Annotated in this window: 50 protein-coding genes; 20 read left to right on the forward strand and 30 right to left on the reverse strand. The window is 51.9% G+C overall.

The window, feature by feature from the left end; genetic code table 11:
* Window positions 1-334: 334 nt before the first annotated feature.
* From pdxH to ABYK60_RS09050, 5 genes are all read right to left on the reverse strand, one after another.
* Window positions 335-973, reverse strand: coding sequence for a pyridoxamine 5'-phosphate oxidase (gene pdxH / locus ABYK60_RS09030; RefSeq protein ID WP_372871665.1), 639 nt, complete (start codon window positions 971-973; stop codon window positions 335-337).
* Window positions 974-1,139: 166 nt separating this feature from the next.
* Window positions 1,140-2,069 (reverse strand): adenosylmethionine decarboxylase, encoded by a 930-nt coding sequence (locus ABYK60_RS09035; RefSeq protein ID WP_372871666.1) that lies wholly within the window; start codon window positions 2,067-2,069, stop codon window positions 1,140-1,142.
* Between the two features lie 74 nt (window positions 2,070-2,143).
* Window positions 2,144-4,054 carry a biosynthetic arginine decarboxylase gene (speA, locus tag ABYK60_RS09040; protein WP_372871667.1) on the reverse strand — a complete coding sequence of 637 codons (1,911 nt, stop codon included), beginning with the start codon at window positions 4,052-4,054 and terminating at the stop codon, window positions 2,144-2,146.
* Window positions 4,055-4,082: 28 nt separating this feature from the next.
* Complete coding sequence (gene speE / locus ABYK60_RS09045; RefSeq protein WP_372871668.1) at window positions 4,083-4,958, reverse strand: polyamine aminopropyltransferase; 876 nt, start codon at window positions 4,956-4,958, stop codon at window positions 4,083-4,085.
* Window positions 4,959-5,064: 106 nt separating this feature from the next.
* Entirely contained in the window at window positions 5,065-5,208 is a 144-nt protein-coding gene (locus ABYK60_RS09050) for a hypothetical protein (protein ID WP_372871669.1), read from the reverse strand.
* 428 nt (window positions 5,209-5,636) lie between these two features.
* Between ABYK60_RS09050 and ABYK60_RS09055 the strand changes: the two genes are divergently transcribed.
* From ABYK60_RS09055 to ABYK60_RS09070, 4 genes are all read left to right on the forward strand, one after another.
* The gene (locus ABYK60_RS09055) at window positions 5,637-6,467 is read left to right on the forward strand and encodes a S1 RNA-binding domain-containing protein (protein ID WP_372871670.1); all 831 of its coding nucleotides are present in this window, start codon (window positions 5,637-5,639) and stop codon (window positions 6,465-6,467) included.
* A 134-nt stretch (window positions 6,468-6,601) separates the two neighbouring features.
* The gene (locus tag ABYK60_RS09060) at window positions 6,602-7,252 is read left to right on the forward strand and encodes a YceH family protein (protein WP_372871672.1); all 651 of its coding nucleotides are present in this window, start codon (window positions 6,602-6,604) and stop codon (window positions 7,250-7,252) included.
* A 27-nt stretch (window positions 7,253-7,279) separates the two neighbouring features.
* Entirely contained in the window at window positions 7,280-8,119 is an 840-nt protein-coding gene (locus ABYK60_RS09065) for an ABC transporter permease subunit (protein ID WP_372871673.1), read from the forward strand.
* Complete coding sequence (locus ABYK60_RS09070; RefSeq protein WP_372871674.1) at window positions 8,116-9,024, forward strand: ABC transporter ATP-binding protein; 909 nt, start codon at window positions 8,116-8,118, stop codon at window positions 9,022-9,024. The genes ABYK60_RS09065 and ABYK60_RS09070 overlap by 4 nt, the downstream gene beginning before the upstream one ends.
* Before the next feature lie 373 nt (window positions 9,025-9,397).
* Here the strand turns inward: ABYK60_RS09070 and ABYK60_RS09075 are convergent, their stop codons facing one another.
* The 3 genes from ABYK60_RS09075 to ABYK60_RS09085 all read right to left on the reverse strand — a co-directional run bounded on the left by ABYK60_RS09075 (window position 9,398) and on the right by ABYK60_RS09085 (window position 11,600).
* Window positions 9,398-9,607: a cold-shock protein gene (locus tag ABYK60_RS09075; RefSeq protein WP_011760083.1), complete on the reverse strand. Its 210-nt coding sequence runs from the start codon at window positions 9,605-9,607 to the stop codon at window positions 9,398-9,400.
* Window positions 9,608-9,885: 278 nt separating this feature from the next.
* A complete protein-coding gene (gene rlmA, locus ABYK60_RS09080) occupies window positions 9,886-10,770 on the reverse strand; it encodes a 23S rRNA (guanine(745)-N(1))-methyltransferase (protein ID WP_372871676.1) in 885 nt (294 codons plus the stop codon).
* 14 nt (window positions 10,771-10,784) lie between these two features.
* Entirely contained in the window at window positions 10,785-11,600 is an 816-nt protein-coding gene (locus ABYK60_RS09085; RefSeq protein WP_372871677.1) for a hypothetical protein, read from the reverse strand.
* Between the two features lie 196 nt (window positions 11,601-11,796).
* Here ABYK60_RS09085 and sbcB point away from each other — a divergent pair, with 196 nt between their 5' ends.
* Entirely contained in the window at window positions 11,797-13,209 is a 1,413-nt protein-coding gene (gene sbcB / locus ABYK60_RS09090) for an exodeoxyribonuclease I (RefSeq protein ID WP_372871678.1), read from the forward strand.
* A 96-nt stretch (window positions 13,210-13,305) separates the two neighbouring features.
* The gene (gene cdd / locus ABYK60_RS09095) at window positions 13,306-14,196 is read left to right on the forward strand and encodes a cytidine deaminase (protein ID WP_372871679.1); all 891 of its coding nucleotides are present in this window, start codon (window positions 13,306-13,308) and stop codon (window positions 14,194-14,196) included.
* A 62-nt stretch (window positions 14,197-14,258) separates the two neighbouring features.
* Here the strand turns inward: cdd and ABYK60_RS09100 are convergent, their stop codons facing one another.
* From ABYK60_RS09100 to yceD, 11 genes are all read right to left on the reverse strand, one after another.
* Window positions 14,259-15,134, reverse strand: a complete 876-nt coding sequence (locus tag ABYK60_RS09100; protein WP_372871680.1) for an NAD(P)-dependent oxidoreductase — start codon at window positions 15,132-15,134, stop codon at window positions 14,259-14,261.
* Between the two features lie 24 nt (window positions 15,135-15,158).
* Complete coding sequence (locus tag ABYK60_RS09105) at window positions 15,159-16,697, reverse strand: FGGY-family carbohydrate kinase (protein ID WP_372871681.1); 1,539 nt, start codon at window positions 16,695-16,697, stop codon at window positions 15,159-15,161.
* 51 nt (window positions 16,698-16,748) lie between these two features.
* A complete protein-coding gene (locus ABYK60_RS09110; protein ID WP_372871682.1) occupies window positions 16,749-17,228 on the reverse strand; it encodes an acyl-CoA thioesterase in 480 nt (159 codons plus the stop codon).
* Between the two features lie 130 nt (window positions 17,229-17,358).
* Entirely contained in the window at window positions 17,359-18,597 is a 1,239-nt protein-coding gene (gene fabF, locus ABYK60_RS09115; RefSeq protein WP_372871683.1) for a beta-ketoacyl-ACP synthase II, read from the reverse strand.
* A 155-nt stretch (window positions 18,598-18,752) separates the two neighbouring features.
* On the reverse strand, window positions 18,753-18,986 hold the full coding sequence (gene acpP, locus ABYK60_RS09120; RefSeq protein ID WP_011760092.1) for an acyl carrier protein: 234 nt from the start codon (window positions 18,984-18,986) through the stop codon (window positions 18,753-18,755).
* 159 nt (window positions 18,987-19,145) lie between these two features.
* Complete coding sequence (gene fabG / locus ABYK60_RS09125; protein WP_338588901.1) at window positions 19,146-19,892, reverse strand: 3-oxoacyl-ACP reductase FabG; 747 nt, start codon at window positions 19,890-19,892, stop codon at window positions 19,146-19,148.
* Window positions 19,893-19,903: 11 nt separating this feature from the next.
* Complete coding sequence (gene fabD, locus ABYK60_RS09130; protein ID WP_372871684.1) at window positions 19,904-20,830, reverse strand: ACP S-malonyltransferase; 927 nt, start codon at window positions 20,828-20,830, stop codon at window positions 19,904-19,906.
* Window positions 20,831-20,887: 57 nt separating this feature from the next.
* Window positions 20,888-21,847, reverse strand: a complete 960-nt coding sequence (locus ABYK60_RS09135) for a beta-ketoacyl-ACP synthase III (protein WP_372871685.1) — start codon at window positions 21,845-21,847, stop codon at window positions 20,888-20,890.
* A 14-nt stretch (window positions 21,848-21,861) separates the two neighbouring features.
* Entirely contained in the window at window positions 21,862-22,890 is a 1,029-nt protein-coding gene (plsX, locus tag ABYK60_RS09140; RefSeq protein WP_372871686.1) for a phosphate acyltransferase PlsX, read from the reverse strand.
* Window positions 22,891-22,904: 14 nt separating this feature from the next.
* Window positions 22,905-23,075, reverse strand: a complete 171-nt coding sequence (rpmF, locus tag ABYK60_RS09145; RefSeq protein ID WP_011760097.1) for a 50S ribosomal protein L32 — start codon at window positions 23,073-23,075, stop codon at window positions 22,905-22,907.
* Window positions 23,076-23,091: 16 nt separating this feature from the next.
* Window positions 23,092-23,616: a 23S rRNA accumulation protein YceD gene (gene yceD / locus ABYK60_RS09150; RefSeq protein ID WP_372871687.1), complete on the reverse strand. Its 525-nt coding sequence runs from the start codon at window positions 23,614-23,616 to the stop codon at window positions 23,092-23,094.
* 276 nt (window positions 23,617-23,892) lie between these two features.
* Here yceD and ABYK60_RS09155 point away from each other — a divergent pair, with 276 nt between their 5' ends.
* Entirely contained in the window at window positions 23,893-24,504 is a 612-nt protein-coding gene (locus ABYK60_RS09155) for a nucleoside triphosphate pyrophosphatase (protein ID WP_372871716.1), read from the forward strand.
* A 422-nt stretch (window positions 24,505-24,926) separates the two neighbouring features.
* Here the strand turns inward: ABYK60_RS09155 and ABYK60_RS09160 are convergent, their stop codons facing one another.
* Both ABYK60_RS09160 and rluC read right to left on the reverse strand, forming a co-directional pair.
* Entirely contained in the window at window positions 24,927-25,571 is a 645-nt protein-coding gene (locus ABYK60_RS09160) for an HAD-IIIA family hydrolase (RefSeq protein WP_372871689.1), read from the reverse strand.
* The gene (gene rluC, locus ABYK60_RS09165) at window positions 25,571-26,533 is read right to left on the reverse strand and encodes a 23S rRNA pseudouridine(955/2504/2580) synthase RluC (RefSeq protein ID WP_372871690.1); all 963 of its coding nucleotides are present in this window, start codon (window positions 26,531-26,533) and stop codon (window positions 25,571-25,573) included. The genes ABYK60_RS09160 and rluC overlap by 1 nt, the downstream gene beginning before the upstream one ends.
* A 593-nt stretch (window positions 26,534-27,126) precedes the next feature.
* On the opposite strand from rluC, the gene rne reads away from it, so the two are divergent.
* A complete protein-coding gene (rne, locus tag ABYK60_RS09170) occupies window positions 27,127-30,384 on the forward strand; it encodes a ribonuclease E (protein ID WP_372871691.1) in 3,258 nt (1,085 codons plus the stop codon).
* Between the two features lie 214 nt (window positions 30,385-30,598).
* Window positions 30,599-32,155: a SulP family inorganic anion transporter gene (locus ABYK60_RS09175; RefSeq protein ID WP_372871692.1), complete on the forward strand. Its 1,557-nt coding sequence runs from the start codon at window positions 30,599-30,601 to the stop codon at window positions 32,153-32,155.
* Window positions 32,156-32,250: 95 nt separating this feature from the next.
* Here the strand turns inward: ABYK60_RS09175 and ABYK60_RS09180 are convergent, their stop codons facing one another.
* Window positions 32,251-33,171 (reverse strand): bifunctional methionine sulfoxide reductase B/A protein, encoded by a 921-nt coding sequence (locus tag ABYK60_RS09180; protein WP_372871694.1) that lies wholly within the window; start codon window positions 33,169-33,171, stop codon window positions 32,251-32,253.
* Window positions 33,172-33,371: 200 nt separating this feature from the next.
* Here ABYK60_RS09180 and ABYK60_RS09185 point away from each other — a divergent pair, with 200 nt between their 5' ends.
* Together ABYK60_RS09185 and ylqF are read left to right on the forward strand one after the other, a co-directional pair.
* Entirely contained in the window at window positions 33,372-34,211 is an 840-nt protein-coding gene (locus ABYK60_RS09185; RefSeq protein WP_372871695.1) for an isopenicillin N synthase family dioxygenase, read from the forward strand.
* 104 nt (window positions 34,212-34,315) lie between these two features.
* On the forward strand, window positions 34,316-35,260 hold the full coding sequence (gene ylqF, locus ABYK60_RS09190) for a ribosome biogenesis GTPase YlqF (RefSeq protein ID WP_372871696.1): 945 nt from the start codon (window positions 34,316-34,318) through the stop codon (window positions 35,258-35,260).
* A gap of 70 nt (window positions 35,261-35,330) precedes the next feature.
* Here ylqF and ABYK60_RS09195 read toward each other — a convergent pair whose 3' ends face one another.
* Window positions 35,331-35,825 carry a low molecular weight protein-tyrosine-phosphatase gene (locus ABYK60_RS09195; RefSeq protein ID WP_372871697.1) on the reverse strand — a complete coding sequence of 165 codons (495 nt, stop codon included), beginning with the start codon at window positions 35,823-35,825 and terminating at the stop codon, window positions 35,331-35,333.
* A 17-nt stretch (window positions 35,826-35,842) separates the two neighbouring features.
* Entirely contained in the window at window positions 35,843-36,838 is a 996-nt protein-coding gene (locus ABYK60_RS09200) for a DNA ligase (protein WP_372871698.1), read from the reverse strand.
* Window positions 36,839-36,998: 160 nt separating this feature from the next.
* Here ABYK60_RS09200 and ABYK60_RS09205 point away from each other — a divergent pair, with 160 nt between their 5' ends.
* Window positions 36,999-37,370, forward strand: a complete 372-nt coding sequence (locus ABYK60_RS09205; protein WP_372871699.1) for a diacylglycerol kinase — start codon at window positions 36,999-37,001, stop codon at window positions 37,368-37,370.
* A gap of 4 nt (window positions 37,371-37,374) precedes the next feature.
* Here the strand turns inward: ABYK60_RS09205 and hdfR are convergent, their stop codons facing one another.
* The gene (hdfR, locus tag ABYK60_RS09210) at window positions 37,375-38,259 is read right to left on the reverse strand and encodes an HTH-type transcriptional regulator HdfR (RefSeq protein ID WP_372871700.1); all 885 of its coding nucleotides are present in this window, start codon (window positions 38,257-38,259) and stop codon (window positions 37,375-37,377) included.
* A gap of 136 nt (window positions 38,260-38,395) precedes the next feature.
* On the opposite strand from hdfR, the gene ABYK60_RS09215 reads away from it, so the two are divergent.
* The 4 genes from ABYK60_RS09215 to ABYK60_RS09230 all read left to right on the forward strand — a co-directional run bounded on the left by ABYK60_RS09215 (window position 38,396) and on the right by ABYK60_RS09230 (window position 42,023).
* On the forward strand, window positions 38,396-38,839 hold the full coding sequence (locus ABYK60_RS09215; protein ID WP_372871701.1) for a DUF413 domain-containing protein: 444 nt from the start codon (window positions 38,396-38,398) through the stop codon (window positions 38,837-38,839).
* Between the two features lie 20 nt (window positions 38,840-38,859).
* Window positions 38,860-39,789, forward strand: coding sequence for a RimK family alpha-L-glutamate ligase (locus tag ABYK60_RS09220; RefSeq protein WP_372871702.1), 930 nt, complete (start codon window positions 38,860-38,862; stop codon window positions 39,787-39,789).
* A gap of 188 nt (window positions 39,790-39,977) precedes the next feature.
* A complete protein-coding gene (locus ABYK60_RS09225; protein WP_372871703.1) occupies window positions 39,978-40,838 on the forward strand; it encodes a hypothetical protein in 861 nt (286 codons plus the stop codon).
* Between the two features lie 129 nt (window positions 40,839-40,967).
* Window positions 40,968-42,023: a GGDEF domain-containing protein gene (locus ABYK60_RS09230; RefSeq protein WP_372871704.1), complete on the forward strand. Its 1,056-nt coding sequence runs from the start codon at window positions 40,968-40,970 to the stop codon at window positions 42,021-42,023.
* 41 nt (window positions 42,024-42,064) lie between these two features.
* Here the strand turns inward: ABYK60_RS09230 and ABYK60_RS09235 are convergent, their stop codons facing one another.
* From ABYK60_RS09235 to pdsO, 3 genes are all read right to left on the reverse strand, one after another.
* Entirely contained in the window at window positions 42,065-42,721 is a 657-nt protein-coding gene (locus ABYK60_RS09235) for a class GN sortase (protein WP_372871705.1), read from the reverse strand.
* The gene (locus tag ABYK60_RS09240) at window positions 42,708-44,831 is read right to left on the reverse strand and encodes a marine proteobacterial sortase target protein (RefSeq protein ID WP_372871707.1); all 2,124 of its coding nucleotides are present in this window, start codon (window positions 44,829-44,831) and stop codon (window positions 42,708-42,710) included. Before ABYK60_RS09240 ends, ABYK60_RS09235 begins: the two co-directional genes overlap by 14 nt.
* Window positions 44,832-44,995: 164 nt before the next feature.
* Window positions 44,996-45,724: a sortase-associated OmpA-like protein PdsO gene (pdsO, locus tag ABYK60_RS09245; protein WP_372871708.1), complete on the reverse strand. Its 729-nt coding sequence runs from the start codon at window positions 45,722-45,724 to the stop codon at window positions 44,996-44,998.
* 234 nt (window positions 45,725-45,958) lie between these two features.
* Between pdsO and pdsR the strand changes: the two genes are divergently transcribed.
* From pdsR to ABYK60_RS09260, 3 genes are all read left to right on the forward strand, one after another.
* Window positions 45,959-46,651 carry a proteobacterial dedicated sortase system response regulator gene (gene pdsR, locus ABYK60_RS09250; RefSeq protein WP_372871717.1) on the forward strand — a complete coding sequence of 231 codons (693 nt, stop codon included), beginning with the start codon at window positions 45,959-45,961 and terminating at the stop codon, window positions 46,649-46,651.
* On the forward strand, window positions 46,651-48,801 hold the full coding sequence (gene pdsS / locus ABYK60_RS09255) for a proteobacterial dedicated sortase system histidine kinase (RefSeq protein WP_372871710.1): 2,151 nt from the start codon (window positions 46,651-46,653) through the stop codon (window positions 48,799-48,801). The genes pdsR and pdsS overlap by 1 nt, the downstream gene beginning before the upstream one ends.
* A 99-nt stretch (window positions 48,802-48,900) precedes the next feature.
* Window positions 48,901-50,097 (forward strand): cystathionine beta-lyase, encoded by a 1,197-nt coding sequence (locus ABYK60_RS09260; RefSeq protein WP_372871711.1) that lies wholly within the window; start codon window positions 48,901-48,903, stop codon window positions 50,095-50,097.
* Between the two features lie 122 nt (window positions 50,098-50,219).
* Here ABYK60_RS09260 and ABYK60_RS09265 read toward each other — a convergent pair whose 3' ends face one another.
* Window positions 50,220-50,711, reverse strand: a complete 492-nt coding sequence (locus ABYK60_RS09265; protein WP_372871713.1) for a CreA family protein — start codon at window positions 50,709-50,711, stop codon at window positions 50,220-50,222.
* Window positions 50,712-50,760: 49 nt separating this feature from the next.
* Window positions 50,761-52,122 (reverse strand): molecular chaperone, encoded by a 1,362-nt coding sequence (yegD, locus tag ABYK60_RS09270; RefSeq protein WP_372871719.1) that lies wholly within the window; start codon window positions 52,120-52,122, stop codon window positions 50,761-50,763.
* Window positions 52,123-52,406: 284 nt separating this feature from the next.
* Between yegD and ABYK60_RS09275 the strand changes: the two genes are divergently transcribed.
* The coding region (locus ABYK60_RS09275; protein WP_372871714.1) for an RNA degradosome polyphosphate kinase at window positions 52,407-53,495 on the forward strand (1,089 nt) is incomplete at its 3' end.

Below are 53,495 nucleotides of genomic sequence, written 5' to 3' on the forward strand. Positions count from 1 at the left end.
CAAGGTTAGCCACTGGCTTTGCAAGTCCCGGAAGTGCAAGTCTGATAATACTCTAGACCGAAATGCCGATGTTGGCTGTCTATTGCTTGCAATAAAGCAAATCAATCTGAAGGGATTAATCCAATCCTGGGACTCACTAGAGAAGTAACTAATGTCGGCAGATCAGAAAATGGCCAAAATATAATAGTTTAACACTGACAGGAACTTACACTTTTTATGCTGCGAGGATGAAACGAAGGTGTTCATCCTCGCAGCATCTACACTCGCGGCGCTCCATCATACAAAAAAGGTCTGCTTGCCGGAAACATCACACCAATGTATACCGAAGCCCCCCTTAGGGCGCCAGCCGGTCAATCAGCCAGCCATTGCTGTTTTTGCTATACAGAAAGCGGTCATGAAGCCGGTGTTCGCCCCCCTGCCAGAACTCAATGCTGTTAGGGCGAACCAAATAACCGCCCCAGAATGATGGCAAAGGGACTTCACCAGTGGAGAACTTTTGCTTCATTTCCATAAACTTGGCCTCAAGCACCTGACGAGCACTGAGTTTAGATGACTGCGCCGATACCCAGGCCGCAATTTGGCTGTCTTTCGGACGAGTCATGAAGTACTTAAGCACGTCGGCCGTTGAAAGCTGCTCGGCAACGCCGGTCACCGCGACCTGCCGTTCCAAAGGATGCCAGGGAAACAGCAAGCTGATGTGGGCGTTTTGTTTAAGCTGGGTGGCTTTGCGGCTGCCGAGGTTGGTGAAAAACACAAATCCCTGCTCATCGAACCGCTTCAGCAGTACAATCCGCTGATACGGTTGACCATACTCATCCACCGTGGCCACACACATGGCGGTGGGATCTGACAGCTGCGCCTCCTTCGCCTGCTCCATCCAACGCTCAAAAAGTGCCATGGGCTCGATGGGCAGCTCGCTGCGCCTGAGTCCCCCTTTGGTGTATTCACGGCGGATGTCGCTGAGATCTGTCATGGTAAATCCTTATGGGCACAGTATCGTTTGAGGCATTCTAGCCGCTCGACGCGCAACAAAAAAGCCGACACTGATGTCGGCTTTTGTTTTTTATCCCGCCTGATACGCACTTGGTAATTATTTAAGCAATCACTGAGATACGGCGGCAAAGGACAATAGCAAAATATCACATGGCTTCCGGGATCAGCACTTCATGACACAACTGCTGATAGTGGCTGAATTCAACCTTGTAACCCTGCGCCATGGATAAACTGCAGCTGCCCAGACACAAGTGCGCCGGATAGTTTTCCGTATGGCGCTCGGCATTAAATCCAATCTCATCCCAGCTGCCGGGGTTCAAAATACCCAACAGTCGCGAGAAAATCTGCCGATAGTCACCTTCCAGCGGCAAGTTGGTTTCAAAGCTCACGTAGGAGCTATTTTCCTGCGGCGTAATATGAATGGTCATATAGCGATCGCCACGAATGCCGTTGATGGAATAACCGAATGGCTCAAAAAGGAAGTCATCGAATTCAAATCCCGGCAGCATAGCTTCAAGGTGCAACAAACGACGGATCTCGGTGGCGCTTTGCTGTTCACTGCGCAAGTAATCGGCAGCTTCACCACGGATGTGATACATCAGCAGCTCACTGGTGTGGTCGTTTGGCGCAGCTGCATAAGGCTGGCTACTGGTAAATATGTAATGATGGTGCGAATCCAGGTGGCCTATGCGGAATGCATCCCCGGGAAGCAATGCACGAATGGCTTTCAAATCATCGCTGAAAGCACTGCACTGCAAGTGTGACAGGTACTCGTTTTTACGCTGATAACTGGCGAAAGCGATATGGTCAGCACCAACACGTTCGATAAAACGCACCACGGCATTTGCCAGTGTAGTGGTACCGCAGGTAAGCATCAGGAATCGGTCGTGCCAGACAAATAAGCTTGATTCACTGAGCAGGTATGCATCGCATTGTTCATTGCTGATACTGGAGAGTATTTCGGCATTTGCGCAAGCTACCATTTCTGTCCAGAATTCGCGCCCAAGCGCCCGCAGAGAGCCAAGCTGTGACCTAACAATTACTTCTATTTTTTTTTCTGAGCCTTCAAAAAACATCTTCACTCTTTTAGAGGGCCGGAAAGGGTCACGCCCTGTATTTCCGGCCTTTCTTCACCTTGCCTTATCTGTCATCAAAAATCTTCGAGGTAGGTATATCCCTTGAGACCAACCTGAAGTTCATCAAGGATCATCGCCCGCTCATCTTCAACGATATGGGTGTTGACCAGCTCCTCATATGTATTCATGAAAGACACAGCATCAAGGTTTACATAACGCAACACATCAGCGACTGTATCCCCTGCCAGTACAGATTCGATAAAGGTCTCACCTTCTTCATCGATACGCACCACTGCAGAGTTGGTATCACCGAAGAGGTTGTGCAAATCGCCCAGAATTTCCTGATACGCCCCTACCAGGAAGAAACCAATCAGGTAAGGGTCTTCTGCTGACCAGGCCGGTACAGGTAATGTCGTTTCAATGCCCTGACCGTCTACGTATTGGTCAACAATACCATCTGAGTCACAAGTGATATCCAGCATCACAGCACGGCGCTCAGGCACCTTGTCCAGACCTGACAGCGGCAACACTGGGAACACCTGATCGATACCCCAGGCATCCGGCAGCGACTGGAACAATGAGAAGTTGACGAAGAATTTATCGGCCAGCTTTTCATTCAGATCATCAATGATCGGGCGCTGATAACGGTTACGGGCATTCATCAGCCCCTGCAGCTCGTGGCATACCGCCAGATGGCACTGTTCTGCCCAGGCGCGATCTTCCAGGCTAAGCTGACCAAGCGCAAACAGTGAATGGGCTTCAGCCATGTCTGATTGGGTATCGTGATAAATTTCAATCAGCGCCCGCTGATCCAGACGCGAGCTGATTTCATTCCAGCTGCTCCACATGTTATGCAGCAACTGCGGCGCTTCATCTGCTGGTGCCGGGATAACTTCAGGACTGTAGACTTCGGTACCAATCACATCTGTGATGAGCACTGCGTGGTGAGCAGTCAGATAACGACCGGACTCTGAAATAATCCGTGGCATTGGCTGCTCATTTTCATTACATACGTCGGTCAGCACAGACACGATATTGTTTGCGTATTCGGCCAGCGCATAGTTCATCGAGTTGTTTGATTGACTGCGGGTACCGTCGTAGTCAACGGCAAGGCCACCACCCACATCGAAGCAGTTCACCTTGGCACCAAGCTTACGCAGCTCGCAATAAAAACGAGCGGCTTCCCCTACGCCATGACGGATATCACGGATGTTGGCGATTTGCGAGCCCAGATGGAAGTGCAGCAGTTGCAGCGATTCCAGCATGTCTTCGTCTTTCAGACGATCGACCACTTTAAGAATTTGTGATGCAGAAAGGCCAAACTTGGACTTCTCACCGCCACTCGCCTGCCACTTGCCCTTGCCCTGGAACGCCAGACGGGCACGCAGACCCAGACGTGGTGTAACACCAAGCTTCTTGGACTCATCCAGCACCATCTGCAGCTCGGACATTTTCTCGAGCACAATGTAAACACTGTGCCCCAGCTTCTCACCAATGAGCGCCAGACGAATGTATTCTTTGTCCTTGTAACCGTTACAGACAATCACAGAGCTGGCCTTTTGCGCCATGGCAAGTACCGCCATCAGCTCTGGCTTACTGCCGGCTTCCAGACCCAGCTGAGGCACGGTTTTGCTCACCTGACTGGCCAGAATTTCTTCAACCACTGTCTGCTGTTGGTTCACCTTAATGGGATACACCAGCAGATAATCCGCCTGATATTCGTATTTCTGAATGGCCTGATTGAACATCTGGCACAGGTGATCCACTCTGTGGTGCAGAATTTGTGGGAAGCGCACCAGCACAGGCAGGCTCACACCGGCTTTCACCATGTCTTTGGCCAGCGCATTCAAACCAATCTTGTGAGAGGGATTTTTAGGATCCGGCGAGACAGTGACCTCACCCTCGTCGCTAATCCCGTAAAAACCCTGGCTCCAGTGGGCAACGTTGTACCCGGCGCGGGCGTCATCAATAGACCATTCGTTCATCTCAATTGTGCCTATAAAAAGAGAGAGTTTATGCGGTCACGGTCATGGCTGACCGGATCGCCTGTTCGACATATTTTGGCAAAACGAAGCTTGCCTGATGCAAAGCCGGCGTGTAGTAACGGGTACTGATGCCAGACTCGTTAAAACGCGCCTCGAGGGTTGCAAGCTCAAGCTTACGCGCCTCCAGATTGTCGGTAGCCCACGCAAACGCCATGGTTCCACCAATGTAAGTGGGAACAGCAGCAGTATAAAACCAGCACTCCCGGGAATAACTGCTCATGCGACGCACAGTGTCCTGCAAGGATTCAACCTGCATAAAAGGCACACCATTCTGGGCCACAAAAATACCGCCATCATTTAAGCAGCGCTTGCAGCCTGCGTAAAAATCAGAGCTGAACAGCACCTCACCGGGGCCAACCGGATCGGTACAGTCGGAAATAATCACATCAAAGCAAGCCTCAGTTGTGGCAACGTAGTCCATGCCATCGGCGATAACCAGCTCAACACGCGGGTCATCGTAAGCTCCAGCCGAGTGGTTTGGCAGCCAGGATTTACACATATCCACCACGGCACCATCAATCTCAACCATCACGATACGCTCAATAGCTTTGTGTTTCACCACTTCGCGCAATATACCACCATCACCACCACCAATGATAAGCAGGCTTTTTACCTTGCCATGGGCCAAAACCGGCACGTGGGTCAGCATTTCGTGATAGACAAATTCATCTGCTTCCGTGGTTTGAATAGCGCCATTGAGCGCCATCACCCGGCCAAAGCGGGCGTTTTCAAAAATCGACAGGTGCCACTGGTCGGTTTTCTGTTCGTAAAGCAATTTATCTATCTCGAAATATTGGCCATAACTGCTGTGCAGTGTTTCGAAATAAAGCGTATTGTCTTGCATGTATCAAGGTTCCGATTGTGTCGGTATAACAAGTGTAGAATGCGCTCAACCGGCCATTTCGATGGAAACGCCGGAAACGACAAGCCGAATGGTCAAAAAAACCGGCTTACTGGAGACTATTGGCCTCTTCGCGGCCGGAATTGATGCGGATGAGTGTAAGGTGTTTCACGTCAGTATCAACGTTAACCAAATCCTGGGTCAGGCAGGATGCCAATTTTAGGCAATGTGCAGACAGCAAATGATAGTACATAAGCCAACTCCCTAACCGCCGCAACCGCCTTCTTGTGGGCGCTGCGGTGTAGATCCATTCAAACACCTTCGTTGAAGAAAAGACCTGTTAGATAACAGGCAATAAAGCTCGGGCTATTAGCCGAAAACGGCGCAATTAAACCCTGCAAAAACCAAGATTGCAAGCAAGAATTGGGATTTGTGAACGCAGTTACAGAATATACTACATCCGCACTGACAAAGCGGGTAATAAAACACTAGAATATTTAGCAGATTCAGCTAGATAACCTTAAAAATCCATAAAGGAGCCTATATGGGTGTTCAATATTTTTTAATAGCAAATGTATCAAAAATAATCGCGGGACAAGCCTAAAGTCCGGCAAGCCAAATCACGACGATTGGGATATAATCAGCCGGCAAGATAATTCATAGTCAGATTTTAGGTACTTCATGATCCAGTTAGGAAAAACCTGCCGCCTGCCGGTAGTTAAACAGGTCAATTTCGGCTTTTACCTTAACGCAGGAGAACTTGGCCAGGTTCTCCTGCCCAACAAGTTCGCCCCCGCCGGCCTGGAAGTAGGTCAGGAGCTGGAGGTATTTCTGTATCTGGACTCCGAAGATACCCCCATCGCCACCACCCAAAAGCCACTGGCGCAGGTGGGCGAATTTGCCAACCTGAAAATTGTTTCGGTGAGCCGTGTCGGTGCCTTCCTCGATTGGGGACTGGATAAAGATTTGCTGCTGCCCTTTGCCGAGCAAACCAGGCCACCGGAAGAAGGCAAATATCAGTTGGTGCATCTGCACATCAACCGCGCCGACGATCGCATTGTTGCCTCGGCTAAGCTGGACAAATTCCTTGATAAAACCCCAGCGTTCTATAAACCAGGCCAGGAAGTGAAGCTGACTATCGCCGGACGCACCGATTTGGGCTACAAGGCGATTATCGAAAACCGCCACTGGGGCCTTATCCATCAAAGCGATGTGTTCAAGCCATTGCGTGCCGGGAACAAAATCAAAGGCTTCATTAAGCAGGTTCGCCAAGACGGAAAAATAGATCTCGTGCTTAACAAAGGTACTAAAGATGAGCTCGATGCCCACTCAGCGCATATTCTGAAAAAACTCGCTGCTGCCGGAGGGTTCCTGCCACTTGGTGACAAGACCGATGCCGATGTGATTTATGCTGAGCTCGGTATGAGCAAAAAGGCCTTTAAAAAGAGCATTGGTGGCCTGTTTAAACAAGGCAAGCTCCGTATCGAGAATAACGGCATCTATTTAAGTTAACGCCGATGTTTGCCGGGTCAGAAAATATGCGGTGACTATTCACCGCATTTTTTATCTGGTAACAAAATGCGTTGCCTATGGGCAAGCTCCGGTGTCTTTGATATAACAGGTCAAAGATTTACAAGGAGATTTGCATGCTACTCAGCGCTATCGAAGCCAGAATAATCGGATGTCTTTTAGAAAAAGAAGTCACCACACCAGATCAATACCCCCTGTCACTTAATGCACTTACCTTGGCCTGCAATCAAAAAACCAGCCGCGATCCCGTTATGGACCTGTCTGAATCCGATGTGCAGGCAGGTCTGGACAATCTCGCGAAAAAGCGGCTGGTAAGCGATCAGTCCGGCTTTGGCAGCCGCGTAATGAAATACAAGCACAGATTCTGCAACACCGAATTTTCTGATCTGCAGCTAAGTAAAGCCGAAACCGCCGTGGTGGCCCTGTTGCTGCTTCGCGGCCCTCAAACACCAGGCGAACTGCGCACCCGCGCCGGGCGTCAGCACGAATTCAAAGATATTCAGGAAGTAGAACGCACCCTCGCAGCCCTCGCTGGTCGGGACACGCCCTTGATGACGCAACTTGCCCGTGAACCCGGTAAACGTGAAAGTCGGTTTGCTCTGCTTATTCTGGAAGAGAGCGAGGCAATTGTTACCAGCGCTGGCAGTGCCCCCTTTTCCGTGGCCAGTTCATCCCAAGCAGCCAGCACCGACAATGATGAACGAATTGCCGCCCTCGAAGCGCGCATCGCCGCCCTCGAGTCGCGTCTCGATGCACTCGAAAACTAGTACTTTACATAAAAACAGGACGTTACCATGTCATCCAATGCCCCCGCTCAGCCGGGCGCCCTGACCCATGTGTGGCTCATTGCCAGACAGGAAGTCATTAAGGGCTTTTTTAACTTTCGGGGGCTGATAGCCCTTATCGCCTACTGTTTGGTGTGGGGGCTTATTCTGTATTACCCCATTCGCGGCGCCGCCAAGTATCTGGCCGATCCGCATATGCGCAGTATGTTGACCGACTTGCTTGGGGTTGTCAGTCCCAAATACCTGCTGAATTGGGATGTAGCGGAACTTGCGCTTTTTTGGGTGATAAGCCTCTACTGGTTCCCGTTATTTGCCATTTTAAGCAGTGCTGATCAGTTCGCCTCGGATAAAAGCCGCAAAACCTTCCGCTTTTTGGTGCAGCGCAGCGGACGCGACGCGCTGTTCTTTGGCAGGGTGTTGGGGCAAACCTTACTGCAAAGCGCATATATCATCACTGCGGGCGTGGCGACCTTGCTGCTGACCATGGTTCGCGACACCGATCTGGTGGGCGTAGCCATTACCGATGGGGTGCTGGTCCTGCTCAACCTGCTGATTGTGATCCTGCCCTACGTCGCCATGATGGCACTGTTGTCGCTGTATGCGTCCAGCGCCAGACAGGCTACGCTGTTTGCCGTGTTGATTTGGTGTGTGATTAAAATCGCTGCCGCCCTGGTGGCTTATTACGTACCGGGATTGCCTGCCATTGACTGGCTGTTGCCAGGCAGTCAGATTGACAACCTGGTAGACAATACCCCCGCAGGCGCCCTGCTTCACTCGCCACTGCCACTTATCCAAACCGCAGTGCTGCTCGGACTGGGACTGGTGTATATGAGAAGGAGCGCACTGTGAACCTGATTGTGACCGACAAGCTGACCAAACACTATGGCAGCAAGACCGCGCTGGACGCGGTCACACTTGAAGTTAGCGCCGGCGCCCCGGTAGCACTGGTAGGCCCAAATGGCGCCGGTAAAACGACCCTGATGAGCCTGATGTGTGGCTACATTCAGCCAGACGCAGGCAGTATTCATATTCTTGGCCTGCCACCGGGTCATCGCGGCTTGCTTGGCAGGGTTAGTGCTCTGCCACAGGATGCGCTGCTCGACCCTAACTTTACCGTGGGCCAGCAGCTGAGCTTCTTTGCCAAATTGCAGGGCTTCAGCGCGAAATCCGCGAAAATGGAAACCCAGCGGGTGCTTGAGTTGGTACAACTTGTGGAAGCCAGCAATCACAAGCCCACTGCGCTAAGCCATGGTATGGGTAAACGCGTTGCCATCGCTCAGGCGCTGATTGGCAGCCCTGAACTGGTATTGCTGGATGAACCCACGGCCGGCCTGGACCCCGCCAACGCCCGTGGCATTCGAGAGCTTATCGCCCACGCAGGAGACAAGACCACCTTTCTTATCTCATCCCATAACCTTGAAGAACTGGAAAGACTTTGCGATACAGTGCTCTACCTCGACAAAGGCAAGCTCAGCCAGTCGCTGTCGATTAAATCCGACACTGACGAGCGCTACCTTACCCTCAGTCTGCAAAATGGCGCCGATGAGGCATTCGCAGGCAAATTGGCAGCGCTTGCCGGCGTAGCCAATGTAAAATCACAGCAGAATGGACGAGAGTTCATTATTGGTTATCAGGTGGCTGCTGAGACGCCTTACCAACTGGAACAGGCGCTGCTGGGCCTTATGGCCACTGAAGGGGTGAAGTACAGGCAGCTGTTGAATGGCAAAAGCCTTGAGGACAAGCTTTTCTCATAATGCATAGAATTGCAGAATCGCTGGCATTCATCAAATGACACTTTTCCTGGATAAAAAGGCACCCTGCAGGGTGCTTTTTTTGTGTTTGAGAAACACCCTTGAGCAAGACTTTGATCCGGTATACCTGAGGATATTAATTTAAGGAGAAGAAAAAAGACCAAAAGACTGTATCGCTGATAACCAGACTGACAAAGCTATTCAACACATCCAAGCATTACCAATCAGACAAACATTAAGCCATACAGGACACAAACCCTTCCTCAGATAATCGACGGCAACCGATAACCAAGACCATCGAACACAACAATCTTGAAAATCCAGATACAAAAAAGCCGCGGCAATTGCCACGGCTTTATTACATCTCTTTGGAGAATTAACCGATAACGGTTACGTTCTCAGCCTGAGGACCTTTCTGACCCTGAGTCACGGTGAAAGACACCTTCTGACCTTCGTCCAGAGTCTTGAAACCGTCAGTGTTGATGGCGCGGAAGTGAACAAACACATCTGGGCCAGCTTCCTGAGCGATGAAACCAAAACCCTTGTCGGCGTTGAACCACTTAACTACACCAGTCACTTGAGACATATGCGTATCCTGTAACATTAAATATTTAAACAATTGCCAATTATGGCGGTGGAGCGGGAAAAGCCGGTATTACTTAATGTTTACAGGACTAACGGGTCGTGCGGAACACAAAATAAATCCAACCTTCAAGCTTCATCGACTATAAACTATCTAGGGTATAAGTCAACATACCAATGAGCCTGATGCACCGATTTTTTACTTAAATTTCTTAAATTTGCCCGAATACCGCACACCATACCATTGGTGAGATAGTTCAAGCCCATGGCAAGCCATTCTATTTACAGGTTTTGTGTAATTCGCCGCTGTAAATTTATCCGAAAATCCAACTCACAGGAAAAAGGCTTGGCTGCAAGCGCGATTTTTGCCTCTGGAGTAAATTTCCAGGCGTAGGGAGTCATTTCCAGAAACGCTAAAATGTGCTCAGGTTCCGTCAATTCAAGCTGCCATTGTAATCTCTCACTGTGGACAGGCTCAAAGCCAGCAAGCCATTCATTCTTGTCTTCATGTAGCCGAGGCGTCTCATAAATCCGCTTTTTTACGGCAAAGTGATGCATAGGACCAGCCGACACTGTCAGCAGATAGCCACCCGGAGCTACTATTCTGGCCAGTTCCTCACTCTTTGATGGTGCATAGATTCGTAAAACAAAATCGAAAAAACCACTGTTAAATGGTGTATCAAAACTGCTGGCCACGCAAAAACGAATATCAGGATATTGTTTGGCTGCCACCCTGAGCGCTGCGCGGGAAATATCCAGCCCATAGGTTTGAATACCAACGGCATCAGTGACTAACTCTTCCCTAAAAGCATTCGCAAGTCTCGCCGTGTAATAACCTTCTCCACAGCCCAAATCCAATAATCGTTTTACTGGTTGTGCCAAGGAAGTAGCAAGTGCATTTACCCGGTCACTCAGGGGTTGATAAAAACCAGCCTCAAGAAATCGCCTTCGGGCCTGCATCATTTCTTTGTTGTCACCCGGATCTCTGGAGCGCTTTTTCTGTACCGGCAACAGGTTAACGTAACCTTCTTTCGCCCTGTCGAAACGATGATTTTTGTCGCATACCAGAGAGTTTGCCTCGGCTTTCAATGGCAGAGAACACAAAGGACAAATAAAACCGCTGTTATGCTGTGATGGATCCAAAAGCTGTGACTGTTGTTCTGGCAAAACACACTCCGCAATTATTCTTCCGCAGCGATGGCATGCACCATGGCATTTACATCTGGCGGTGACAGTAGTTCATAGCAAGTGAGCAGACGTTTTAGTTTCTCGGTATCACAGCCTACGTCATTTGCACTCACTCCCAGAGGGTGACGCTCCTGGCTGGATGCGTATTGTCGAAGCAGCCACTGACGCCGCTGAGCAAGCATGGGCTCCAGCCTCAGCGCCTCAGCGGTCAATCCCGGATGCTTGTCAGAACCGCTAAGATATTCATGCAGTTCACGACGAGCCTGTTCAAGTTCGGTAATCAATATCGCTAGTGAGGCACTATGGACTCCGTATTCCGGTTCCCGTGCCAGTACCGATTTGGCGGTTTGCAGTACCTCAGGGTCTTGCGACAACCTGAGATCAGTTTCTAATTTCACCAGCTCAAAGTCACCATCAGTTTCCAACCAGATAGTCAGTTTATTGTCATTGGCGGGTGCAAAAGAAATTAAAAGACCACGCCTGAGCCTTTCAATCAATCGAGCTGGCGCTCTTGAACTACAAGTATAAAGCCTTACACCCTGTCCAACAGTTCGTTCCAGCACAGATGCCTGATCAGGGCGATTACCGGTGACACAGGTCTCTGCGTAGGGTGAACAGTTGAATCCAGCCTGAAGCCTTAGCAGCCACTCGCCCTTTACCCCGGCGTTTACAACAACAAGTTCAAGCAGCGGCGCACGAATCGCCTGCATCAGCACATAATCGCTGACATCTTTTGACAAACTGATAATGACCCGGGAAGACTGACTGACATCAAGTATTTCTGGCAGGCGGTAAAACTGACTAAACATACATAAATCCTTTTGCTGGCGATGCATTTTACTCCCGATAACATCTGCATTCATCCCCTTTCAGCGCCGAATACTGCGAAAGCTCAAACTTTGGCGTATATTCAGCCAACAAGCACGCTTAATCCGGTACAGGACGTGATTATGCTTCAACAGGTGATAAGATACGGGTTCAATGAATAAGGACAGAGACCTCCCGATGGAGCATTACATCCAGCCTTCAATTTTTTGGCACGACTACGAAACTTTTGGAGCCACTCCAGCCAAGGACAGACCCGCACAATTCGCCGGTGTCAGAACGGACCTGGATCTGAATATCATCGAGGAACCCGAAACCTTTTATTGCCGCGTCGCCCCTGACTACCTGCCTTCGCCTGAAGCCATTCTTATTACAGGTATCACGCCGCAACTTACCAACCGACAAGGTTTGCCTGAAACCGAATTTATGGGTCGCATCCACGGAATTTTCAGCAGACCCAATACCTGCGTAGCCGGTTATAACTCGTTGCGGTTTGACGATGAAGTGACCCGATATGGCTTTTACCGTAACTTTATCGACCCCTACGCCCGCGAGTGGCAACAGGGTAACTCCCGCTGGGATATTATCGACCTGGTACGAGCCTGCTATGCCCTGCGCCCTGAAGGCATTGAATGGCCAACCAAGGAAGATGGGTCACCAAGTTTTAAGCTTGAGCATCTGACCGCTGCCAATGGACTTGGCCACGACAAAGCCCACGATGCCATGTCCGACGTCTATGCAACCATTGCGCTGGCCAGGCTAATCAAAGAGAAGCAGCCCAAACTGTACGACTACTATTTTCGCCTGCGGCGCAAGCAAGCGGTTGCGGAACAAATAGACGTGCTAGGCATGCAACCCTTGGTGCATGTCAGTTCCAAAATTCCCGCAACTCAGGGCTGTGCAACCCTCATAGCCCCCGTCGCCCATAACATGCGCAATAAAAACGCGGTGATTTGTGTAAACCTGGCCATGGACATTCAACCCTTGATTGAACTGGATGTGGACGCGCTGCGCACCCGTCTGTACACCAAACGGGAAGATCTTTCTCCTGATGAACTGCCAGTACCAGTTAAACAAATTCACCTTAACAAATGCCCTTTTATAGCCACGGCCAAAACCCTGGATGACGCCAACGCTGAGAGGCTCGGCATAGATAAAGGCTTCGCCCGCGAGCAATACAAGCGCTTAAAACAGCATCCGGAAATTCGAGAAAAACTGACGTTACTGTTTGACGATGAGTCGGAATTGCGAAACTCAGACCCAGACTACATGCTTTACTCTGGCGGCTTTTTCAGTCCAGCCGATCGCGCCAAAATGGACATAATCCGCGCCACGGCCCCGGAACATCTGGCGGCACTTGAATTACAATTCGATGATCAGCGACTGCCCGAAATGCTGTTTCGTTACCGCGCCCGCAACTACCCTCTCACCTTGTCCTATGATGAAAGTCTGCGCTGGCGTGAATTTTGTCAGAGCCGCCTGAGCTCCCCGGATTACGTTATCCGACTGGAAAACCTGCTTGAAGAAACTGCCAAGGATGAAAAAAAACAAAAATTGCTTGGCGCTTTGTGTCAATACCTGCAGTCACTTTAAGGTCAGCGTCGGTGGATTTGGGACTCATATCCCATTTTAGTTGTAACAGAATGACTAAACTGTCAGTCAGCAAAATTAACAATGAAGGAAACGGCCATGCAAGACAGATTTGTCCGCCGGATTAATGAACTGCCCAAGACGCTTGCCGATGCGCTTATCCCTATGTTGGGAGAGCATTTTTGCGGTCATTTGGATGCACAGCAAGTAAAACATCTGAGTGACATTTCCGGTCTCGATAGTCATGGGCTGGGATTGGCATTACTGCCTATCGCGGCTGCACTGGCAAAACCACCTGTGAGTGATTTTTATGTGGGTGCCATTGCAGTAGGCAGCGGCGGCGACTTTTACATGGGCGCCAACCTTGAGCTTCAGGGTGAAGCGCTGTTCCATTCAGTCCATGCAGAACAAAGCGCCATCAGTCATGCCTGGTTATCCGGTGAGACCCACATCAGCGACATCATTGTAAACGCAAGCCCCTGTGGCCACTGCCGACAATTTATGAACGAGCTTATTGACGGTCAGGCCATTCGTATTCACCTGCCCGGACAAGACACCGCCGCCTTATCACATTATTTACCGTATGCTTTTGGACCTGCAGATTTAAACATCCAAACTCCCCTGCTGGCAAAGCAGCAGACAGAACTTGAGCTGGAAAGTGATGACCCTCTGCTGATTGAAGCTCTCGATCATGCAAGCTTATCATACGCGCCTTACAGCCAGTGCCATGCTGCGGTATTACTGGAAACCGAAGATGGTGCCAGCTTTTGTGGTCGTTATGCAGAAAATGCTGCCTTTAATCCCTCGATGCTGCCCATGCAAATGGCTTTATCGGCATTGGTTCGACACAATCGAGATTTCTCTGACATCAGGCGGGCAATTTTGATTGAATCCTCTCAGGGCAAAATTTCCCTTGTTGGTGCCACAATGGACGCGCTGCACGCAGTCGCCGCCGTTGAGCTTGAGCACTTGGTTGTTGACCCTGTTTAGTATCAGAATAGATATCGATAAAAAGCCCGCCATCGGCGGGCTTTTCTTATTGGGATAGCGGGCTATTTACGGTTTTTCTCAAGCCGTGCCATGAGGCTTGATGTATCCCAACGATTACCGCCCATGGCCTGCACCTCTGAGTAGAACTGATCCACCAAAGCTGTCAGCGGAAGGTGGGAGCCATTACGGCGTGCTTCTTCCAGCGCAATGCCCAAATCTTTGCGCATCCAATCGATGGCAAAACCAAAGTTATACTCACCGGCCCACATGGATTTGTAGCGGTTTTCCATTTGCCAGCTCTGGGCCGCGCCTTTACTGATAACTTCCACCACCTTTTCGCCATCAAGGCCTGCACTGCGGGCAAAGTGCAGCGCTTCGGCCAGTCCCTGCACCACACCGGCGATACAGATTTGATTAACCATCTTAGTGAGCTGACCAGCGCCGGTTTCGCCCAAACGCTCGGCGCAGCGGGCATAGCTCATGATGATGTCTTTCACCTGATTAAACACGGCTTCATCGCCACCTGCCATCACGGTCAGCACGCCATTTTCGGCGCCGGCCTGACCGCCGGAGACTGGGGCATCGATAAAGCCAAAACCTTGAGCGTTCAGCGCAGAGCCTATCTCACGGGCTATGTCGGCCGATGCTGTGGTGTGGTCAACGAGCACTGCGCCGACCTTGAGACCATGGATAACACCATCATCGCCCAGCACCACTTGATGCAAGTCCTTATCATTGCCAACACAGGTAAAAACAATATCCTGCCCCTCTGCAGCCAATTTGGGTGTAAGCGCCATGGCACCGCCAAATTGCTTTATCCAGGCTTCAGCCTTGGCGGAAGTCCGGTTATATACAGTCACCTGGTGACCGGCCTTGACTAAATGTCCGGCCATGGGATAACCCATCACCCCCAAGCCGAGAAATGCCACTTTTGCCATTGTTCTTCCCTTCGTGTCTCGCTTTCAGCGTGTTTTGAATAATGATTTTAGCGCCGGGTACAGGCGTTGATGTCGTTTTGATAGTTGCCGGTAGCACTCTACATTGGCCGGGTCTGGCTCAAAACGACGGGCTGATTTTGCCATATTCAACCTGGCACTGGCGAGGTCTGGATAGTCGCCCATGGCCACGGCTGCACACATGGCGGCTCCCAGACCAGAGCCTTCCCGCACGTTTAAGCGCTCGGTTGGGCAGTTGAAAATATCAGCCGCAAGCTGCATGACCAAGTCAGACTGACTTCCACCGCCACTTACCCGAATTAAGCTCACAGGTATACCCGATTTAGCCACAAGCCTTTTTGCACCCCGCTCAAGAGTCATCAACACCCCTTCTATTAACGCCCGGTAAAGATGAGCCCGGGTGTGATCAGGTCGAAATCCCGCCATGATCCCGCTTGCCTCTGGCCCCGGATAAATCACCCCTTGGGCCCAATAGGGACAAAGCATCAGGCCATCAGCACCCGGCGAGATACGCGCGATAGCATCCATCACATAGGCTTCAGTGCTAAGCCCAAGTCTTTTTGCTTCTTCTTTGTCACTGGCACCAAATTCCTGCAGCGCCCATGACAACAACCAGAATCCCCGCTCAAGCTGCACTTCAGGCATAAAACTGTCAGGCTCAAGTCCCGGGAAAGCTGGCGCATATCTGAATACCTCGAAATAGCGCTTGCTTCCCAGGGTAACTGTTGCTGCGCTGCCAAGGCTTAGTGATAACAGACCACTCTCGCCTGCACCGTTAGCATAAGCCTCACAGGCTTTATCAGCACCTGCACTGATTAAAGCAGTACCGGGTCTGAGTCCGGTCAGCTCGGCAAAACCTTCTGTAATATTGCCAACGCGTCTGGCCGCATCGATCAGCGGCAACATCTGCGAAGGCCGGCATCCAAGTGCCTGCCAACGCCAACTGCGGGGTGAGGCAAAAGCTCGACGTCGATAATCAAACGGCAAATAGGCTACTTGCGATGCGGTTGAATCGACCAGCTTGCCGCTGAGGCGGGTGAGAAGATAACCACTCAAGAGGCCAATCTTATCGCTTGCATCGACCTTACCGGGAAAGAGCTCACGCATCAGATTGATTTTGGCCGCCCTGCGCAAATAGTCGATACGTCCTGTCATACCACTAAACCAAAATCCTACCCTGTAATGCCAACCCATGGGGGACAACTCACCTGTCACCATGCGTCTGTCTGACCACATAAACACATCAGAATTCGCCTTGCCTTTATCGTCCATCAGCAAAGTACAGGCTCTTTGGGTAGTCAGCGTCACCGCAATGATTTGTTCTGGGCTTAAGGTATGTTCAGCAAAGAGCTTACGACAGGCAGCAATCAGTTGTCCGTAACAATAATCACCGCTTTGCACGGCAGCATTTGCAGTCTGGCCAGCTTTACAGTTCTCATTAACGACTGCTGCACTGGCAATGGAATTGCCACGACGATCGAACACCAGCGCGCGGGTACTTTGAGTTCCGTAGTCAAAAGCGAGGTAATAAGAAGTTTCAGACATAAGCACAGCGCCCCGTTACCGGGGCTCATATTTATAATTGTATGACTCTGTTCAGGGGGTGACGTGGGCAGCCATTTCGGCACCAATCTTTTTGCGCATATCCATCAGCAGAATGGCAGACTCTCTAAGCGCCTTGTCCTCTTCCGTCTGGGGAACCCATTCCGGTACAGGGGTTGGATTGCCCGCATCATCCACCGCTACCATGATCACAATACAGTGGGTGGTCAGCTGGCGCTCAGACACCTTGGGATCCCCTGCCCGCACATCAATGCCGATATGCATCGAGCTGTTGCCGGTGTAAATCACCTTGGCACTCACCTCAACGATATTGCCCACGTGGATCGGTTTAACGAAGCGAATGCCACCGGCATAGGCAGTAATGCAATATTTGCCGCTCCACCCTGCCGCGCAGGCGTAGGCTGCAAGGTCAATCCACTTCATCACAGCACCGCCGTGAACCTTACCCCCGAAATTTACATCGGCTGGCTCTGCGAGAAAACGTAAGGTCAGGTGCCTGTCTTGTCCGGCCATGGTGTAACCCTATCTTGTTTAAGTGATTTAAGCTTACGCCAAAAGTGTAAGCGCGTGAATGCGCCAACAAAAAGAAAAGGCGCAGAAACGAAACGTCCCGGCGCCTTAAGTAACCATTTAGACTGGTGTGTTACATCTTTTTCAGCAGCAGCGAGCCATTGGTGCCACCAAAACCGAATGAGTTACACAGCGCATACTCAAAGCTGGTCTGACGGGCCTCGTGTGGCACAAAGTCAAGATCGCAGCCTTCATCCGGGTTATCCAGATTGATGGTTGGCGGCACAGCGCCATCTTTCAGCGCCAGTACCGTAAAAATAGCCTCCACAGCACCGGCAGCGCCCAGCAGGTGGCCAGTCATCGACTTAGTAGAGCTGACCATGAGTTTGTAAGCGTGCTCACCAAACACGGATTTGACCGCAGCCGCTTCGGCCTTGTCACCGGCAGGTGTAGAAGTACCGTGAGCATTGATGTAGCCAATGGACTCCAGTGAAAGACCACTGTCTTTAAGGGCATTGGTCATGGCCAGCGCGGCACCGGCGCCATCTTCCGGAGGTGAGGTCATGTGGAACGCATCACCGCTCATACCAAACCCAACCAGCTCGGCGTATATCTTGGCACCGCGGGCCTTGGCGTGCTCGTACTCTTCCATCACCAGCACACCTGCACCGTCACCAATCACAAAACCATCGCGGTCGCGATCCCATGGGCGGCTGGCCGCTTGTGGGTCATCGTTGCGGGTTGAGAGCGCCTTGGCAGCGTTAAAACCACCAACTCCCAGTGGACAGGTCACGTCTTCGGCACCACCGGCTACCATCACGTCAGCATCACCATAGGCGATAGAGCGGGCGGCAAATCCGATGTTGTGTACACCTGTGGTACAGGCCGTGGTGACAGCAAAGTTGGGGCCGCGCATGCCGTACATGATAGACAGGTGACCGGCAATCATGTTGATGATGGTGCTGGGAACAAAGAAGGGAGAAATCTTGCGGGGGCCGCCGGCCATCAGCGCCGAGTGCCCGGCTTCTATCAGCCACATACCGCCCATGCCAGCGCCAATAGCGGTACCTACACGGGTTGGGTCTTCTTTGTCCATATCGAGGCCGGCGTCACGAATGGCCTGAATGCCAGCAGCCATGCCGTATTGGATAAAGAGATCCATCTTACGGGCATCTTTTTTGGACAGATATTGCTCCACATCGAAATCTTTAACCGATGCACTGAAGCGTGTCGCAAATTCACTGGCGTCAAACTTGGTGATGGGGGCAACACCACTCTTGCCGGCCAGCAGCGCCTTCCAGGTTGAGTCAACATCATTGCCGACAGGGGTTACCAGTCCAAGACCGGTTATCACAACGCGACGTTTTGTCACAGGAGCCACCTTTCATAACTGTATGTTAAAGCCCAAGGTGCGCCGGAGTGAGCCAGATGGCAATCCAAAGGGAGGCTGGTACAACCAGCAGAAAATTCCGGCGCCCAAACAAAAACAGGCGGCCTTATAAGCCGCCTGTTTTCTGGAATTCAGTATTACTGATTCTTGGAAACGTAGTCGATCGCTGCCTGAACAGTGGTGATCTTCTCAGCTTCTTCATCAGGGATCTCGGTGTCAAACTCTTCTTCCAGAGCCATTACCAACTCAACAGTGTCCAGAGAATCGGCACCCAGATCGTCTACGAAAGAGGCAGATGGTTTAACGTCTTCTTCTTTAACGCCCAGTTGCTCAACGATGATTTTCTTTACACGTTCTTCGATGTTGCTCATTAGTTTTCTTTCCTATTCAAATTACGCACTTGCGTAAGATTGCGAGTAGTTTATTCGATCTGGCTGACATTGCAAGCCCCGATTTTGTGGTCTAACCACGAAAATCAAAGTCCGCCAGCCTATCGCTACCCAAACGCGACAGTTCCCTGCCATTCGCCCTTAAACCATGTACATTCCGCCGTTTACATGCAGGGTTTCACCCGTGATGTAAGCGGCAGCGTCCGAGGCAAGGAACAGGACGGCATTGGCAATTTCCTGAGCCTGTCCCAATCTTTCCATCGGCACCTGTGACATGATGCCTTGCTGCTGCTCAGGCGTCAGCTCGTCGGTCATGTCAGTCTGGATAAATCCAGGAGCAATAGCATTAACTGTAATTTGACGAGATGCAACCTCTCTGGCGAGAGATTTTGTAAATCCAATCAAACCGGCTTTTGCAGCTGAGTAGTTTACCTGACCGGCGTTACCCATGGTACCCACCACTGAGCCAATGCTGATGATACGGCCATGACGCTTTTTCATCATGCTGCGCATCACCGGCTTGGACAGGCGGTACAGTGACGTGAGGTTGGTATCGATGATCTCTTCCCACTCGTCGTCTTTCATGCGCATCAGCAGGTTGTCACGGGTAATCCCAGCATTGTTGACCAGAATATCAACATCCCCTGCTTTTTCTTTGATCGCGGTAAACATTTCGGCAACGGATTCGCTGCTGGTTACGTTAAGTACCAGGCCAAACCCCTTGTCACCCAGATAATCAGAAATCGCGGCGGCGCCCTTCTCACTGGTGGCAGTACCCACGACAGTGGCACCCGCTTCGGCCAACGTCACGGCGATGGCTTTACCAATACCACGGCTGGCGCCGGTAACCAGGGCTACCTTGCCGGTCAGATCCAAAGATACAGACATGGAAAACTCCTTTATTCGGTCAGCGCAGCAAAGCTTGCTACGTCATTGACCGCTTGTGCAGAAACAGATTTATTGATGCGTTTGGCCAAGCCGGTCAGCACCTTGCCGGGGCCACACTCCACCAGATGAGTGATACCGTCGGCAGCCATGGCTTCAACGGTTTCGGTCCAGCGAACCGGGCAGTAAAGCTGACGCACCAGTGCATCGCGGATAGCGGCTACGTCGCTTGGTGCCTGCACATCTACGTTATTGATAACCGGAATGGCAGGTGCACTGAATTCGATGGCAGCCAGGGCATCGGCGAGCTTATCGGCCGCGCCTTTCATCAGGCTGCAGTGGGAAGGCACGCTCACAGGCAGTGCCACAGCCATTTTGGCGCCAGCAGCCTTACAGGCAGCTGCAGCGCGCTCAACGGCGTCTTTATTACCGGCAATCACCACCTGACCAGGGCTGTTGAAGTTAACCGGACTCACTACTTCGCCCTGAGCAGACTCGGCGCAGGCAGAAGCGATGGCATCGTTATCCAGACCAATAATGGCGTACATAGCGCCGGTACCTTCCGGCACGGCGGCCTGCATCAACTGACCACGCAGCTCAACCAACTTCACGGCATCCGCAAACTGAATAACACCGGCACACACCAGCGCTGAGTATTCACCCAGGCTGTGGCCAGCGAGCACGGCAGGCTGCGGCTTGCCGCTGGCCTGATAGGCTCGCCAAATAGCCACGCTTGCAGTCAGCAGCGCAGGCTGGGTTTTTTGGGTTTGATTGAGCTGCTCGGCAGGGCCATCCTGCACCAGAGCCCACAGGTCATAACCAAGGGCGGCACTCGCCTCGGCAAATGTCTCAGTGACCACAGGAAATTCGGCAGCAAGATCGGCCAGCATGCCAACAGCCTGCGAGCCCTGCCCTGGAAATACAAAGGCAAATTTATCCATTGTTATTAAACCTTTTTGAGTAAAAGCGTAAAAAGCCTAGCAGAAATCCAAACGGATTTAGAAGCGCACCAGCGCACTGCCCCAGGCAAAACCGGCACCAAAGGCCTCCAGCAGCAGCAATTGGCCACGTTGAATACGGCCATCACGTACAGCTTCATCCAGAGCAATGGGCACAGAGGCGGCTGAGGTGTTACCGTGCTTGGCCAGCGTCAGCACGACCTTATCAAGGCTCATATCAAGCTTCCTGGCCGTGGCGTTAATAATGCGGAAATTCGCCTGATGGGGAACCAGCCAGTCAATTTCAGACTTCTGCACATTGTTCAGGCGCAGGGTTTCTTCCACCACGTGGGACAGCTGTGTCACGGCAACCTTGAATACATCGTTGCCTTTCATCTGCATAAAGCCCACGGCTTCTGAAGACTCACCCAAACGCGGCGGGAACGCGCATTTAAGCAGATCGCCCTGACGACCATCAGCGTAGATATGGGTGTTGATAATGCCCGGCTCGTCACTGGCACCCACAACAGCGGCACCGGCGCCATCGCCGAAAAGAATAATGGTGGTGCGGTCTTCCGGCTCACACAGGCGCGAAAGCACATCAGCGCCGATCACCAGCACCTTTTTGGCGGCACCGGTTTTCACAAACTGATCGGCAACCGACAGCGCGTAAACAAAACCGGAGCAAGCTGCGGCCACGTCAAAGGCAGGAATGGTGTGTACGCCCAGCAGCGCCTGAATTTCACAGGCCGCAGCCGGAAACGCATTGGCTGCACTGGTTGTGCCACAGACAATCATGTCCAGTTCTTCGGCTTGAACACCCGCCATTTCGAGGGCTTTCAAAGCGGCCTGGTAACCCATGGTAGATACAGTCTCGTCCATGGCAGCAATGCGGCGTTCCGAAATACCTGTGCGTTCAACAATCCACTGGTCACTGGTTTCCACCATTTTTTCCAGATCCTGATTGCTACGCACCTGAGCCGGCAGATAGCTGCCAGTTCCAAGAATTTTTGTATGCATAGTTTAAGGAGAAATCAGCTATTGATATCTAAAAGAATCGACTCGAGGCGATCACTAATCATCTCAGGCAGTCGACGTTTGGCCTCGGTGTAGGCAAGACTAATTGCTTGTATATAGGCGTGTTCGTCTGCATTCCCGTGGCTCTTTACCACTATCCCGCGCAATCCTAACAGACTTGCTCCGTTATAGTGGTCGGGGTTCATCTGACTGAGCACTTTCTGTATACGGGGCGCCAGCATGCGGGCGAGCAGCCGAACGATAAACCCTTGCGTCAGGCCTTGTTTTAATTGATGAACCAGCAGTCTGGCAATGCCTTCTGAGGTTTTTAGCGTGATGTTGCCCACAAAGCCGTCACAAACAATGACATCCACCTTTCCAGTGTAGATTTCATCGCCTTCGACAAAGCCGGCATAGTTGATTTGAGGAGTATGCTGCAATAGCTGCGCAGCCTGCTGGACATCGCTATTACCCTTAAATTCCTCAATGCCCACATTGAGCAGCGCCACCTTGGGGCGGGGAATTTTTTCCACGGCTTCGCACAGTACTGTGCCCATTACCGCAAACTGAAACAGGGTTTCATAGTCACACTGCACATTGGCGCCAAGATCCAAAAGATAAACAGGCTTACCGCTCACCGCGGGCAAGCAACTTACTAAGGCAGGTCTGTCGACTCCGGGTAAGGTTTTTAAAATGACTTTGGCCATGGCCATCAAAGCACCAGTGTTACCGGCGCTGACGCAGGCATCGGCTTTCCCATCACGCACCAATTCAATGGCCAGACGCATGGAACTGTTTTTAGCTTTTCTTAAGGCTGTAGCAGGCTTATCGTCCATACGCACCACTTCGGTGGTATGCACAATGGAAATACGGTCATTCAGCAGAGAGTGTGCATGAGCGAGGAGAGGAGAAATTTGTTGTTCGTCACCAACAAGGATCAGTGACAGCTTGGAGTGAAGTCGTAGTGCCTGCACTGCCGCAGGCACCGTGACTTGGGGGCCGTAATCGCCCCCCATCGCATCCAACGCAAGCGTCAGATTCGTCATAAGTGGTTCAACAATTACTTGTTGATAACCTTCTTACCACGATAGTAACCGTCAGCGGTTACGTTGTGACGCAGGTGCAGTTCACCGCTGGTGGCGTCTACAGACAGCTGAGCAGTGCTCAGAGCGTCATGTGAACGGCGCATACCGCGCTTTGAACGAGATTTTTTGTTCTGTTGTACAGCCATTTGTCTGTCTCCTGGATTACTTGCTCTTCAGTTTTTCTAACACTGCAAACGGATTTGGACGCTCCTCTTGAGCGGCTTCAATCTCGCCTACGACAACATCCTGCGAACCCAAATTACAATCATCATTCTGATGTGCAGGGATCAAGGGCATTGCCAAAATCAACTCGTCTTCGACCAGTTGCTGCAGACGCACTTCGCCAATTTCATCGCACTCAATAGGGTCATACGCATCCGGGAGCTCATCGATTTCTGCTTCTGTCCTGCAAGGACTGAAACAAAAGTCGACCGTAACCTCAGTGGTATAAAGTGTCATGCAACGTTGACATAACAGAGTGAGCTCCGTCACAGCCGTCCCTTTCAGGTAGACTATCCCCTGTAAATCAACACCACATTCCAACGACACTGTCACATCGGAACAGTCGCCGGCTGTCAATTCTCTCAATCGTTTTAACACCTTGCTGGGTATTATCCCCTGATAATTCAGGCGATTCGCCGCAGCACGGATCGGATCGATCGAAACCGGTATCTTTACTGTTTGCATAAGGCGCGCATATTAAAGCTTCAACAAGCCGGAGTCAAAGAAATTTTCGGCCAAATTCCGCTAATGGGATATTGGTTTCTTCCCTGCGCCGGTCATGTAATTGACGGATGCAAAATTCTACCCAAGCCCCCCGTACTGTACAAGCACTGGGTGGCTAAAATAGAAGCGTTTGCAGATGTATCTTCAGCGACCAAGGTATTTTCCTCTGCGGCCTTGTTACAATTGTCTGCATTGGCGACAATCGATATCCCTATTATCCCCAGAATATGGCTGATTATGGCTCAAATCCGTCCGTTGATCCTTGCTTCATCGTCTGTTAGCCGCAAGTCACTATTGGAAAAGTTTGGCTTACCCTTTCAGGCAATTGCTCCTGATGTTGATGAAACACCTCTGAAAGAGGAATCTGCATCTGCTCTGACTGAACGACTCGCCATCGCCAAGGCAAAAGCATTGGCTGATAAGGTACCTGATAATGCCCTTATCATTGGCTCTGATCAGGTTGCTGTTGTTAATGAAAAAATTGTTGGTAAACCCCTAAGTGAACAAAAAGCCATTGCCCAATTAAAAGCGCAAAGTGGCCAGGCGGTTACCTTTTATACTTCCCTGGCAGTTTATGACACCCGCTCCAAACAATGTCATTCTTTGGTCGAGCCCTTTGTTGTTCACTTCCGGCACCTGACGGATGCTGAAATTGAAGCCTATGTTCGCGCGGAACAACCCTTATGGTGTGCAGGCAGCTTCAAAGCCGAAGGACTGGGGATCTGTCTCTTTAGTCGTTTGGAGGGGCGAGATCCGAACACCCTGATAGGATTACCTTTGATTGCCTTAAATGAAATACTCTCGGACATGGGGTATTCGGTGTTGATGTCTATAGAACAGCATGCCTAGTAATGCCAAAATTGCCGGGAAAGAGCCGGTCTTTTTCAAGGACCACCATCATCCGTTTTACAAAAAACGGTGAGGCTAAATAAGGGGTATTTCAATATAAAATCAGTGTCATAAATCAAGCCAATATGCACAACGGCTAGCTTGACGACCAATCAACCTTAAGCTGCCTGGCTCACTTACGGATTTTTAGGCATTTGTATGCAGCTCATACAGAATAATAAAGTGATGAGTGGCGCGAAGAAAAACTTTGATCCTATGTACTTTGGTAAATACCGCTTAGCTGCTAAATATGCCTTGGTATGAGTCGTACGGATGGCGGGATTGTCTTGGCAAATGCCAGAATTTGCCAAGACAGGCCGGAATATGCTTAATCAGATAATCGGTCAGATAAGAAAACATCCCAGACCAACAACAAAAATGATTTATAAATACTGCAAAATCTCACGTGGATGTGACACCACCCCCAATGGATTGGTCGCCAGAAGTGTTTGCCTGTCGTGAGTACCATAATCTACCCCGATAGAGGCGATACCAGTGTTATTGGCCATCTGTAAGTCAAACGCAGAATCACCAACCATCACCGCACGCTCAGGCGCAACGTCAAGCTCAATCAGCAGTTCATGCAGCATTTGTGGATGCGGCTTACTCTGAGTTTCATCGGCGCAGCGACTGGCATGAAACCAGGGACCAAGACCCGTTTCCTTAAGAATTCGATCCAGCCCTGCCCTCGCCTTACCGGTGGCAATGGCGAGCTGATGACCACGGCCATTGAGCTCAGCGAGAAGCTCTGGCACTCCTTCATAGAGCGGGCTCGGTGTCGCGTTGAAAACCAGATAATGGGTACGGTACTTGTCAATCCAACCAAGGCGGGTCGCATCCGACTCATTGGGAAACAGAACGCGCATGGCTTCAGGCATCGACAGGCCAATCACGTCACGCACCGCTTTTTCTGACGGAATGGGTATATCCAGTTCCCGCGCTAACGCTTGCATGCAATCGATGATTTTTCCAATGGAATTCATTAAGGTGCCATCCCAGTCGAAAATGATCAGATCGAATTTCTGCATTAGTTCAGTTGCTCTAGGTTACTCAGCAAATTAACAAGTTCAACATCCAGCGGTGCCTGTACTGACATAACCACCTCAGTATCGGGATGGGTAAAAGTCAGCTGGGCGGCATGCAGGAACAGGCGGCTTAGTCCTTTGGCACGCATACTGTCGTCGAACTTCTGCTCGCTGTACTTTTCATCGCAGGCAATAGGGTGACCCAGATATTGACAGTGAACCCGTATTTGATGCGTACGACCTGTCACCGGACTGGCTTCCACGAGGGTAGCGCCTTCATAGCGGCCAAGTACCTTAAAACGGGTTTCACTGGGTTTGCCTTCACTGTTTACCCTGACGATGCGCTCGCCGGATTTAAGAGTGATTTTAAGTAGCGGCGCCTTGACGACCCTGTCATGCTCCTGCCACTGGCCACGGACCAATGCCTGATATTGCTTATGCATGGTCTTTTGTCTGAGCTGCTCGTGCAGGTGCCTGAGGGCTTTGCGCTTTTTGGCTATCAGCAACACACCGCTGGTATCACGATCAAGCCGGTGCACCAGTTCCATAAATTTACAGGTGGGTCTTAAGGCACGCAGCGACTCAATGACACCATAATCGACCCCGCTGCCACCATGGACGGCAATCCCTGCAGGCTTGTTAAGCACGATGAGATGTTTATCTTCAAATAAAATGCGTTCTTCCAGCTGTGCCACCCGGTTAAGGTTGGCCGATGGCGCTGTACGGTAGTCTTTCTCCGCCACTCTTACCGGCGGCACACGGACTTCATCGCCCGCTTCCAATTTATATTCAGGTTTAACCCGCTTTTTATTTACCCGCACTTCGCCTTTACGGACGATGCGATAAATCATGCTTTTGGGAACACCTTTAAGCTTTGCAAGCAAAAAATTATCAATACGCTGACCAGCACCATCTTCGTCGATGCTGATAAACTGAACCTGAGTTGGGGAAGTGTCTTTATTCATGGTAAACCGTCTGACTGGAACGCAGCGCATTGTACATCAAAGTAGCGCTAAATGTGGCTTTGCATTGCCGAAAATTTTGATTGTTGCTATATTCCATTCGCGGATTGGGATTAACAGTGGATAATGTGTTCACAAAACCAGCAACCGCACGGTGTTAACACAAGGGTAAAATTAAAGGTTGAAGGGTCGCAATTCATTGAGTTGCAAACCATTGTCTGAGTAATCGCCACAGTTTTGGCAGGCATGACAGGTCAAACCCAATACACCACCATTATTATATGGTTTCCTGTGGAAAACACCCCTGAATCGAATTATTGACTAAACCCAGTCACCGGATGATTAGAGTCGGTTTGGGCATTCACGGAAGTTATTTTAAGAATTTATGGGGTTGGTTGATGTTTTACAACGAATTCCTTGTTTTTGTAATCATTAAAAAATAAGCCATAAATCGGAAGCGACACGCAGAGATTGCGTCTTACAGTAATGCGCTCCCCCTTGCCTGATGTGTCGTCGTGAGACGTAGCGCTCAAGATCAGGCCCTGAATGCACCACTCATAACACCGGTGACCCATTTAAAGAAGAATGACGTCACCATGAAACGTATGCTGATTAACGCAACTCAATCTGAAGAGTTGCGTGTTGCCCTTGTTGATGGGCAGCAACTCTATGATTTGGACATTGAAAGCCCAGGTCACGAACAAAAAAAAGCCAACATCTACAAGGGTAAGATTACCCGCGTAGAACCCTCTCTCGAAGCCGCTTTTGTTGATTACGGTGTTGAGCGTCACGGCTTCCTGCCACTGAAAGAAATCGCCCGCGAATACTTCCCAAAAGGTTATTCCTTCCAGGGCCGCCCTAACATCAAAGAGGTGGTCAGTGAAGGTCAGGAAGTCATTGTTCAGATTGATAAAGAAGAACGTGGCAACAAGGGCGCAGCGCTTACCACTTTTATCAGCCTGGCAGGCTCTTATCTGGTATTGATGCCGAATAACCCACGTGCCGGTGGTATTTCTCGCCGCATCGAGGGTGACGAGCGCACCGAACTCAAAGAAGCCATGGCTGATTTGGAAGTGCCAAACGGCATGGGGCTGATTGTACGAACCGCTGGTGTGGGTAAAGATGCCGCGGAATTGCAATGGGATCTCAAGGTACTGCTGCGTCACTGGGATGCTATCAAAGAAGCCTCAGAAACACTGCCGGCACCGAGACTTATCCATCAGGAAAGTAACGTGATTGTACGTGCCATTCGTGACTATCTGCGCCGCGATGTGGGTGAAATCCTGATTGACCATCCAAAGATTTATGAACAGGCCAAGCAGCATATCGCCACTGTACGTCCTGACTTTGTTGAGCGCGTGAAACAGTATAAGGCTGAAGTGCCGCTGTTCACTCACTATCAGATTGAATCGCAAATCGAATCTGCGTTCCAGCGTGAAGTGCGTCTGCCCTCCGGTGGCTCGATTGTAATCGACCCGACCGAAGCCATGACCTCTATCGACATCAACTCTGCCCGCGCCACCAAGGGCGGTGATATCGAAGAAACGGCACTGAACACCAACCTGGAAGCCGCCGACGAAATAGCCCGCCAGCTGCGCCTGCGTGACCTTGGCGGCCTGATTGTTATTGACTTTATTGACATGACACCGGTTCGCCATCAGCGCGAAGTGGAAAACCGTCTGCGTGATGCCGTGCATCAGGACCGTGCTCGCGTACAGCTCGGCCGTATCAGCCGTTTCGGTCTGATGGAAATGTCCCGTCAACGTCTGCGTCCGTCACTGGAAGAATCCGCCGCGCACATCTGCCCACGCTGTCATGGTCAGGGTACCATCCGTGGTACTGAGTCGTTGGCACTGTCGATTCTGCGTCTGATGGAAGAAGAAGCCATCAAGGACAACACTTCTCAGGTAGAAGCCATCGTGCCTGTGGATGTGGCCGCCTTCCTGCTCAACGAAAAGCGTAAAGCCATTCGCATCATCGAGCAGCGCCACGAAGTCGAAGTGTACGTGATCCCGGATCCGCACATGATGACGCCAGAATACAAGGTTATTCGTCATCGCAAAGACGATGAAATCGAAGAAGCCAGCTACAAGCGTGTTGAAAAGCCTGAAGCCAAACTGTACGAGCCTCGTAAACTTGAGCGCGCTCAGGCACCTGAGCCAGTGCTGAAAGGTTTCTCTGCCCCCACTGAAAGTGCACCAGTAGCCAAGCCTGCTGTTAAAGAGGAAAAGGCCAAAGAAGAATCCAAGCCAGGTTTCTTTGCCCGTCTGTTTGCCGCCATTGGTTCACTGTTTAGTGGCAGCGAAGAGCAGGAAAGCGAGAAAAAGCCAGCCGTTAAATCTGGCCGTCAGCAAAACACCCGCAACCGTAACCGCAGAGGAGAGGGTCGCCGGGAAGACGGTCGACGTGATGAGGGTGACAAGCGTCGCAACGACAACAAGAACCGACGCGATCGTAATACTAGAGCAGAGCAAACTGTTGAGGATAAGCCTGCACGTGACAAAGCCCGTGAAGACAAACCAAAGCGCGAGCGTGCACCTAAGCGGGAAAAGCCGGAAGCTGTTGAAGCAGTAGCCGACGACGCGCTGGAACCAAAACAGGAAGTTGTCCGTGAGCGTCGCCAGCGCCGTAACATGCGCCGTAAGGTACGTATGGAAGACGCAAACGCCACAGGCAATGCCAATGAAGAAGTTAACAGTGCTGCCGAAGAGGTTATCAGTGCTGATGCGGCAGGTGTTTCTATGGCAGCCGATATGCCAAAAGCCGACGCCAAGGCCGAAGACAAGACAAGTCGTAACCGTCGTCAACCACGTAAGCCCAAAGCGGATGATCAGGCTGCTGATACTCAAGCGGCAGAAACTGATGAAGACGTTGCCAACGCTACCCATATCGCTAATTCTGAGTCCAGTGTAGTTATCGAAGCCGGTCAGGTTAATCACGATGACGTTCAAAATGACGGCGTCAATTTGGATGCAGAGGGTGAAGACAAGCCACGTCGTGATGGCCGTGATGGTCAGCGTCGCAGCCGCCGCAGCCCACGTCATCTGCGTGCTGCCGGTCAGCGCCGTCGCCGTGACGAGCAGGAGCAGCAAACCGGAGCAGAAGGAGCTGAACTGACTCAGGCTGAACTGGAGCTGACTCAGGTGGATGCAGCTGCAACCGATGCTACACCAGCTAAGGAAGTCGTAACTCAGGAAGCAGTAGCACAGGAAACTGTAGCACCAGAAGCGGTTGCTGAAGCCGTAACTCAGGAAAGCGTGCTGGAAAAGGCTGAAGAAACTGCCGATGTGGTTATCGTTAACGATACCCATAAAGCGGAAGCTCCTGTTTCCGAAGCTCCAGTTGCCGAAGCCGAAGTAGCAGCCGCATCAGCTAAGGCCGAGGTTAGCGCAAGCGCTCCTGTAGCTGAATCGCCAGTCGCTGAAGTCAGTGCGCCGGTTGAAACCAAGGCTGCTGATGCTCAAGTTGTTGAAGCCCCAGTTGTTGAAGCCCAAGTTGTTGAAGCTAAGACAGTTGAATCCACTGCTGTTGAAGCTAAGGCCGCCGAGTCAAAAGCAGCGGAAAAAGTAACTTCTACCGCTCCAATGGCTAAACCTGCAGCTGTGATGCCAGCCCGCGCCAAGCAGGTTGAAAAGCCAGCCGCTGATATCGCTGTGAGCAAGGCTCCAGCCGTGCCGGCGCGCCCTGCAGGCAGCCGCTTCGGCAGCATGGTCAACTCTGAGATGACCAAGCCAACTGTTGAGGCCCGCGAGCAGGTGGCGACACCAAAAGGTCGCGAGTACGACGCTGCCGAGGCCAGCAGCGCCAAGGTGCAAAGCAGCAACATCGCTGGCTCCGATATGGCACGCCCATAACAGCTGAGCCATGAAGGAAAAAGCCGCGCAAATGCGCGGCTTTTTTTATTTGCATACCAGACACAACTACAATTGGGCTTTATACCCACACAGGCCGCTGGCGACCGTGATCACCAGGGAGAAAAACCCCTGCTGCGGGTTCAATCGACCGCTGATTTTTGGTAGACTGCGCGGCTTTATTTGTTAACCAAGTCACACTCGTTACAGAGGACTCATGTTCGAGCTAATTCGTCACAAAACCGCCAGCCACAAGGCGGATCTCCTGTCGGGACTCACGGTAGCCCTGGCACTGGTTCCGGAGGCGGTTGCCTTCGCCTTTGTTGCGGGCGTAGAGCCCATGGTTGGTCTCTACGCCGCCTTCATCATGGGTCTGGTAACAGCCGTGATTGGTGGCAGACCCGGGATGATTTCCGGCGCAACAGGTGCCATGGCGGTGGTGATGGTAGCTTTGGTCGCCACCCATGGTGTGCAGTACCTGTTTGCAGCTGTCGTACTGGCGGGGTTGCTGCAGGTAGCGGCCGGGATATTCAAGCTGGGTAAATTTATCCGCATCGTGCCCTATCCCGTGATGATTGGTTTTGTGAATGGCCTGGCGATTGTGATTTTTCTCGCTCAGCTTGGCCAATTCAAGGTGCCCGGTGATAACGGCGAGCTTACCTGGCTCAGTGGTGATGGTCTGTACCTTATGCTGGGTCTGGTAGCGCTCACCATGGCCATTATTCACTTCCTGCCCAAAATCACTAGTGCCATACCTTCATCTCTGGCCGCGATTCTGACGGTGACAGGTCTGGTGGTGTTTTTTGAGCTCGATACCCGCACCGTGGTCGACTTCCTCAAAACCATGAGCGGCGATGACAACGCCACTATCGCAGGCTCGCTGCCGACCTTTGCCATTCCCCAAGTCCCCTTGAGCTGGGAAACCTTGCAAATCATCCTGCCTTACTCGGTTATCCTTGCCGCCGTAGGCCTGATTGAGTCGCTGCTGACTCTGACTGTGCTCGATGAAATGACAGGCACACGAGGCCGCGGCAACAAAGAATGTGTCGGTCAGGGCGTTGGCAACATCACCAGCGGCTTCTTCGGCGCCATGGGCGGATGCGCCATGATTGGTCAGTCGATGATTAACATCAACTCCGGTGGACGTGGCCGTCTGTCGGGGATCACTGCAGCACTGGCACTGCTGGCCTTTATTCTGTTTGGCGCTGCCTTCATCGAAATCATTCCACTGGCGGCGCTGGTCGGGGTGATGTTTATGGTGGTGCTCGGCACCTTTGAATGGGCCAGCTTCAAAGTAATGCGTAAGGTGCCAAAGCATGATGCCTTTGTAATTGTGCTGGTTACCGTGGTTACTGTGTTTACCGACCTGGCAGTAGCCGTGTTTGTGGGCGTGATTGTCTCAGCGCTGGTATTTGCCTGGGAGCATGCCAAACACATCAGTGCCCGCACCGAGATTAATGCCAATGGCAGCAAGGTTTACCATCTTACGGGACCGCTATTCTTTGGTTCGGTTTCACACTTCCTGGAGCTTTTTGATGCCAATAACGACCCCAAAGATGTGATTGTCGACTTTGGCCAATCAAGGGTTGCAGACCACTCGGCGCTGGATGCCATCGATACCCTGGCGGAGCGCTACAACACCCAGGGCAAGACCCTGCATCTGGTGCACCTCAGTGAAGACTGTAAAGCGCTGCTGGCGAAGGCGGGCGATCTGGTGGAAGTGAATCTGATGGAAGACCCGCACTACCGGGTTGCCGACGATAAGCTCGATTAATAAGTGCGAATAATAGGTTCGAACGTACAATAGAAAAGCGGCCCGAGGGCCGCTTTTTTGTCTTTTGTTCTGGGCTAACTGCGTCAGCGAGGCGACTATTTAAGCAGTGACGCGAACGCCTTTTTAAACTTATCCACCTTGGGCTTTACCACCAAGGCGCAGTATCTTTGCTCGCCGTTACGGGCAAAATAGTCGTGGTGATAATCCTCTGCGGGATAGAACTCTTCAAAGGCCACCACTTCGGTGACAATCGGGTCGCTGAAAGCGCCTGCGTCCGTAAGCGCTTTAATCGCGTTAGTTGCCGCCTCTGCCTGGTCTTCATTGTGGGCAAATACCACAGAGCGGTATTGGGTACCCACATCATTGCCCTGACGATTCAGCGTGGTCGGATCATGGCTTTGGAAGAACACCTCAAGTAAGGTCTCGAAGCTGACAAGCTCGGGTTGATACTCGATATGCACCACTTCTGCATGGCCAGTACCACCGGCGCACACCTTTTTATAATCAGCATCTGAGGCATTGCCACCGGCATAGCCGGGCTTAACGCTGATAACGCCATTCAGGGCCGAGAAGATAGCTTCCACACACCAAAAGCAACCAGCGCCAAAGGTGGCAAAAGCATGCTTTGTGTTATTCATGGCATCATTTCCTTGCTCTGACACTTCGCGTTTTTTAAACACCATGGATACTGAGTTGACGCAGTGGCGCAGGTTTTTCTCGGTCAGATATTCGCCTTCAAATACGTGCCCCAAATGACCACCACAGCCGGAGCAGACAATTTCAACACGCCTGCCATCTGCATCCATATGGCGGGACACTGCACCTGGGATTTCATCATCAAATGCAGGCCAACCACAATGAGCCTGGAACTTGTGCTCAGACAGGTACAGAGGAGCGTCACACTTCTTACAGCAATACACTCCCGGCGCATCGTGGCGATAATACTCACCGCTGAAAGGCCGTTCTGTGCCCTTCTCTTCGATGACATATTTTTCAAAGTCGGTCAGTGTTCTCATGACAACTCCTCAGTTGTGGTTAACCCCCGCAAAAGACCTGCCGGGCCACCAATTTATTTCATTGACACTATGTTACTGGTTTATTGCCCCATTAAAACGTCAGAACGCCGTGCGAGCTACATCACAAAATTTGCACCCGGGCCATTCCTTCACTAGACTCTCGCCCGGGGTTAAACCAACAACAAAAAAGAAAACATATCATGAAATTGGAAACTATCGATTACCGCGCGCCCGACGCAGCGGCAAAATTTGTGGCCTCATTGCGGGAAACCGGCTTTGGGGTGCTGTCCAACCATCCTATTCAGCAGTCTTTAGTGGAAGACATCTATGCAGACTGGTATGCCTTCTTCCAAGAAGGCGACAAGGAAGCCTTCCTGTTCAAACCTGAGACCCAGGATGGCTTCTTTCCGGCCACTGTGTCTGAAACCGCCAAAGGCCACACAGTAAAAGACATCAAGGAGTACTATCACGTCTATCCCTGGGGTCGCATTCCTGACAGCCTGCGCGATAAGATCCTGGCCTACTACACCAACGCCAATGCCCTGGCGGCGGAACTGCTGGGCTGGATTGAAGAGCACAGCCCGAAAGATGTAAAGGCGCTTTTCAACGAGCCTTTGCCGAAAATGATTGAAAACAGTGATAAAACGCTGCTTCGAGTACTGCATTACCCGCCGATGACCGGCAGTGAAGAGCCAGGTGCTATCCGCGCCGCCGCCCACGAAGATATCAACCTTATCACTGTACTGCCTGCCGCAAATGAGCCGGGCCTGCAGGTAAAGGCCAAAGACGGTACCTGGCTCGATGTACCTTCTGATTTCGGCAACCTTATCATCAATATTGGCGACATGTTGCAGGAAGCCTCCGGCGGTTACTTCCCGTCCACTTCCCATCGGGTAATCAACCCAGAGGGCATGGACAAAACCAAATCGCGGATTTCGCTGCCGCTGTTCCTGCATCCACGTCCTGATGTGGTGCTGTCTGAGCGATATACCGCCGATAGCTACCTGATGGAGCGCTTGCGCGAGCTTGGGGTGATCTGAGTCGCCCAATAAATAAAAAGCGTCCCTTGGACGCTTTTTTTGTGCCTTGGCGCCATAAGCGCTAGAATATGCGCCCCAAAGTTGCGGCAAACAGGATTTAAACGATGGCGATTCAATGGTATCCGGGACACATGCACAAGGCACAGAAAGAAATTGCCGAGGCCATGCCCCAGGTCGATTTGGTAATAGAGGTACTGGACGCCCGCATTCCCTATTCCAGCGAAAACCCCATGGTTGCCAAACTTCGCGGTGACAAGCCCTGTATCAAGCTGCTGAATAAATGCGACCTTGCCGATCCGGCCACCACCGAAGCCTGGATAGCCCATCTGGAGAAAGAGCAAGGGGTGAAGGCCATGGCGGTGACCACCTTGCAGCCAGGACACCTGAAAACCGTTATTCCAGAGCTGGTTCGCAAACTGGTACCTGAGCGCGACCGTGCCGACAAAGACATTCGCACCATGATCATGGGGATCCCAAACGTGGGCAAATCCACCATCATCAATACCCTGGCTGGGCGCGTGATTGCCAAGACAGGTAACGAGCCTGCAGTCACCAAGGCGCAGCAGCGGATAAACCTTAAAAACGGCATAGTGCTATCGGATACCCCCGGCATTCTGTGGCCCAAGGTAGACAACGAGGCCAGCAGTTACCGTCTGGCGGTGACAGGCGCTATTAAAGACACCGCCATGGAATACGAGGACGTGGCGCTCTTTGCCGCCGCCTTCTTCCGAGATGCCTATCCAGAGCAGCTGAAAGAGCGCTATAAGCTCGATGAACTGTCACAGGATGATGTTGAGCTTCTTGAAGACATAGGACGCAAGCGTGGCGCCCTCAGAAGCGGTGGTTACATAGACCTGCACAAAGCGTCTGAGCTGTTGCTGCACGAATTTCGAAGTGGCAAGCTGGGGCTGCTGACACTGGAGACCCCGGAGATGGCAGAGGCGGAGAAGCTGGAAGTAGCCCGCATTCTTGCCGAAAAGGAAGCTGAGAAAAAGGCCAAGCAAGAAGCCGAGAAACTGCGCCGCTCTGGCAAGCGTCACAACAATTAATCTACGCTTACGCAGCGGAATTTACAAAAAGGGCCGTATGGCCCTTTTTGTTTGTTTGGCGAATGTTGGGCTACAGCTTGCCGCTGCGAATTGCTTCAATCAGACCATCGCTGCTTTGCTCAAGTAAATCCAGCACAGTTTCAAAACCGGACTTGCCCCCATAATAAGGATCTGGCACTTCCTGAGTACTGGTTTTACCAAAGGATAAAATCAGTCTGAGCTTATGCTGATGTTCAGCCGGACAGCGGCTTTTCAAGTCCTTCAGGTTTTGCCTGTCCGCAGCCAGAATAAGGTCAAAACGGCTGAAGTCCGCATCAGTCACCTGCCGCGCCCGCATCCCGGAAAAGTCATAGCCTCGCAGTTCACCCGCAGCCACAGAACGCGGATCCGGCGCTTCGCCCTGATGGTAGGCAATGGTACCTGCAGAATCTATCTCCAGCATCAATCCTGCATGCTCTGCCCTTTGTCTGAATACAGCCTCAGCCGAAGGTGAACGGCAAATATTTCCCATACAGACAAACAACACTGACGCTATGCCGCTTTGCATGATTAAATCATACCTCATTGAAATTTATATTGTTATTACTCCGCTGGCCGCACACGAAGAAAGCGAGCACCCTTGGGGATCCCGCGGGCACTGAGGCCCTGAAATTGAAAAGTCACCCAAGTGCCAATCGCAGGCGGGTCGCGGCGGGTAGCCAAATCAAAGCCGCTGCCCAAATAGAATACGCGGCCGTCTTTGAGCCGCAGTTTCAGTGAGCCCATCAGGCCACTGAGCTCCCCCTGGCCGGGCTTATAGCCTATCACTTCGCCTTCGGCATCGTTAAGAGGTTTAAGCTTGATAAGCAGAGAATTTCTGCCATCACGGTAATGGGCATCTTCCCGGTGAAGCATAAGCCCCTCGGCTCCGGCTGCGACTTCTGTCTCGAAGAATGCGAGCAGCTCTGCCTGACGTTTAAACCGCTGCTGAGCAATTAACGCGATGTAAGGACTGGTATTCGGCAAACGCTGCTGCAATTTGCTAAGTCGCTCGGAAAAACTCATACCTGCCATGGGCGAGTCAAATACCATAAATCGCAGTTCATGCCAGTCCTGTTCTCGGCCCGACGAGCGCACCACACCGCTGGTCCACTCAAACTGGCCACGGCCGCCCCAAAGCTCGCCATCGAGCACCAGATCCTGCGGAAAATCTGCAATAAACCACGCAGGTACCGCAATATGATTACCACTCCGGGTTATTAGCTCCCGACCAGTCCAGCGACCTCGAATACCATCGAGTTTCTCACTCACCCAGTAACGACCAAGCTCCTCCTCGACCGGTAATGCTATGGATGACGCCAATTGCAATGGCGCCTGACTGGTAGCACTTAACTGATTTTCATCCGCGGAGGCCATCGCTGTGTTTGAATAGAGCACACCTAAGGTGAGCAAGGCCCAGAGCAGCGCGGCCGCATACGCCGCAGCGGCAAAACATGCAGCCTCAGCATGTAGATACGTGAAAAAAGCGTTTGATAAAGTAAACCTGGTTTGAATGCCGCCATGGCTGCGCATGGGGCAAGCGTGTGAGCTGGGTTTCATGGCACCTCCCTGTGACTGTATCCCACGCCAAGTATAGACGCGTAAATTGGTCCTGCTGCGCGCTGTTTTTCTTAACCCTGCTGCCTTATACTGGCAATTTTTTGTGGTCCGGTGTTTTTTCCGCCTTCGGTGGGCGGCGCTGGCCAGACTCGGGGGAAGTATGAAACCTGCCAATAATCATGGCGTAAAACGCATCATCCGTGCGACAGGCTTTTCATTTAAGGGATTGAAATCGGCATGGGTACACGAAGCCGCCTTCCGCCAGGAACTGATCCTGGCTTTGGTCATGGTGCCATTCGCACTGTGGGTTGATGTCAGCGTGATTGAAAAGCTGTTGATGATCCTGACGGTCTTTATTGTGCTTATCACTGAGCTTTTAAATTCAGCCGTGGAAGCCGTGGTTGACCGCATAGGGGATGAAATTCACCCCCTCTCCGGCCAGGCCAAGGACATTGCCTCAGCTGCCGTGTTTATGAGTCTTGCACTGTGTGCCCTTGTGTGGGCAGTGGTACTGCTGCCTCGGCTGATGTAACACCTCAGGACATCAGAGCCACATCTCCATCGCTGGCGTCGGAAATATCATCCTGAGCCAAATAGTCAACGGCTCGTTCAATCTGAGCGAGCCTGTCATTATGAGACCAATACACCACATATACGTTACGCTGGATAGACTGAGCGCCACTGACCCTGTGCAGCTCTCCCCGCTCAAGCAAGCCGCGAACCATGTGGTCTGGCAAAAAAGCACTGCCGCCATTATTGAGCACAAAATCCAGAGCGATACGTGATGAGCTTGTGTGCAACACCGGCAGAGGCAAATCGCCAAATTCCTGTGCATGGTGAATATTAAACGCTGTTCCCCAGTCCACCTTGATGTAATGCCGCTCCTGACACTCTTTTACTGTCAACGGCCCTTCACTTGTTACCAGATACAGCTCAACCACGCCCACCCGGATTTGTTCATAATCTTCCATTTTTGGCGGGTCAAACGAAATGGCCATATCTAAGGTACGTTCCATCAACTGACGCGTCATCACATTTTGTGGCAATACTTCGGTCCTGAGCGCGACTCCGGGCAAGCCCTTATGCAATGACTGTAAGTTACCCTGTAAAAATGCGTCCCAAATATTTGGGCCTGCACCTATTGTCAGTTGGCTTGATTGCAAGCGGCTCAATGACACGTCCTGCTTGGCGCGCTCCCAAGCGGTCAGAACGGCTTCAGCATGATTCAGCATACGCTCGCCGGCTGGTGTAGGTTGAATGTTATTGCGCTGACGCTCAAACAGCTCAACACCCAGAATTGTTTCGAGCTGTTTGACTCGAAAACTTACTGCACTACGGGTTAAATAGAGGTTCTCGGCAGCCTTGCCAAAATGCCGAGTACGTGAAACTTCCAAAAAGGTTTTCAGCAGATCTGTGTCCATAAAATTAAATTGACCATCAAGTCCAAAATTTTTTGATTCCTAAATCAAGGATACTCGCCAATACTCCAGATGCAAAATTATCCCACAGCTAGGGTAATTACTGCTATCCGCGTTTGTATTTTGCAAGGAAAAGACAATGTCAGAACAGTTAGTTGGCAGCCAAAGCTATCAAGGCCACCTTCTGGGGAGCCAAAGCAGCTTTCAAAGTAAAAAGCGCTTCTATGACGATGCAAATTTCCCCAAAGGGTTTCGTCGGTGTGGTGATTTCACTAACAAAGAAGCAGAATTGTTGGAAACTCACGGTGAAGCCATGAAAGCCCTGGCTGAGGGAAGCCGCCCGCCGGTCACCGTCGAAGAAGCCCAGTTTGTTGATGTTGTGCGCACTAATCAGGCGCCTGGTAGCTTACTGGAGCAGATCTGGTTAAAGTATTGCAAATTGGCTCAGGGCAAACCCTTTTATGCGGTTGTGGGCACGGTGCACTCCGTCGCCAGCGCACCTGAGACCGAAACTGATATTGAACTCGATGATATAGACGATGACGAGGTTTCTGACGATGAGGAACCCGAGGGAACACCATGAAGCTTGAGGCGAAAAACTGAATGCGCGGCTGGATTTTATATAAGGAAACCGCGACTCAGCTCAAACCCGAACTGTATGAAATTGAAAGACTTGTGGAAGCCGCCAAGGCTGACAATATAGATCTCGAAGTTTATGCCCCGGATGAGTTTGATTTGACAGTCACCCGGGAAGATAACAAGAGTATCCTGCTCAACGGGCAACCAGTGGAGTTGCCCGATTTTATTATTCCCCGCATGGGCTCAGGCACCACCTACTTTGCGCTGGCCATTATCCGCCACCTCGAGCGTTTAGGTGTGTATTGCCTCAACTCATCCAGAGCAATTGAAACCGTTAAAGATAAGCTGTTCTCCCAGCAGCTGCTGGCAGAAAAAAACCTGCCAACCCCGAAAACCATGTTGGTAAAGTTCCCGGTGGACATAGAACTGGTTCGTAGCCATCTGGGTTTCCCTGTGGTGATCAAAACATTATCCGGCTCTCAGGGCAGCGGTGTGTTTTTGTCCCACAGACCCCGTGAGTTTGACGATTTGATGCAACTGATTGAGGCAACCAACAAGAACGCCAACATCATATTGCAGGAGTTTATCTCCAACAGCCACGGCCGGGATCTGAGGGTTTTTACCATTGGTGGTCGTGTAGTGGGCTGCTTTGAACGTCGCGCGGCAGAAGACAGCTTTAAAGCCAACGTCAGTGCCGGTGGCGCAGCTCTTCCTTTTGAAGTTACACCTGAAATCGAATGGCTGGCCACCCAAACCGCCAACATTCTTGATTTGGATGTAGCGGGCATTGACCTGTTGTTTGACAACGGCCATTACAAAATCTGTGAAGCAAATTCTTCACCCGGATTTGAAGGTCTTGAGTCCTGTTTAAAGGTGGACATAGCGTCGCAAATCCTGCACTTTATTCGTATTCGTCTGGGGATGTTCAACAAAGAAGACCCCAGCGCAAAATGAGTCAGAAAGCACCCTTTGGGGTGCTTTTTTGTTCGGGGTCAAAATTCTTCACAATTTTGCAAACAAATGTTTCACAAATTTGCCATTTTATGGTTAAACTCCCAGACGGAAATGGGATTCAGCCACAGAGCCGACCCACCCTGGTAACTCAAAAATAACGATAAAAATAACTGCTTTCAGGAGCGATCATGCGGACATTGGCTACGCTACTCTGCATCGCACTGACAGGGATAAGTCAGTGTTCGATCGCCAAGGACATGACCCTCACGGTCGGTGGATTTTATTCTCAGTCAGACTCCAGTATTGATGTGACCGATCCCATAATCGGTGAAGACTTCCGTCTCGACTTTGAGAGCGATCTTAAACTCGCGGAAAATCAATTCCTGCCGTTTTTTGAATTCGAATATGCCTTCGGCAACCGCCACAACCTTTACCTCGATTGGAAACGTCTGCACCGCAGTGCTGAAACCACGGCTGTTACCCGTCCTTTCCAGGTTCAAATCGACGACACAGTATACGAGGTTCGTGCCGGCGGCAAACTCGATACCACGCTGAATATTGATATCCTGCGCTTGGGTTATGGTTACGATGTATTTGAAGGCAATGATTACACTCTGGGTGTAACACTTGGCCTGCACACCATGTTTATCAAATCCATGTTTGAGGGTGCCATTGGTGCCTGTCTGGCGACTGAGCTCAATGAAAACCTCTGTGGTTCGCGCCCTATTCCTCAGGTGGTGGAAAATAAAGTGACAGCCCCCCTGCCGGACATCGGCATCATAGGTCGCTACGAGTTCTTGCCCGGCTGGGAATTTACTGGCCACGCCCAATACTTTCAAATCAAATTGGATGATTTAAAAGGGTCACTCACCGACATACGTGCCGGGGTCAATGCCGATTTGGGTGATAGCTGGCAATTGTCGCTGGCTTACAACTACTACAAAGTCGATGTGGACATTACCCAGTCGGCACAGAATATCAAGGTCGCCGACTACAATATCTATTACAGTTTCATCGGCCCAATGGTTTCAGTCAGTTATAAATTCTAAACTCATTGCACCAAAAAAAAGCACTCCATAGAGTGCTTTTTTATTGTCTGAAGCAGCACTGGCAGTTGATTCAGCATCCAATAAGGCTATGATTGAAATATTATTTTCAATAGCTTTACGGCGACTTCCATGACTGAGAAAGACGAGTCTCAACTTGCTGCAGGGCCCGCTTTAATGCAAACGGCAGCTATACGCCTCAAGCAAGCTGTTCCCCTGATGCTCAAACACAGGATCCCTACCACACCAACAAATTACGCCCTCTGGTATGCCTATGTTGGTGAACAGCAACCGGCGCTGAACCGAGCGATAGATGAAACCATTAACCAGTATCAAACATGCCCGCCTGTCACATCTGAATTATTGTACCGCGAGCATGTGGCCGATCCTCTGGAACTTGATGTGCGGGATATGCGCCAAAATCTGGAAGCTATGGTAAATGAACTGGCCCATCAGCTGCAGGACACCAATCTGGATGCCACTGCATTCCAGCAAAAGATTGATGCCAACTTCGCCAAATTGGGCCGGATCGAAAACGAAGGTTTTACGCTCGAGCAGGTATTGGCGTTGGTACGTAATTTGGTAAAGGAATCTGATGCCATTCGAGCCTCTACCAGCTATTTCACAGGCCAACTGTCTAAAGCTCAGCAAGAAATCGATGCCCTTAAAACTCGCCTCGCCGAGAGTGAGCGCGACGTACTGTTTGATGCTCTGACAGGTTGCCTGAATCGGCGTGCGTTCGATGCAGACCTGGCCGGAATGCTTTCACAGGCACCGGATGGTACCTGTCTCATCCTCTGCGATGTCGACCATTTTAAATCCTTCAACGACAATTATGGCCACCAGCTTGGTGATCAGGTATTGAAGCTCGTCGGCCGAAGACTAAGTGACGCCTGCCGCGATGGCGTGAAATGTTATCGCTACGGTGGTGAAGAATTTGCCTTACTGGTGCCAGCCAGTAACCTTCGTATTGCCAGACAATTGGCCGAAGCACTTCGTCGCGGGATTGAAAAGCTGACGCTGAAAGACAGGCGCAAGGATGAGCGCATCGATAACATCAGTGCATCCTTTGGTGTTGCCCAGTGGCAGCCCAAAATGGACAGTCGCGCCCTGATTGAAGCCGCCGATAAGCTGATGTACGAGGCCAAACGGCTGGGGCGTAATAGGGTTATGCCCATTTCCGGCTAAGAAGATGCACGCCATTTCCGGCTGATATGGGGCACAGACCTTCATTGGCGTCCGTGCTCCATACTCAGCACCATGGCCTTGGCCGCGATTTCCGGGCGGCTCCAAAGCTCATCCGGCTCGGCCACCACCACAAAGCGTTTATCGGTTCGGTCACTCACCCCGAAAAATGGAAAGCAGGTGATAAGGGTCAGCCGGTCTGATATCTGCTCCAGCACCGATAGCTCATTTTCATTCACCACCGAAGTGTACTTCACCCGATACTGGTGCCGCTCGCCCTGCATATCTTCAAGCCAGAGTTCATCCCCCGGAGCCACCTTACGTAGAATAGCAAAGTGAGTGTCCCTGTGGCCGGCAATCACGGTATTGCCGCCTTCCCCGGGCAGGGCGGTGTTTTCCAGCCAGGTCGGGGCAAATGCCAGGTTACGACCACTGGCGCCCGCCAGAATATAGAAGCTTTCGCGCTCGCCACTTTGGCGCTTCAGCTCAAGCCGGGCAATGGGATGGGTATCTGCCCAGCTCCAGGGTTTGTGTGGCAAACCATCCCGCCGGCTCTGCTCCCAGGCATCGGCTATCAGGTATTGGGCTAAAAAAGCTTTGGCTTGCATATATCCTCCGGATCCCAGCAGTAACAGTCCCATTGCTGCCAGCCAATAGGGCCAGCGGCGCTTTTTTCGGGCACTGAATTTAAATTGCGCCACGGCTCCTCCCAAATAAACTCGCTCGGCCAATGCCCCCCACAGTTCCCAGAAACGCGAGCAGCAAACACAAAACACCAGCCAGCAGTAAGCCGATACTTGAGGTGGCGGTTTGTGGCAAGCGGCCACCCTGCCAGCCCAGGGGCGTGGCTTCTTCAAGACGCACATGTCTGGCATTGCCATCAGTCACCGGCGTCTTGTCTACAGCCACCAAGCTGGTGTGTGCGGTTACCAAATGGTATTCGAGCCCCAAAGCGGCGGTGGCATCTCGGCGCTCATCGCTGGACATGGCCTGCGCGCCGAGAGCATCGACTCTGGCCTTGGCATAGGTCAAATCCAGCCCACTGGCGGCAGGCACTGGCCTTGGGCTTAGGGTGCGCTCCCAGGGCTGGCCGTCGGTATTACCGCGAACGATAACCGGCATCAATTCTCCCGGCGTTGCTTTCAGGCTTAACATCAGGGCTTCTCCGGCATAAAGGTCGCTGAGTTTCTGCGGGAAGCCGGTCACTTCCCTGCCGTCCTGCCAGGTGACAGTCAAATCACTGATGACCGGGTGCTCAATACGACCAAGCAGACTACTCATCTTGTCATTGACTTCGCCGCCATGACCGATAAAGGTAAAGCTGCCCCGCCCCGCCATGGCGGCACGGCTCATGAAATAGCCGTTTGGTGCTGAACCAATCGCTACGGGAAACAGTCGCGAATGCCCGAGGCGACGCTCGATCAGTGCAAACAGCTCATCCTCGCCGTTTACCGCACCATCGGTAATAAACAGCACCTGACGCAATCGCCCACTTTCATCCGCCTCTCGTCCATCCAGTGCAAGCTCCAGCGCCTGCGCCATTTCGGTGCCGCCGTCGGCCTCAAGGCCACGAACGAATTGCTGCGCCATACCGAGATTTACCGCGCTGGCAGGTCGTGCGACCGACCACAGCGGCCGTGCCTGATTGGAAAACGCGATGATATTGAAACTGTCTTCTGGTCTCAGTCCACCGAGCGCATGCAGTAAGGCACTGCGCGCCTGGTACATGGAGTCACCCGCCATCGAGCCGGATGTGTCTATGACCAGGATAAGTTCCCGTGGCAACCTTGCCGCCATGGCGGGTTGAGGTGGCATAAAAGCAAGCAGTCCATGACTTACTTCAATCTGGGCTGATGCCGGGTAACTGTAGCCCCGCTGTACCAGGAAATCCGCCACAGCTGAGCTACCCTCATTGACGCTCCAACTGAGCACCATATCCCTGTCGGCAGTCGCTTCCGGACATAAGGACAACTGCCAGCCGCCTTCACGAAAGCGTTGATCGCACAGGCTATGGCTCGGGCTATCGATTTGCCCAAGAGTAAACCCCTGAATACTTGCATTAAGGGCCAGCTTTGCGCTGGCAACTCTGGCCAGCTTTGTCGCAGTTGAGACCTGCGACCCAAAGCCGTCAGCATCACGGAACGGTGCCATGTCTTTAACTGTTGGCTCATTGGCAACAGATGCACCGTAGCGCGGCGTCTGCGCCGTGGGGATCCTCAGCTCAAGTCGCCCATCTCTGGGCTTGAGCACCTCTTGGTAGTCGATACTGACGGTGAGGGTTTCGCCGGGCAAAAAATTGGCAATGCGGGTGGTAAAAAGATTGCTTTCGCTGTGGCTCACCAGACTCGCACGCTTACCCTGCTGCTTAGCCTCATTAAAGGTGCGCTCGGCGGTGCGCTTCTCACGGATCTCCCCCTCCAGAATGCGCTCTCCAATGGCCAGACGCATGCCGCTCACCGCTGCATTGGGCGGCAATGCAAAACGGTAGCTGCCATTGATGGGCTCATTGTTTTGATTAACAAAGGTTTGTGACAGGGTCACCCTGCTGACAAAGGCACTGACTTTAAGGTCAACATGACTGGAAAGCGCCAGTTGCAGTACATCCTTTCCCTCTTGTTCGAACACAAGCTCACCACCCTGGCCCGGCGCAGCTGGTGAAACATAACCCTGACCTATGCCGATAATCTCGCCACCAACGGCTGGTTTGGCCGTGGTTGACTGGCTTGCACTGCCAAAGGCAATGAACCCCAGCGCGAGTGTATATATGCCCGTCTGTACTCCTGCGAGCAATCCGCGTTTTACCCTATTCATCCTGCTTTCCTGTGCTTTACAACCCGCTCACATACGGGCAACGGCTAAGGTCATTGCCGGTTAACACACTGATATTCATCAGCCGGGCATGAGCTTGCTTCAAAGCAGGCTCATCTTGTGGCTGGCGCCTTGCGTGACCGGCGGATAAGTTGCCCAAGGGCGGCTCAGTTGCTTTGATTGGCAGTCATGGAGGCGGCGGTTGGCACCAACTCCAGCGTGACGCGTCTGTCAAAGAAGTCGGTTTCGAAACTGCCATCCAGACTCAATGGGCTGGTTGCGCCGAAGGCTTTGCCTTGCAGGCGGCCTCCGTCAACCCCCTGCTGTTCAAGAAAGGCAATCACATTGGCAAGACGTTGCTCCGACAATGCCTGGTTGTAATCGCTGTCACCACGGCGGTCGGCAAAGCCTTTAAGGTCGATAGACAGACTGGGGTCGGCCTCCATCACCCTGGCCACTGCCGCCAGCTGGGATTGGAAGTGGGGCTCAATTTCCGATGAGCCGGTTTTGAACTGCACGTTAAGGCCGAGGGTAAGCTCTGTGAGCTTGGCTTCACGGGCTGCATGTAAGGAATTGAGCTGAGCGCGGGCCATGGCATAGTCACTTGCCAGCGCGTCGTAGTTGGCGCTGCGCGCTGCCAGGGTCTGGATTTGCTTGTCCTGCTCGGCAATCGCAGCCTGCTGCGAGTTGATTTCTTCTTCATCGCCAACGGATTTTCCTATTAGGATCCCGGCGAACGCGCCGATAATGGCACCCACAGGGCCGCCGACGGCGGTGCCAATCAGCGCACCCGACCCCAGCCCCACCAACTCTTCTGTGTGTTCACGTTCTTCAGCATAGGCTGCCGGGTTCATCAGGGTCATAGCTACAAGACTGGCAATCAGTTTGGTTTTCATAAGTCATCATTCCTTGTCTTTGCCGCCAAAGCGGCCTGTTGTCGATGGACTTATTAAAACGCGGCCAAATGGCAACCAAGGGGAGCAAAAATGGCAGTTCGACTATCAATTGTGGCAACAAAATGGCAATCACCCGTGCTCACTTTAAATAGCAGTAAATTGCTGTATAGTCGGCGATAGATCGGATAACAGGCCCCCGGTATTTTGTGGACGGCCGCATTAATGAGCTTGAAAATGAAACGCATCGCCATTGTCGAAGATGAAGCCGCCATCCGCGAAAATTACAAGGATGTGCTGCAGTCACACGGTTATCAGGTACAGACCTTCGCCAACCGCCCCGACGCCATGGTGGCCTTTCAAACCCGCTTGCCGGATTTGGCCATTATCGATATCGGCCTTGAGGATGAAATCGACGGTGGTTTTACCCTGTGCCAGAGTTTGCGTGCCATGTCAGCCACTTTACCGATCATCTTTCTTACCGCCAGAGACAGCGACTTTGATACCGTGACCGGCCTGCGGCTTGGCGCCGACGATTATCTGTCAAAAGAAGTCAGCTTCCCGCATCTGCTGGCAAGGCTGGCGGCGCTGTTTCGCCGCTGTGAACAGCTCAGCGCCCCATCTGCGCCTGAAAACCTTCTAGTACGAGGGCCTCTGACCATAGATGCCAATCGTATTCAGGTGTATTGGCAGGAACGCCCGATTGAGCTGACGGTCACCGAATTCTGGATGGTTCACGCGCTGGCGCGTCACCCCGGCCATGTACGCAGCCGCACCGAGCTGATGCAGGAAGCCAAAATCTATGTGGATGACAGCACCATCACCAGTCACGTAAAGCGCATTCGCAAGAAATTTATTGCCGCCGATGAAGCCTTTGACTGCATAGATACCGTCTATGGCATGGGTTACCGCTGGGATAGTCAGGGCTGATGATACGACTGCCGCTTGGCCTGCGCTCCAAGGTCATTATTCTTTCTGCGTTTTTGCTGTGTCTGCCCTGGCTTGGCTACCAATACGTGTGGGAAATGGAGAAATATCTGCGCCACGGTCAGGAGCGAACGCTCGAAGGCACCACTGCAGCACTGGCCACCGCTCTGCACGAGCGGCCACGACTGTTTGACAGCCAGAGCAGCTTCCTTGCTCAGGTGGAAAAACGCAAAGATCTATACGCTCATCCGTTGTCGGGCCCTATTCAGCTTGATGGAAAACTCGACGATTGGGAGCCCTACCGGCACAAAACCATGCACTATGGCGCCGATATGCAGCTGCTGCCCCGGGCCACCAGCAAGCTCAGCTTCAACCATATGATTGGCCGTTACGGCAATTATCTGTACGCCTTTTTTGAAGTCACAGACCCGCATCCTGTCTACCGCGGCCGCAACAGCCTGAGGGTCGATAGAAACGATCACCTTGCCATTGCCACACTGGATGGCGCCGGATTTTTTCACCGTTACGTGGTCTCCACCCAAAAAGATGGTTGGGTAAATGCCTTTGAATTGCCCGCCGATGCCGCTCTGAGTCTGCCTGCCTTACCGGAAGTGCGTATTCAGGGGCAATGGCACACCACCGCCACCGGCTACAACATCGAGCTCAGGATCCCACTGGAAATGCTCGGCGGCAAAATCAGCTTTGCCCTCCATGATGTCAACAATCCCAAAACCCGCGATATCGAGGGCATTACCGGCACCTCAGCCACAGATACCCCGGATAATCTGGGCACAGTACTGGTGCCGTCACCGGAAATTGAATCCATTATCAAAGGCATGAGCCACAACAGTGCCCGCATCTGGGTGGTGGACCGCCACGGCCGGGTGCTGGCCCGCTCCGGCGATATTCGCAATGGTGACAGTGTCTGGACCCGCGCCATCGAAAACGACAAGTCCGAAGGCATGCTGGAGCGCTTTGTGCAGCAGTACCTGTACCCACTTTATTATCGGGTGCTGACCAAACCGCCAAAGGATTTCATCGATGGTCTGCAGGACTCCACCGAGCTTGAAGGCAGCCATATCCAACGGGCGCTTAACGGCAACCCCGGCAGCACCTGGCGCCTGACGCCAGACAACAAGGCGGTGGTACTCGCGGCTGCAAGCCCTATTTGGATTGACGATAAGGTGATGGGCGCTGTGGTTGCTGAAGAGACCACCCACGGCATTCGCACGCTGCGTAATCGGGCGCTGGAAAAGCTGTTTAACGTGATTTTGACCATCATGAGCATGGGCACCCTGGCGCTGTTTTTCTTCGCGTCCAATATTTCCAGTCGCATTCGAAGCTTGAGGGATCAGGCCGACATCGCCATCGATGCCCAGGGCCGGGTAAAGGCCAGCATAGTGCCATCCAAATCACTGGATGAAATTGGCGATCTGTCGCGCGCGCTCTCGGGCATGGTGCAGCGCCTATCCCAGTACACCCAATATCTGGAAAACATGTCCTCTCGCCTCGGCCATGAACTCAGAACACCGGTGGCAGTGGTGCGCTCGAGCCTGGAGCATCTGTCCATGCAGCCACTGGGCGAAGACAAGCAAAAATACGTGGAACGGGCCCAGGAAGGTGTGAGCCGCCTAAGCCTTATCCTCGCCAACATGAGTGAAGCGACCCGGCTGGAACAGTCACTGTCCCAGGCCGAAGCCATCAGTTTTGACGCCTCCAAAGTTATCCGCGGCTGTGTGCAGGGTTATCAGCTCACCTACCCTCATGTCCGCATTCAGCTCAATGAAGCTGATGGCAATTATCAGATGAAAGGCGTGCCTGAATATCTGGCCCAGCTGCTCGATAAGCTCTTCAGCAATGCACTCGAATTTATGGCCAGTGATTCCACCATCGAAATCACCCTAGGCCACAGCCAGCGGCAGATCAGTTTGTCTGTAGTCAATAAAGGACCCTTATTGCCAGTGGATATGGCGGAGCGGATTTTTGACTCCATGATCACCGTCCGCCCGGCGAATCAGGACAATAAACCTCACCTTGGCCTGGGACTCTACATTGCCCGGCTGATTGCAGAATTTCATGGCGGTGATATCAAGGCAGAAAACCTCACCGGTGGCGACGGGGTGCGTATATCTGTGTCTATGCCTGTTGAATAGACTGGTAGCCAGTCGCCCGGAACAAGTAAACTCGGTTTAAAATAGCCGTCTATATGGTAAGATGGCCAAAATCTTTACCTTGAGGTACAGGATATACCTATGAGCGAGAAAAACCTGAAAACCGCTACCAAGATTGTCAGCTTGGGACGTGATAAAAAGTACAGTAAAGGGGTGATAAACCCTCCTGTGTTCCGCGCCTCCACCATAGTATTCGATTCTCTGGAAGAGATGCGCTTTGCCGCCAAAAACAAACACAATGGCGAAATGTTTTATGGCCGCCGCGGCACCCCTACCCACTTTGGTTTTCAGGCCGCCATTGCTGAGCTTGAAGGAGGCGCAGGTACAGCACTTTACCCAAGTGGCGCCGCCGCTATTGCGGGCAGTCTGCTGGCATTCCTCAAAAGTGGCGACCATTTGTTGATGGTCGACAGCGCCTACGAGCCAAGCCGGGATCTGTGCGATAAGGTGCTCAAAGGCTACGGCATCGAAACCACCTACTACGACCCGCTCATCGGCGAGGATATAGCGTCACTTATCCGCCCCAATACCAAAGTGTTATTTCTCGAATCGCCCGGGTCCATCACCATGGAAGTGCAGGACGTGCCGACCCTGGCGCGCATTGCCCATGAGCATGGTTTGATTGTGATGTTGGATAACACCTGGGCTTCGCCTATCAATTCGCGTCCGTTCGAGATGGGAGTCGATATCTCCATTCAGGCCGCGACCAAATACATCGTTGGCCATTCAGATGTGATGATGGGCACCGCAACCGCCAATGCCAGATATTGGGATCAGCTGCGTGAGCACAGCTATTTGCTGGGACAAACCACCTCTGCGGACGATGCCTATCTTGCCGCCCGGGGTCTTCGCACTCTGGGTGTACGTATGGCGCAGCACGAAAAGAATGCCCTCACGGTCGCCAACTGGCTACAAAGCCGTCCTGAAGTTGACCACCTGCGCCATCCGGCCTTCCCAAGCTGCCCCGGGCATGAGTTCTTCAAGCGCGACTTTTCCGCCAGCAATGGTCTGTTTTCCTTTGTGCTCAAAGAAGGCACTGCCGAGGCCATGACCGCCTTTGTGGAAGGCATGCACCACTTCAAAATGGGCTTTTCATGGGGCGGCTATGAAAGCCTGATTTTATGGGTGTCGGGGATCCAGAACATTCGCTCGGCCACTCGCTGGGATGCCAGCAAACCGCTTATCCGGGTGCATATCGGCCTTGAAGACCCTGAAGATTTGATTGCCGATCTCGAAGCAGGTTTCACCCGCTATCATGCGGTGATGACCCGGGGTTAATCAGACCTGGATGGAAAAATTTAAAAACCTCATTTGCATGAGGTTTTTTTATCTGCCATGGATTGTATCAGTTCATCATTCCGGGACATGACAGCCCCTGTCTTAAGTCTTGCCCCGGAAAACTATCCTTTCACTCCGGTCTTTGCGGGTGCTTGCCATGCCTCAGTACCGTATAGCGGCACAGTTGACAACGAGTGCTTGTGGCTGCCGGAGGTTTCCTTGGTGGAATAAGACAGATACAGCAGTGTTTGTGAGTCTGCATCGTAAATCCTGCGTACTTTCAACGTCTTGAACAGTACACTCAAAGAGCTTGAAAACACCACTTCACCGCCCTTACTCTTATCCAGCAATGCAACCTGCGATGCGAATATTGGTCCTGTCTGTCGGCAACTGATTGACATGTCAGAGGGATCTGCCAGGGACAAATCAGCCTCGACCCGGCTGATATGGCAGGTGACACCCGGCAATTTTGGATCCTGAAGCGCTTCGATCACCACATCTTTGGTTGTAAACATCCCCAGACTGACCTTGCCGACATCATCACTACAACCGCCGATAAGACATGTGGTGAGCAGTAATGTCCCCAGACCAGGCAGTTTAAGTGGATTTCCCATGGACTCTCTCCTTGTAGACTCAGATTTACTCTCTGGCAGTTGCTTAATATCAGCGCCCAAACATCAGTGCCGCGCGGCGGGCAAGGCCCGAGGTGACTGAACCAAAATGGTCACCATAGACCACCGGCACCTCAGGATACACAGCGGCAATTTTGTTTGCTACCGAAGGACAACGACTGCTGCCACCCGTCACATAAATCACTTCCGGCATGGCCTTGTCGCCAACAGCCGCCTGCATCAGGGCTTCAATCCGGCCCATCAAGGGGGAAATGGCAGTGTCAAAGTCATCGCGACTGATATCGCTTGGGTCACCATCGGGGTGAATGACCTGGGTCAAAGCGGCATCACTCAGGGCAATTTTTCCAAGCTCAGCGGCCTTAACCAACTGGTAATGCTGCTGATCGCGTCTGAGCTTTTCAAGCCTGGTCAAAGGAGCCGGATCTTTGGCATCTTTTTTCAGCTCTTTTAGCAAGGTGGCGTAGCCTAAGGAGAAAAACTCCCGCTGCGCCCCCACATCATTAATCGCCACTGCCTGCCAAAAGGTCTGCCTTGGCATGGGTTTGCCGGTGGAAAGCTCACTGCCGAGGCCATAATGGGGCATCAAACATTCCATCGCCAGTGCGATATCCAAATCATTGCCGCCAATCCGCTGGCCACTGTGGCCAAGGCAATCTTCACTGCGGTCGCTGATTTGACGGCGACCTGGCCCCATCTGCACCAAAGAGCAATCGGTGGTACCACCGCCTACGTCCACCACCAGCACCCGGCAGTCGTTATCGAGTTTGGCTTCATAGTCAAAGGCCGCAGCGAGAGGCTCAAACAAAAAGTGCACCTCGGTAAAACCGGCGCGCTCGGCGGCGGTACGCAAAATCCGCTCGGCCTGTTGATTGGCAGCATCACCGCCTATGCCCTGAAAGTTTACCGGCCTGCCGATAACCACCCGGTCCAGTGATCCGATTGCACCCAACAAAGTATCGGCACGGTTTTTTACTTCAAGCATCATCAGGGTGACTATGTCTTCAAACAGCGCCTCCTGCTCAGCTCGCAGACCCGTCGCTCCCAAAAAGGATTTGGGCGAGCGCACGAAAAAGCCTTCTTCAGGGGTCTCAAGATAGGCGCTGAGCGCGGCCTCACCAATGAAAACCGTGTCATCGCCAGCCAGCAAATCAAGCTCGTTGCGCATCCTTCTTGCGCGGGCAAGCTCGGCACTGCGATTGGCTGCAAGCTCTGCAGCTTTGTCCCGCGGCAACCTGGCCACTAACGCCTCAGTAATGAAGCTGACATCCAGCGCATACACCACCGACATCAGGTAGTCAGAACCTTTGTCGCCAATTGGAAGCATTTTTACGCCACCATCTTCCCACATTGCCAGCGCGCAGTTGGCACTGCCATAGTCAAAGCCTGCAAACACGGTATCTTCCCCGTTAGCATCAAAAAAGCCGGCCACGTTATCAAATAGCGCCACAGGATAAAAGCCCGTTATCGGTAATCACTGAAAACATGATCAGAGCCAGACTGAATAAATGTAACTTACCTTTGATGTAAACCGAGCCAATCCAGTATACTTTTCCAATACTCACAGTGACTTGCCACTATGTATTCATCTGGCTGGTCGCAACAGTGTTAAAAGCAACATGCGCCTGATAAGGTGCGATCGTCAGCATGTCAGCCGGTTATGCTCAAAGGAGTGTTCGAGTGTCTCCCAATACAGACAAAATGTTTATCGACAAAGAGCTTTCCTGGCTCTCTTTTAATGAGCGGGTGTTGCAGGAAGCCTGTGACCAGGAGGTTCCACTCGTTGAGCGCATTCGATTTCTGGGCATATTCTCATCTAATATGGACGAGTTTTTCAGAGTCCGGGTAGCTTCTGTCCGGCGGGGGATTTTACTTTCGAGTCTGCAGGAAGGTCGCAATAACAGCCGCCATCTGATGGCCAAAATCCAGACCCGGGTACTCATCCTTCAAGAGCGATTTGACACCATATACAGCGAATTGATGCGTGAGCTTATCCGCCACAATATTCTGCTGATTAATGAATCCCAACTGAGTGAGTTTCACAGTCACTGGCTTAAAATCCATTTTCGCGATCACCTGAAACGTCACATAGCACCGCTGATAGTCTCAAGCCACCGCTCCTTAGTGAAGCACATTGCGGATAACGCCACCTATCTGGCGGTATGCCTGCATGCCAAAGACAGACGTCAATATGCCCTGGTAGAGGTACCTACCAAAAATGTACCGCGGTTTGTAGAGTTACCAGCCGAAAAATCGAAAGCAAAAAAACATCTCATTTTGCTCGACAATATTATCCGACACTGCCTGGATGATTTGTTTTCACCATTTTTTGAATATGAAAGCATCGATGCCTTTTCAATGAAGCTGACCCGGGATGCTGACTTTGATCTCACCGACGAGCTTGACCAAAGCCAGTTGGAAAAAATGACCCGTGGTCTGAAAAAGCGACTCACTGCGGAGCCGGTACGACTGGTGTACGACAGGGACATGCCGGAGCATATGCTGGTGATGCTCAAAGAACAGCTGGGAATAAGTTCAACCGAATGTCTGGTACCCGGTGGTCGCTATCACAGTTTTAAAGATTTCATTACCTTCCCCAATCCGCGGCGCAAATATCTTGAATATGACAAGCTTCCGGCGTTGGACAGCGCAGGATTCCAGCGCTGCGGCAACAGTTTTGATGCCATCGCCAAAGGCGACATCATGCTCAACTATCCCTATCACAAGTTCTCGTATTTCACTGAGCTTGTCCGCCAGGCCGCCTTCGAC

The organism is Shewanella sp. (assembly GCF_041630135.1).
GTDB lineage: Bacteria > Pseudomonadota > Gammaproteobacteria > Enterobacterales > Shewanellaceae > Shewanella.

Excerpts from the sequence above, each read along its gene's own strand:
- fabD (WP_372871684.1), bottom strand. The coding sequence starts at position 20,830 with ATGGATAAATTTGCCTTTGTATTTCCAGGGCAGGGCTCGCAGGCTGTT.
- ABYK60_RS09055 (WP_372871670.1), top strand. The coding sequence starts at position 5,637 with ATGATCCAGTTAGGAAAAACCTGCCGCCTGCCGGTAGTTAAACAGGTC.
- sbcB (WP_372871678.1), top strand. The coding sequence starts at position 11,797 with ATGGAGCATTACATCCAGCCTTCAATTTTTTGGCACGACTACGAAACT.
- ABYK60_RS09230 (WP_372871704.1), top strand. The coding sequence starts at position 40,968 with ATGACTGAGAAAGACGAGTCTCAACTTGCTGCAGGGCCCGCTTTAATG.
- ylqF (WP_372871696.1), top strand. The coding sequence starts at position 34,316 with ATGGCGATTCAATGGTATCCGGGACACATGCACAAGGCACAGAAAGAA.
- acpP (WP_011760092.1), bottom strand. The coding sequence starts at position 18,986 with ATGAGCAACATCGAAGAACGTGTAAAGAAAATCATCGTTGAGCAACTG.
- ABYK60_RS09220 (WP_372871702.1), top strand. The coding sequence starts at position 38,860 with ATGCGCGGCTGGATTTTATATAAGGAAACCGCGACTCAGCTCAAACCC.
- pdsO (WP_372871708.1), bottom strand. The coding sequence starts at position 45,724 with ATGAAAACCAAACTGATTGCCAGTCTTGTAGCTATGACCCTGATGAAC.
- ABYK60_RS09260 (WP_372871711.1), top strand. The coding sequence starts at position 48,901 with ATGAGCGAGAAAAACCTGAAAACCGCTACCAAGATTGTCAGCTTGGGA.
- ABYK60_RS09075 (WP_011760083.1), bottom strand. The coding sequence starts at position 9,607 with ATGTCTCAAGTGACTGGTGTAGTTAAGTGGTTCAACGCCGACAAGGGT.
- ABYK60_RS09135 (WP_372871685.1), bottom strand. The coding sequence starts at position 21,847 with ATGCATACAAAAATTCTTGGAACTGGCAGCTATCTGCCGGCTCAGGTG.
- speA (WP_372871667.1), bottom strand. The coding sequence starts at position 4,054 with ATGAACGAATGGTCTATTGATGACGCCCGCGCCGGGTACAACGTTGCC.
- ABYK60_RS09205 (WP_372871699.1), top strand. The coding sequence starts at position 36,999 with ATGAAACCTGCCAATAATCATGGCGTAAAACGCATCATCCGTGCGACA.
- plsX (WP_372871686.1), bottom strand. The coding sequence starts at position 22,890 with ATGACGAATCTGACGCTTGCGTTGGATGCGATGGGGGGCGATTACGGC.
- ABYK60_RS09180 (WP_372871694.1), bottom strand. The coding sequence starts at position 33,171 with ATGAGAACACTGACCGACTTTGAAAAATATGTCATCGAAGAGAAGGGC.
- rpmF (WP_011760097.1), bottom strand. The coding sequence starts at position 23,075 with ATGGCTGTACAACAGAACAAAAAATCTCGTTCAAAGCGCGGTATGCGC.
- ABYK60_RS09225 (WP_372871703.1), top strand. The coding sequence starts at position 39,978 with ATGCGGACATTGGCTACGCTACTCTGCATCGCACTGACAGGGATAAGT.
- rluC (WP_372871690.1), bottom strand. The coding sequence starts at position 26,533 with ATGAATAAAGACACTTCCCCAACTCAGGTTCAGTTTATCAGCATCGAC.
- yceD (WP_372871687.1), bottom strand. The coding sequence starts at position 23,616 with ATGCAAACAGTAAAGATACCGGTTTCGATCGATCCGATCCGTGCTGCG.
- ABYK60_RS09160 (WP_372871689.1), bottom strand. The coding sequence starts at position 25,571 with ATGCAGAAATTCGATCTGATCATTTTCGACTGGGATGGCACCTTAATG.
- ABYK60_RS09185 (WP_372871695.1), top strand. The coding sequence starts at position 33,372 with ATGAAATTGGAAACTATCGATTACCGCGCGCCCGACGCAGCGGCAAAA.
- ABYK60_RS09065 (WP_372871673.1), top strand. The coding sequence starts at position 7,280 with ATGTCATCCAATGCCCCCGCTCAGCCGGGCGCCCTGACCCATGTGTGG.
- pdsR (WP_372871717.1), top strand. The coding sequence starts at position 45,959 with ATGAAACGCATCGCCATTGTCGAAGATGAAGCCGCCATCCGCGAAAAT.
- ABYK60_RS09200 (WP_372871698.1), bottom strand. The coding sequence starts at position 36,838 with ATGAAACCCAGCTCACACGCTTGCCCCATGCGCAGCCATGGCGGCATT.
- speE (WP_372871668.1), bottom strand. The coding sequence starts at position 4,958 with ATGCAAGACAATACGCTTTATTTCGAAACACTGCACAGCAGTTATGGC.
- ABYK60_RS09050 (WP_372871669.1), bottom strand. The coding sequence starts at position 5,208 with ATGTACTATCATTTGCTGTCTGCACATTGCCTAAAATTGGCATCCTGC.
- ABYK60_RS09085 (WP_372871677.1), bottom strand. The coding sequence starts at position 11,600 with ATGTTTAGTCAGTTTTACCGCCTGCCAGAAATACTTGATGTCAGTCAG.
- ABYK60_RS09240 (WP_372871707.1), bottom strand. The coding sequence starts at position 44,831 with ATGAATAGGGTAAAACGCGGATTGCTCGCAGGAGTACAGACGGGCATA.
- ABYK60_RS09265 (WP_372871713.1), bottom strand. The coding sequence starts at position 50,711 with ATGGGAAATCCACTTAAACTGCCTGGTCTGGGGACATTACTGCTCACC.
- pdsS (WP_372871710.1), top strand. The coding sequence starts at position 46,651 with ATGATACGACTGCCGCTTGGCCTGCGCTCCAAGGTCATTATTCTTTCT.
- ABYK60_RS09155 (WP_372871716.1), top strand. The coding sequence starts at position 23,893 with ATGGCTCAAATCCGTCCGTTGATCCTTGCTTCATCGTCTGTTAGCCGC.
- ABYK60_RS09060 (WP_372871672.1), top strand. The coding sequence starts at position 6,602 with ATGCTACTCAGCGCTATCGAAGCCAGAATAATCGGATGTCTTTTAGAA.
- ABYK60_RS09110 (WP_372871682.1), bottom strand. The coding sequence starts at position 17,228 with ATGGCCGGACAAGACAGGCACCTGACCTTACGTTTTCTCGCAGAGCCA.
- ABYK60_RS09215 (WP_372871701.1), top strand. The coding sequence starts at position 38,396 with ATGTCAGAACAGTTAGTTGGCAGCCAAAGCTATCAAGGCCACCTTCTG.
- cdd (WP_372871679.1), top strand. The coding sequence starts at position 13,306 with ATGCAAGACAGATTTGTCCGCCGGATTAATGAACTGCCCAAGACGCTT.
- ABYK60_RS09035 (WP_372871666.1), bottom strand. The coding sequence starts at position 2,069 with ATGTTTTTTGAAGGCTCAGAAAAAAAAATAGAAGTAATTGTTAGGTCA.
- pdxH (WP_372871665.1), bottom strand. The coding sequence starts at position 973 with ATGACAGATCTCAGCGACATCCGCCGTGAATACACCAAAGGGGGACTC.
- rne (WP_372871691.1), top strand. The coding sequence starts at position 27,127 with ATGAAACGTATGCTGATTAACGCAACTCAATCTGAAGAGTTGCGTGTT.
- ABYK60_RS09105 (WP_372871681.1), bottom strand. The coding sequence starts at position 16,697 with ATGTCTGAAACTTCTTATTACCTCGCTTTTGACTACGGAACTCAAAGT.
- ABYK60_RS09100 (WP_372871680.1), bottom strand. The coding sequence starts at position 15,134 with ATGGCAAAAGTGGCATTTCTCGGCTTGGGGGTGATGGGTTATCCCATG.
- ABYK60_RS09195 (WP_372871697.1), bottom strand. The coding sequence starts at position 35,825 with ATGAGGTATGATTTAATCATGCAAAGCGGCATAGCGTCAGTGTTGTTT.
- hdfR (WP_372871700.1), bottom strand. The coding sequence starts at position 38,259 with ATGGACACAGATCTGCTGAAAACCTTTTTGGAAGTTTCACGTACTCGG.
- ABYK60_RS09175 (WP_372871692.1), top strand. The coding sequence starts at position 30,599 with ATGTTCGAGCTAATTCGTCACAAAACCGCCAGCCACAAGGCGGATCTC.
- fabG (WP_338588901.1), bottom strand. The coding sequence starts at position 19,892 with ATGTCTGTATCTTTGGATCTGACCGGCAAGGTAGCCCTGGTTACCGGC.